Below are 57,671 nucleotides of genomic sequence, written 5' to 3' on the forward strand. Positions count from 1 at the left end.
CCCGGTCGTTCGGCGTGGCCTTCACCGGATGCACCCTGCCGGGCGCTGAAGCGCCGCTGTTCAGTGTTCCGGAGGGGCGGATGGCCGTGGGCCTCGGTATCCACGGCGAGCCCGGGATCGATGAGACGGACATCCCGACCGCCGACGGCCTCGCCGAGTTGCTCGTGGCCCGGCTGCTGGCCGAGCGGCCGGACGGCGCGGACGGACGGGTCGTGCCGATCCTGAACGGGCTCGGATCACTGAAATACGAGGAGCTGTTCGTCGTCTACCGCCGCATCGCCGAACTCCTCGGCGACGCGGGGCTGGAGATCGTCGACCCGCACGTGGGCGAGTACTGCACCTCGTTCGACATGGCGGGAACCTCGCTGACCCTGTACTGGCTGAACGATGAGCTCGCCCGACTGTGGGAGACGCCCGTGGACACGCCCGCGTATCGCCGCGGTGCGGTCGCACCCCGCGCGCAACGCGCGACCGAGGACCGGGCCGTCGATGAACAAGAGGCCGTCCCTCCCGCCGACGACGCCTCCCGGGAGTGCGCCGCCACCGTCCGGAGCGTGGTGGAGACGATCGTCACGACGATCGACACGAACGCGGACGAGCTCGGCCGCATCGATGCGATCGCCGGCGACGGCGACCACGGCATCGGAATGCAGCGCGGCGCCCATGCTGCCCTGGCCGCCGCCACCGCGGCCGTCGAGGCGGGAGCCGGCGCCGGCACGACGCTGAGCCGTGCTGCCGATGCCTGGGCCGATCGGGCGGGTGGAACCTCCGGCGCGCTGTGGGGCGTCATCCTGAACTCCGTCGCCGCCCGGCTGGGCGACAACGGGACGCCGGCTCCGCGCGACATTGTCGCCGGAGTCGCCGCGAGCGCCTCCGGCGTGATGGCGTACGGCAAGGCTGAAATCGGTGACAAGACCATGGTCGATGCGCTGGTTCCGTTCGCCAGGGAGCTGAATGCTGGGGTCGGAGCCGGGAAGACCCTGCCCGATGCCTGGCGCAATGCCGCGAACTTCGCCACGCGCTCTGCCGCCGCCACAGCCGACCTCCTGCCGCGCATGGGACGAGCCCGCACGCACGGCGAGCACGCTCTCGGCGTTCCGGACCCGGGCGCTCGCTCCCTCGCGCTGATCGCGACCGCGATCGGCGATGTACTCCGTTACCGCGACCGGAAGGAAGGTGACCGATGAGCAAGTCCAGCACCACGAACGAGCCCCTGCGCATCGTCGTCGGAGCCGACGATGCCGGCTTCGACTACAAGGAGATCCTGAAGCGCGACCTCGAGGGCAACCCGGGCGTCGCATCCGTTGTGGACGTAGGGGTGGATGCCGACGGTCACACCCCGTACCCGAAGGTCGCGATCGCCGCGGCGGAGCTGGTGGCCGCCGGCGAGGCCGATCGTGCCCTGCTGATCTGCGGAACCGGGCTTGGAGTCGCGATCTCCGCGAACAAGGTGCCCGGCATCCGTGCCGTCACTGCGCACGACTCGTTCTCGGTGGAGCGCTCCGTGCTCTCCAACAACGCGCAGGTGCTCACGATGGGTCAGCGAGTCGTGGGCATCGAGCTCGCCCGCCGGCTCGTGCGCGAGTGGCTCACGTACCGGTTCGACACGTCGTCGGCCTCTGCCGACAAGGTGGCCGTGCTCACGGAGTACGAGTCGACGGGAAGCTGCTGAGCGGATGCGACGGGTTACGGTGGGGGTCAGCCTGAAGGCGTACTTCGGGCGGCAGCAGGCACGAGACTGGTTCGACGACGTCGCCGGGCGCGTTCGACGCCACGCCGCCGTGCGTGACGGACTCGTCGAGATGTTCGTCATCCCCAGCTACCTGCAGATCGACGATGCCCTCGCCGCCTTCGCCGGGACGGGCGTCGCCGTCGGCGCGCAGGATGTCTCTGCGTATCCTCGCGGCGCGTATACCGGCGAGATCACGGCCGCCGAACTCGCGGAGACCGGCGTCACCTGTGTCGAGGTCGGCCACGCGGAACGGCGCCGGCTCTTCGGCGAGACCGACGAGGTCGTGGCGGCGAAGGCCGCTGCCGCCCTGTCCGCGGGGCTCGTTCCCGTGCTGTGCGTCGGCGAGACGGAACGAGCGGATGCCCGCACCGCGGCCACCACGACCGTCGCCCAGCTGCGCGCCGACCTCGAACCCGCCCCGGCCGGCCCTGTCGTCGTCGCGTACGAACCGGTGTGGGCGATCGGTGCACCAGAACCGGCCGACCCGGACCACATCAGCACCGTCACTCGCGCGCTCATGGCGGAACTCGACGAACCGGCAAGGGCCGAGAGCGTCGTCATCTACGGCGGATCCGCCGGGCCCGGCCTGCTCGCCCGGCTCGGCGACGACGTCGACGGCCTCTTCCTCGGCCGGTTCGCCCATGACCCCGATGCGCTGGTCGCCGTCATCGACGAGGCGGCCGCGCTCTCCGAAGGCAGGAGCGCCGCGTGATCGGCCTGGGCACATACGCCTTCTTCTGGCAGCACTCGGACCGCGCCCCGGAGCCGCTCTCGCTCGTCGGCGCCTTCGAGGCGACCCGCGAACTCGGCGTCGAGCTGTTTCAGATCTGCGACTACGCACCGCTGGAGACGATGTCCGAGCGCGAGATCGCGAACGCCGCCGCGGCGGCACGGGATCTTGGTCTGACGGTCCAGCTCGGCACGAAGGGTGTCGACACCGAGCGGCTCGACCGCTACCTCCGGCTGGCGAACGCGTTCGATGCCGTGCTCGTGCGCAGCATGCTGTTCGGCCCGGACTCCCGGCCCTCGGCCGCCGAAGCCGCTGAGCAGCTCAGGCGAGTGCTGCCGTCTTACGAGGCATCCGGAGTCTCGCTCGCGCTGGAGACTTACGAACAGGTCGCGACCGCGGAGCTCGTCTCGCTCGTCGAGGGGATCAGCAGCCCGCGCCTCGGCATCTGCCTCGACCCAGCCAACGTGGTCGCTCGGCTTGAACTTCCCCGCGAGTGCGTCGAGCTCACGGCGCCCCACGTGAACAACGTGCATGCCAAGGACTTCGCGTTCGACCGTCAGCCCGGCTGGGTCGGATTCACCTACTCCGGCGCGCCGCTGGGAGCCGGGCTGCACGACTATCCGCACCTGCTGCGCACGGTAAGGCCGCAAGACCGCGGTATCGACGAGATCGTCGAGCACTGGCTGCCCTGGCAGGGCGACGCCGAGACCACCATTCGAACCGAGCGGGACTGGACCCGCACCGCCGTGGAATACCTGAGGAGCACCACATGACCACCACGACCAGCACCCACACCATCGCCGTCATCGGAGCGGGCGGCAAGATGGGCATGCGGGTGTCGAACAACCTCGCGCGCACCGACCACACGGTCCGGTACGTGGAGAACTCCCCCGCAGGGCAGCAACGCACCCTCGACGCCGGTCGCGAGTTGACGGATGCCCCGACCGCCGTCGCCGACGCCGACATCGTCGTGTTCGCCGTGCCCGACCTCGCTCTGCAGTCGGTGACCGCAGAGCTCGTTCCGCAGATGAAACCGGGCTCGATCGCGCTGACGCTCGACCCCGCCGCCGCGTACGCCGGGCTGCTGACAGAGCGCGACGACGTCGTGCGCGCGGTCGCGCATCCGTGCCACCCGTCGATCTTCCTGAAGCGCACGACGGAGGAGGAGTACGCCGACACGTTCGGCGGCATCGCCGCCCCGCAGGATGCTATCGCCGCCATCGAGTCGGACGACCCGGAGAAGAAGGCGGTGCTGGATGCGACGGTGCGCGCCATCTACGCCCCCGTCGTCGACGTGCACTACGTGACAGTGAAGCAGCTCGCCCAACTCGAGCCGACGCTCGTCGAGACCGTGGCCTGCATGATCGGCTCGCTCCTCAACGAGGCGCTGCAGGAGGCTGTGAACACGATGGGCGTTCCGGAAGACGCCGCGCGCAGCATCCTCTACGGCCACACCCAGGTCGCCCTCGCGAACGGTCTGCGGGGCGACAATCCCTTCAGCGACGCGTGCCTTATCGCGATGGACTACGGCCGCCAGAGCATCATCAAGGAGGACTGGAAAAAGATCTTCCGCGACGACGAGCTCGACAAGAATCTTGCCAAGATGCTGCACCTCGACCACATCGAGCGCTGACAACGGCATGACGGTGGCGGCATCCGAGAACGGGTCAGCACCCTGGGTCGTCGCGGGCGAGCTCTGGGGCAGCGGCGAATGGTCGGCTGAGCTCGACGGTGCGGGGATCGCAGGAGTTCGGTTCCAGGACACGCTCGTGCTGACCGGCGTCCGCGCCGTCGTCCGGGATCACGACTGGAACACGTGTGCTCTCGAGGTCGACGCGAAGGAGCAGATCGGGAGGTCCCTGCGCCTGACGCTGCGATGCCCCGAACCGGGCGTGCAGCTCGAGGGCTCACTCGAGTTCGATGCCGCGGGTCGAGCACTGAGCGTCTCGCTCGACCTCACGGTCGGCTCCGACTTCGAGACGAACCGCGTCGGACTCGTGGTGCTGCATCCCGCCTCGCTGAGCGACACAGAGCTCACGGTCGAGCACACCGACGGCTCCGTGCAGCGAACCGCATTCCCGGTCGCGGTCAGCCCTCACCAGCCGGTCTTCGACATCGCCACGCTGGCCTGGCGTGCAGGCGACTTGGACGCGGCGCTGCGATTCGACGGCGACGTGTTCGAGATGGAAGACCAGCGCAACTGGACGGATGCCTCGTTCAAGACGTACAGCAGGCCGCTGGCTCTCCCCTTCCCGTACCTGCTCGGGGCCGGCTCACGTGTGCAGCAGACCGTGCGGCTCGAGGTGGAAGAGGGCTCGCCCCAGCGAGCCGTCGCAACGGTAGGGCCGCACTCGAGTTCGCGTGACCGCATCGTGCTCGACGCAGACGGCACGTTTCCAGCGATCGGGCTCGGCGCATCCACCGCACCCGATCCCGCGCCGCGGGCGAACGTCCCGATCGGATCGTTCCGCGTGGTCGAGCTGGACCTCACGACCCCGAACTGGCCGGCCGCGCTGGATCGTGCCGCGTCGAGCGGCCTCCCCCTCGATGTGCGCCTCGTGCTCGACGATGACCATCCGCACTCGCTCGACGACGCCGCGCGGATGCTCGCCGGGTTACGTCTGGTGCGCGTCGCAGCGTTCAACCGCGCCGGGCCCGCACGTCACGTCTCGGACGCTCCCGCGGTGGCCGCACTCCGCGACGCCCTCGCACAGGCCGGCGTCAGCAGCCCGATCGTGGGAGGTGCCCGCTCGCACTTCACCGAACTGAACCGGGAACGTCATCGCCTGCCGCGCGACCTCGACGGCGTGGTGTTCGCTACCACTCCCCTCTTCCACGAGCTCGGCACCCGTCAGCTCGTGCGCTCGCTCGCCATGCAGCGCATCGTCGCTGCACAGGCCGTGGCGGAGAACGCCGATGCGCCGGTTCACGTCGGCCCGGTCACCCTGCGTCCGCGGTTCAACGACGTGGCCACCTCGCCTCAGCCGCACGCGACCGGCACGACGTTGCGCGACGGCTACGGCGCCCAGTTCGCTCACGCGGACGATCCGCGTCAGACCGCGCCGGAACTGGCCGCCTGGACGATCGCCAGCGCCGCCGCCCTCGCCGTGCCGGGCGTGGCGAGCCTCACGTACTACGAGGAGTGGGGCCCGCGCGGCATCACGGATGCCGGTGGTACCGAATACCCGGTGGCGGCCGCGGTGCGTTCTCTCGCGGAACTCTCCGGAGCGCAGCTTCTGCACGGCGACTCGGCCGACGGCCTTATCTGGACGATCGGCGCGCGCTCAGGCGAGCGGGAGACGCTCCTCGTGGCGAATCTCGACGATCGGCGACGCGAGGTGGCGGTCGTCACCGACTCCGCGAGCACGAGCGTGGTCGTCGACGCCGGATCGTGGCGCCGTGCCGGCTGACACGGCGCGTCTGCGCTCAGCGCCAGTCGTGGTCGGCGGAGAAGCCGAGTTCCCGCTGGATCTTGCGCGTGGAGACGAGCGACTCGAACTCGCCGAGATCGTCGGGCACCGGCGTACCCGGGAACCATGCGGCCGCGAGTTGCCGCGAAGGGATGCGCGACGCGGAGGTGGGGGCCGCGACGTTGTAGACCCGGAATCCGGGCTCCGGCTTGGCCAGCGCGAGCGCCACCGCCTTCGCACCGTCGCGCGCGTCGACCCACGTACCGATCAGATCGCGGCGATAGCCAGGGTCGGCGGCCCGCTCGAAGGTGCCGTACTCGTCTTCGGCGACGACGTTGGTGAACCGCAGTGCCGTGATGGCGGCATCCTCACGCCATCCGGCGAGCTGCGCGGCGATGGCCTCCTCGGCGACCTTGCCCAGTCCGTACGTGTTGTTCGCCTTCGTGAACGTCTCTTCGACGGGCAGCGCGGGCGGCGCCTCATCGAACGGGAAGCCCATCACCGTGATGCTGGAGGCGAACGCTATGCGGTCGATGCCGGCACGATGCGCCGCGAACATCACGTTGAAGGATGCCGTCACGTTGTTGTGGAACGTCGTCGCGTCGGGCACGATGCCGTTCACCGGAACGGCAGCGAGATGCACGAGAGCGTCGAGGCCATCGTGTCGCGCAGTGACCGACAGCAGGGCGTCGAGCGTCTGGCCGTAGTCACCCAGGTCGACACGTGTGAACCCCGGACCGACGGGTCCTGCGAGATCGAACCCCACGACGCGATGGCCCTCCTCGCGAAGACGCGCAACGGTGGCTCGCCCGAGTTTGCCGCCGCTGCCCGTGACCCCGATGATCATGCCCGCTAGGCTATTGCATATTCATTCGACACTGCAAGAAATGTAGGAACATGTCGGTCGCCATCGCTACTCCTCGGATCGAACACCACCGTCATCCACTCGGCATCGGCGAGGACCGACCGCGCATCTCCTGGGCCATCCGTACCGCTCCTATCGGGTGGACGCAACACAGTTATCGCCTCGGCGTCACGCGCGGGGAGGTGGAGGAAGTGTACGAGGTCGACTCCGCAGATCAGATCCTCGTGCCCTGGCCAGGCCCGGCGCTCGCCTCCCGGGAGCGGGCAGCCCTGCGGGTGTCCGTTCGTGGCGGCGACGCGGAGTGGTCCGCGTGGTCGCCCGTCGTCCACCTCGAGGCGGGCCTCCTTACGCCGGGCGATTGGTCCGCACTCCCGGTCGGCGCGTTCTGGAACGAGGATCCCGATTCGGATGACCGCCGCCCGTCGCTCGTGCGACGCACGTTCACGGTGCGCGAGGGCCTCGTTGGCGCCCGGCTCTATGCCACGGCTCACGGGCTCTACGAGGCCGAGCTCAATGGCCGGCGCGTGGGAGACGACGCGCTCTCCCCCGGTTGGACCGTCTACCGGGAGCGGCTGCGGTACCGCGCCTACGACGTAATCGGCCTGCTCGCGCCCGGCGACAATGCGATCGGCGCGTGGCTCGGCGACGGCTGGTACCGAGGGCGCCTCGGCTGGCGCGGCGGATTCCGCAACGTCTTCGGCGACGACCTCTCGTTCCTGGCCCAGCTCGAGCTCGAGTACGCGGACGGGTCACGGGACACGATCGCCACCGACACGTCCTGGCGTTGCGCCGAGAGTCCGATCCTGCGCTCGGGCATCTACGACGGGGAGGACTACGACGCCCGTCAGGAGCAGAGCGGATGGAGCACCGCCGGCTTCGACGATTCCTTCTGGCAGCCGGTGGCCGTGCGCCGCCGCGACCCGGCTACCCTCGTGGCACCGACCGCTCCGCCGGTGCGCTGCACTCAGGAGGTGCTGCCCGTCGAGGTGGCCACCACACCGTCGGGCAAGCTCGTCATCGACTTCGGGCAGAACCTCGTCGGCCGTGTGCGGATTCGCGTGCACGGTTCCCGTGGACAGACCGTCACGCTGCGCACGGCGGAGGTGCTGCAAGACGGCGAGCTCTACACCCGCCCGCTGCGCGGCGCGAGGTCGTCGGACAGCTATACCCTCGCCGGACTCGACCAGGGCGAGGAATGGGAGCCACGGTTCACTTTCCACGGCTTCCAATACGTCGAGGTGAGCGGCTGGCCCGGCGACCTGCGGGCCGACGTGGCGTACGGGGCGGTCGTTGCGCGGGTCTACCACACGGATCTCGAACGCACGGGCTGGCTCGAGACATCCGACCCCTCTCTCAATCGCTTGCATGAGAACGTCGTCTGGGGCCTGCGCGGCAACTTCGTCGATATCCCCACCGACTGCCCGCAGCGCGACGAGCGAGTCGGCTGGACCGGCGACATTCAGGTGTTCGGCCCGACCGCGTCGACGCTCTTCGATGTGTCCGGGATGCTTGCCGGCTGGCTGCGCGATGTCGCGATCGAGCAGCTGCCCGACGGCACCGTGCCGTGGTACGTGCCGGTGATCCCCGCCCACCACATGTGGACACCGATCCGGCCGGGCGCCGCGTGGGGCGACGTGGCTACCTTGCTGCCGTGGACGCTGTATCAGCGGTTCGGCGATGTCGGCGTCCTCGCCGACCAGTACGAGAGCGCGCGCGCCTGGGTCGATCTGATGGCCAGGCGTGCGGGCGAATCCCGGCTGTGGGACTCGGACTTCCAGCTCGGCGACTGGCTCGATCCCGCGGCTCCCCCGCAAGATCCGGCCGACGCCAGAACGGACAGGCACCTCGTGGCGACCGCGTATTTCGCGCGCTCGGCACGCGTCGTCGCGCGTATGGCGGAGGTGCTCGAGCTGCCGGAAGACCAGGCGACGTACGACCGAGTGGCGGACGAGGTGGCCGCCGCGTTCGCCGAGGCGTACCTCGGCGAGAACGGCCGCATGTCGAGCGACGCGCAGACCGCTTACGCGCTGGCGCTGAGGTTCGATCTGATTCCGGATGCCCGCAGGCGCGCAGCAGCGGGCGACCGGCTCGCCGAGCTGGTCGCGGAGGCCGGCAACCGCATCGCGACCGGCTTCGTCGGAACGCCTCTGGTGAGCGATGCCCTGAGCGAGACCGGACACCTCGACACCGCTTACGACCTGCTGCTGGAACGCGGATGTCCGTCCTGGCTCTATCAGATCGACATGGGCGCGACGACGGTATGGGAGCGCTGGGACTCGCTGCTGCCGGACGGCACGGTGAACCCCGGCACGATGACGTCGTTCAACCACTACGCACTCGGTGCGGTAGCCGACTGGATGTACCGCGTCGTGGGCGGGCTCGCGCCTGCAGAGCCGGGCTACCGGCGCATCCACTTCGCTCCTCGCCCCGGCGGAGGACTCACCTCGGCGAGCGCCCGGCACACCACCCCGTACGGCGAGACGGCGATCTCGTGGTCACTCGACGGCGACCTCTTGCAGGCGACGATGACCGTGCCGTTCGGCACTCGGGCGGTGTTCGACTCCGGCATCGCAGAGCCCGAGGAACTCGAGCCGGGAACGCACCGGCGATCCGTGTCGATCCGGCCCGAGCTCTAGCAGAATGCCGCAACTGGCACGGGAGGCTGGCGCCACGGGCCGGGGTTGAATATCCTTTCGTAAGCGAATGCGCATCCAGCAGGCATCCGCCGATCCGAACGGAGCCCTCGTGTCAGTGCCTCACTACGGGCGAGCCGCCGACGGCCAGGTCAGACTCATGACCAAGGTAGCCCGCATGTATCACGAGCGCGGCATCCGGCAAGCGGACATCGCCACTTCGCTCAACATCTCTCAGGCGAAGGTGTCGCGCCTGCTCAAGCGCGCGGAGACCGTCGGCATCATCCGCACCACCGTCACGGTCGCGCCCGGTGTGCACGCCGAGCTGGAGGAACGGCTGGAGCAGCGTTTCGGCATTGCCGAAGCCGTCGTCGTCGACGTGGACCCTGACGCCGACGAGCACGAGACGATCGGCGCACTCGGCGCGGGCGCGGCCGCCTACCTCGAGGCGACGCTGAGCGGGAACGACCGCATCGGCGTCTCATCGTGGAGTCAGACACTGCTCGCCATGACGGAGCACATGCGGCCGTTCACCACGGGCGGCGCGACGGAGGTGGTCCAGCTGCTCGGCGGGGTCGGGTCACCGGAGGTGCAGAGCCACTCGCACCGCCTGCTCGGCGACCTCGCGCGCATCCTCGGCGCCGACCCGGTGTACGTGCAGGCGCCGGGCGTCGTGGCCAGCTCCGCCATCCGGGACAGCCTTCTCGGCGATCCCTCGATGCAGGAGGTCGCCCGCCACTGGCGCGACCTGACGATGGCGGTGATGGGGATCGGCAGCATCGAACCGTCGGACATCCTCGCCGTGAGCGGCAACGCGTTCGCCGCCTCCGATCGCGAGCGGCTCATCGCCGACGGCGCGGTCGGCGACATCTGTCACCGCATCTTCCGCGCGGACGGCACCGCCATCACCGGCGCAGTGGATGACCGCATCATCGCGATACCGGTCGAGGATCTTCGCCGGATACCCCGTCGCATCGGGATCGCGGGCGGAAAGCGCAAGCGGGAGGCGATCAGGGGGGCGCTGTCCGGCGGGTGGGTCAACGCCCTGGTCACCGACCTGCAGACCGCGGAGGAGCTGGCAGGGCCGGCCCAGCAGACGGAGCAAGCCCAGAAGACAGGACGAGCCCAGCAGACGATCACAACGCAGACGAACTGAAGCGCAGCCGCCACGATGCGGGTTCGAGCGGGATGCGGTAGCGCGCCGGCAGAGCCGGCCCGCACGATGCGGACCCGAGCCCCTGCTGGGCGTGATCGAGGTTCAGCCAGATCTCCCCCGAGTCGGCCAGGCCGGCGGGATGCTCCGCCTCGGCGAGAGCCTTGCTCGACCACCGCCTGGCGGTGAACGCGAACGTGGGGTCGCCCGTGACGCGCAGGCCAGGGCATCCACCCCCGGTGAGTTCGAGCGCGCGGGTGTCGAGGTGGTTTCCGTTCTCCTGTGGATACGGATAGGGCGTCTGCAGCTCGTCGATCTCGGCTGCGAAGCAGCCCACCGCTACCGACGCGCAGGAGTCGACGTACGATTCGTGCGGTCCGCGCCCGAACCATGCCGCTGATCGGTACTCCGCCGGCAGCCGGAACAGCAGGCCGAGCCGCGGCGGAACGACGTCGTGGTGCCCGTACGGAGTGTCGGACCAGGGCCCGTCGAAGGCGACGTGGACGCTCAGCTCGACCGCCTCGCTCTCCACCCGCCAGGCAAGCCGGTACAGCAGCCCGAACGGCTGCGAGGCAGGCGCCGCGCGTCCGGTGACGGTGACCTTGTTCCCCTCGTGCGTCACCGACCGGGTGGTGGTGACCAGGTCGTCGAGGCCGGTGCGGAGCCAGACGGCCGCGAGGTCGTTCCTGCCGCCCTGACCGCGGTCGTTCTCGGTCGGCGCACGCCACAGGTCGAGATCGGGGCCATTCAGGTCGACCGGCCCGAAGCGAAGCAGGCGTCCCGTCGCGGCATCGAACAGCGCGTCACCGACGCGAAGCTGCTCGCCCGTCGCCGATGCCGGGCGCGCAGCCGCAGTCCAGACGTGCGCCGGCACCGGCTCGCCGACCGCCTGCGGGGTGCGGGCATCCAAGCGTCCCTGTCCCCACGCGATGATGTGGCCGGCGGATGCCCATGCAGTGTCCTGAGCGAGGCGCGCTTCGACGGTCAGCCACCACTCCCCGTCGGCGTTCCCGGCCGCACAGGGCAGCGGCACGGCAACGGATTCGTCGGGGGCAAGTGCAGGCACGTGCAGCATGCCGGACTCCGACGGCTCTCCGTCGCGTTCGAGCCGCCACACGAACTCGAGCCGCTCCGTCGACACGGCGTCGAACCTGTTCCGCACCTCGATGACGTCGGTCACCGTTATGGCGATCGGCTCGTACGCCTTCTTGACCTCTGCCAGGGCCGGAGAGGCCGTTCGATCGGCGAAGAGCAGGCCGTCGAGGCAATATCGTCCGCCGTTCGGCGTCGTGGGGACATCGCCACCGTGCATCGCGAAGTCGCGGCCGTGCTCGTCGATTGCGCGGAAACCGTGGTCGATCCACTCCCAGATGAAGCCGCCGCAGAACCTGTCCGACGACGACAGGATTCGGACGTACTCGACGAGCGATCCTGGCCCGTTTCCCATCGCGTGCGCGTACTCGCAGAGCAGGAAGGGCAGGCTTCGGCGACGACGGTCATCGGCTTCGCTCACCCCCTCGTAGGGCTCCTCCTCGCGCCGGCCGATCGCCTCGAGGTCGTCGAGGGACGGGTACATCACCGCGTGGAAGTCGGAGTTGCGGTAGGTGCGGTCACGCTCGTAGTGAATCGGTCGTGACGGGTCGCGGGACCGGATCCACCTCTCCACGACGTCGAAGTTCTCGCCGCCTTCGCTCTCGTTGCCAAGGGACCAGATCACGACGCTCGGCCGGTTCTTGTCCCGTTCCACCATGCGCCGGGTGCGGTCGAGGAAGGCATCCTTCCAGCGCGGATCGCCGGGTGGATTACCCTCCCAACCGGAGTAGATGAAGCCGTGCGTCTCGAGGTCGCTCTCCTCCACCACCCAGAGCCCGTACTCGTCGCACAGCCGCAGGAACTCCGGATGCGGCGGATAGTGCGACGTGCGCACCGCATTGATGTTGTGCCGCTTCATCGACTCGATGTCGTGGATCATCGTCCCCCGCTCGAGCCTGCGCCCCGTCTCCCAGTCGTGCTCGTGCCGGTTGACGCCGCGGAAGAACACCCTGTGCCCGTTGACGGTGAGCACGCCGTCGACGATGGCGACGGTTCGGAAGCCGATGGCGAGTTCGACGGTCTCGGTGGCCGAGCACAGAGTGCCGCGGTAGAGGCGCGGATGCTCCGCACTCCACGGCTCGACAGGCACCGTTACCGACTCTCCCGCAGGCATCCGGATGCGCAACTCGGGCACCTCGACGATCGCCTTCGTCGTTGCGTCCACCCGCAACGTGCCCATGCCCGTCTCGTGATCGAACTCGGCGTGCACGGTGTGATCATCGATCGACGCGGCGGTTCGCTCGATCAGCTCGACGTCGCGGAAGATGCCGGGGAGCCACCACATGTCCTGGTCTTCCAGGTAGGTTCCCGCCGACCAGCGATGCGCCCGCACGGCGAGCACGTTCTCACCCGGCATGATCGGCGCGTCGAACTCGAAGGGAAGGCGGCTGCCGGTCGACCAGCCCAGCTCCTCGCCGTTCAGCCACACCTTCGCGCACGAGTCCACGCCCTGGAACCTCAGGACCGCGTTCGCCCAGTCGTCTGGAACCGTGAAGCGCAGCCGGTAGTCGCCCGTCGGGTTCTCGTCGGGCACGTGCGGCGGATCGATCGGCATCGGATAGGCCGTGTTCGTGTACCGCGGACCGTCTGTGGTGCCGAGCAACGAGCGCGGCGATCGTTCCCCCGGCGGCGTGACCTCCTGCAGCACCCAGTGTGAGGGAACGGAAATGCGATCCCACGCGGAGTCGTCGAAGCCGACATGCATGAACTCGTCGCCGCTGCCTTCGGCGGTCGCTGACAGCCGGAACATCCAAGTGCCGTTCAGAGACACCCTGCGGGCGTCGCCCACGGCATCCGCTCGTGGTTCGCGCCTGCCGGTGCCAGGAGCGAACGATTCCCAGTATCGGCTCATCCCTTTTCAGCGGCGAGCCGCTCACGGAGACGCCGGATGCCCGGCTCCAGGCTCGTCAGCACCGGCACGTCGACCTTCACCGCGCCCGCCGCGCTCGCCATCGACGCCTGGGCGAGCACGACGACGTCCGCGTGCGGCACAACCCGCTCGATGGCATCGCCGACCAGGCGGTCGTGGGTCTCCCGGTCGCCGCCGGACACCGCGGCAAACGCACCGTCGATGACCTCGCTCGTGATACTTCTGTCGAGCCCGGCCAGCTCTGCGCGTTCGCGGATCAGGGCGACCGTCGGCTCGCAGGTGGTCGGAAGCGTCGCGAGCACGGCTATCCGCTCCCCCGCGTGCACCGCCTGGTCGGCCATCGCCTCGTCGATGCGCAGCACGGGGATGCCCACCCGCTCGGCGGCGGCACCAGCCAGCTGGGAGATGGACGAGCAGGTGAGCATCACGACGTCGGCGCCCGCGCGCTGCGCGGCCTGCACCAGGTCGGTCACGCGCTCTGGCACGGAGGCCGCCCGCTCGGCGTCTGAAAGGTCGGCCACGATGCGGTCGTCGAGGTAGTTGATCGTCGTGGCATCCGGAAGGAGCCGGCCGGCCAGCTCCATCACCGGCGGGATGACGACGGCTCCGGTGTGCAGGAAAGCGACTCGTGTCACGGTTCTCATCCCTTCAGGGAGCCGGCAGCGAGGCCGGCCATGATCTTCTTGTTGAGGAAGATGAAGACGATCATCAACACGATGATGTTGATGCTGACCGCCGCGAACAGCGGTCCGTACTGCGTCGATCCGTATTGGTCGTTCAAGCTGAGCAGGCCCACCTGAATGGTCGCCAGGGACGGATCGGTGGTGAACGTCAGCGCCACGAGCAGGTCGTTCCACACGCTGAAGAACTCGACAAGCGCCACGGTCAGGATGGCGTTGCGCATGAGCGGGAAGCCGATCAGGAAGAACGACTTCAGCGGGCCGCAGCCGTCAACCGTGGCGGCCTCGAACAGCTCGCGCGGCACGGATCGGAAGTACGCCGCCATTAGGAAGGTCGTCAGCGGCAGGCCCATGACCGTGTACGTGAGGATCATCGGCAAAAGTGAGCCGGTGATGCCGATCTTGAAGTAGACGATGAACAGCGGCACCAGGATCATCTGCCCGGGAACCATGATGCCGCCGAGGATGAGCAGCAGCAGCGCCTTCTGTCCGCGCCAGATCATGATCTCCAGCGCATAGCCGGCGGCGACACCGAGCGCGATCATCAGCGCGACCGATGGGATGGTGACGAGGATGCTGTTGCGATAGTTGACCGCGACGTTTCCGCGGGTGAACGCCTCAACGTAGTTGCTGAGGTCGAAATGCGTCGGGAGGCTCCAGGTCGGGCTGGAGAGGAACTCGGTCTGCGACTTGAACGAGCCCATGAGCACCCAGAACTGCGGGTACAGCACCACGATCAGGAGCACCGCCACCAGGACCCAGACCGGTATGCGGCGCAGGATGCGCGCGGCGCGGCGCGAGGCGGTCGTTCTGACCCGGGACCGTCCCGCCGTATTCGTCGCCACGAGTTGCTGCGTCGACGTCATCTCAGGCATCCGCCTTCCGGCTCGAGGAACGGAAGACCGTCAGGGTGAACGCCAGACAGAGCAGCGTGAGCACCAACGCAATCGTGCTCCCGTAGCCGTAGTCGCCATAGTCGAATGCGGTGCGGTACATATACAGCGTCAGCGGTGACGTCGACGTTCCCGGGCCGCCGTTGTTCAGCGCGAGGAGGCTGTCGAAGACCTTGAGCGTCGAGTTCAGGCTGAAGATGACGGACGACAGCAGGATCGGCATCGAGAGCGGAAGCACGATGTGCCGCACCAGGCGCGGCCCGTTCGCGCCGTCGAGGCGGGCGGACTCGATGATCTCGTCCGGGATGTCGAGCAGCCCCGTGTAGAGGAGCACGGCGTAGAAGCCCATGGAGCTCCACAACGTCATCGCCAGCGCGACTCCCATCGTGCCGATCGTGGAGGCGAGGAACTCGACGCTCTTGCCGCCGAAGAAGTTGATGATGTCGTTGATCGGCCCCTGGTTGGCGCCCACCGACACGAAGTTGCGGAAGAGCAGCGCCACCGCGACGGTCGGCAGCACCATCGGGAAGAACACGGCCGTGCGCACGAATGCGGATCCCTTCCGCAGCACGAACACGTACAGCAGCGCGAGAAGGTAGCCGAGCACGATCTGGCCGACGGTCGCCAGCACGGCGAAGACGATGCTGACGATGAGCGATTGGACCGCAGCCGGATCGCCGACGAATTTGACGAAGTTGGCGAAGCCGATGAACGTGAACCCGCTCAGCGTGTTGCCCGTGAAGAATGAGAGTCCGAGGGACCAGCACACCGGAACCAGCTTGAGCAGAACGTAGACGATCAGCGTCGGCCCGAGCAGGATGGCGATCGTCTTACGATCGCCGAACACGCGTTTCATTCACTTCCCTTACGACTGGCCCGGCCCGGTTCTCGCGGAAGGCGATCGCCCAGGCCGGGCACGACCGAACGGTGCTACTTGTTGGCTTCGATGCTCGACTGCAATTGGGACATGTAGGTCTGCGCCGACATCTGGCCCGTCGTCAGCAGCGAGACGTTCGACTGCGCCAGCGCCGTCGACTTGGCATCCATCAGTGCCTCGAACCAGAGAACAGTCTGTTTGATGCCTGACACCTTCTGCTGAACCATCTTGGTCGGCGCGTCGATGTTCTTCACCGGCGTGTTGATCTTGAAGCCGGAAACGATTCCCGAATCCTGCAGCGCTTGCGAACCGTAGTTCTGCGCGATGCACTTGAGCCACGCGGCCACCTTGGGTCCGTACGACTTCGGCGTCATCGCCATCGCCGCACCGGCATTCGCCGGCCACTGATCGATGCTCCCCGCACCACCGGAAACGGCCGGGAACGGCATCAACCCGACGTTGTCGGCGCCGATCACGTCCTGCGACTTGTCGTTGATGTTGCTCAGCAGCCACGAACCGTCGTACATCATCGCGGCCTTGCCCGTCAGGAAGAGGTTGTTCGCCTGAGCCGCGTTCGTCGAGACGAACCCGCTGCCGAAGTATCCGTTCTTCGCCATGTCCTGGACCTCTTGGGCGGCCTTCACATACTTCGCGTCGGTGAGCTTCGCCGTGCCGCTCTGGATGTCTTTCATCGCGTCCGGTCCGAGGCTACGGAAGATGTACATGCCGATGAGCCGGGTGACCGGCCACGCGTCGGCGCCGTCGGTGGCGAACGGCGTGTAACCGGCATCCTTGATCTTGGCCGCGTCGGACATCAGCTGATCGAAAGTGGTCGGCTCGGAGAGCCCGAGCTTGTCGAAGATCGCCTTGTTGTACCAGATGCCCTCGATGTTGTACTGATACGGCAGCGAGACCATTTGCCCGTAGACCGAGTTCACGGTGGATGCAGCGGCGGGCAGGATGTCGTCCCACACGCCGAGCTTCTTCAGTGCGGTCTCGTAGTTCAGCACGAGCCCGTTCTTGCCGAGATCGCCGTCAGGCCGCACCATCGATGTTCCCGCGATGAACTGCACGGGAAGCGCGTTCTGGCTCGCGAGAAGCGTGATCTTCTGCACGACGTCGGCCTGAGCGACGGTCTGGTCCACGAGCGGGAGTGCCGAGTTCTCCGCCTTGCACTTGCCCGCCGCGAGATTCTTCAGCTCCGTGGCCAGTGCGGGATTCTCGTTCGCCGTCAGCACCGTGAACTTGGCCGGATCCTTGCCCGTAGCTCCTCCGCCGGAAGTCGAACCGGCGTTCGAGGCACCGCTCGAACAGGCGGCGAGCGAAACCACCGAGGCGAGGGCGATACCGGCCGCCAGGGCGGTGCGGCGGTGTCGTCGATTGATCATGACGTCCTCCTTGACGAGGTGAATCAGGCATGGGGGTCTGTTTGACAGCGACACTAGGCACGATCCTGGTTCGTGTCAATACTCAGGCTTGAAATTCTATTCACTTCACAGTCGAATCGCGCTACGATGCACATCCATGCAGGCTCGTGACCTTCTTCGCGAGCTCGATTCGATCAGCGCCGATGCACGGGAGAACTCCATGCCGACCAGTACCCTCAGCGGGCCGCCCCTGCGGCACCTGCACGCCCACGACGCGAGTTGGACCAGCGGGTTCTGGCGCGACGTTCAACGGCGCACCTTCGACGTCGGCCTCCCTGCCATGTGGCGCTCGCTCAGCGATCCGGCCGTGAGCCCCGGACTGCAGAACTTCCGTATCGCCGCCGGCGAGATCAAGGGCGAGCACCAGGGTCCGCCGTTCATGGACGGCGACTTCTACAAGTGGCTCGAGGCGGCGATCACCCGGCTCGAGGTGGAGGAGGACCGGGAGCTCGCGACGCTGGTTGACGACGTTGCGCGACTGATCGCATCCGCGCAGCGCGAAGACGGATACCTGCACACGCCGGCGCTCATCGCTGCCCTGAATCGCGAGCAGTCCGTCGAGCTCGCCGACCGATTCCAGTTCGAGACCTACAACCTCGGCCACCTCATCACGGCGGGCGTACGGCATCACCGGGCTACAGGGTCCGACACGCTTCTCGCCGTCGCACGCAGAGCCGCAAGTTTCCTCGAGCACCTGGCAGCGGACAAGCCCCTGGAACTGGCGCGCAGCGCGATCTGCCCCTCCCACTACATGGCGGTGATCGACCTGTACCGCGAGACGGGCGACGACCGGTACCTGCGCCTGGCAGAGGCGTTCGTGCGCGTGCGCGACGAATTCGACGAGGGAGGCGACGACAACCAGGACCGCCTGCCCGTGCGCGAACAGCGCACCGTCGCGGGGCACGCGGTCCGAGCGAACTATCTGTACGCCGGGCTCGCCGACCTCGCCATCGAAACCGGAGACGACGAACTCGTCAAGGTGCTGCAGACGCTCTGGAACGATGTCGTCGACTCGAAGCTGTACGTCACCGGCGGATGCGGCGCCCTCTACGACGGCGCATCACCGGATGCCTCGCCCTGGCAATCCGAGATCAGTCGCGTCCATCAGGCGTACGGCCGCGCCTACCAGCTGCCGAACACGACGGCGCACAACGAGTCTTGCGCCAACATCGGCATGATCCTGTGGAGCGAGCGGATGCTCGCGATCACCGGCGACGCCCGCTACGCCGACGTCGTCGAGCTCGTCGCCTACAACAGCCTGCTCGCGGGCGTCGGGCTCTCGGGGACCGACTACTTCTACACGAACCCGCTCCGCCAGGTTCGCGAACTGCCGTACGCGTTGCGCAGGCCCGGTGACACCGCGCTGCACCCGACGCCGGCCCCGCCGCCCTCCGATGCGCGCCTTCGGCAGGAGTATCTCAGCTGCTTCTGCTGCCCGCCCAACACGGCCAGAACTCTCGCCCGGCTCCACGAGCTCGCCGGCTCCGTTTCCAGGGGTGGCGCGTACGTGCACCTGTACGGCGGAGCCGAGCTGCGCTTCGAGCAGGGCTCCCGGATGCTCGCGGTCCGTGAAATCTCCGACTACCCGTGGGACGAACTGGTGACCTTCACCGTCACCGAGGTCGTGGACGGCGGGATGCCCTTCCACGCGCGCATTCCGGGCTGGGCTCGCTCAGCCCGGCTGAGCGTCAACGGCGAAACCGTTCCCAATCCGGCATCGGGACGCTACGCCGTGATCGACCGCGAATGGCGGATCGGCGACACGATCGACTTGCTGCTCCCGATGCCGGTTCGCATCCTGCGCGCCAACCGGCTGGCCGAAGAGATCACGAACCAGGTGGCCGTGCAGCGCGGTCCCGTCGTGTACTGCCTGGAGAGCACGGACGTCGTGGGAGACATCCCGCTGGAGCGACTCGCACTGCGTCGCGATGCGCGACTCGAGGCCGTCGAAGGCGAGGTCGAAGGACATCAATTGCGAGTCATCCCCCTCGAGTTGACCGTGTTGCCGGAAGGCGGCAATGGCGGTCTCTACGAAGACATCGACGGCGCCGAACTCACGTCGACGCGGTCTCGGCTCATCCCGTACTTCGCCTGGGGCAATCGCGGCCCCTCGGAGATGTCGGTCTGGCTCCCGGTGGTGTGGTGAGATGGCGAACGAACGATTCGTGACGGCGACGTACGTCGTCGAGACCTCTCTTCCCCTGCAGCGCGCCGTGGATGTGCTCGCCGGTGAACAGTCGACAGGGACCTTCGTGCGCGTCGGCCGCGAATCCGCGGAGCTACGCGCCGAGTTCGCCGCGACGGCCGTCGAGGTCACGGAGCTGCCGCTGACCGGATCCTCGCCGTTGCCCGGCACAGTAGGCGACCCGGCCGATCGCCGCAGAGCACGCGTCGTCGTGCGCTTTCCGCTCGACAACTTCGGCCCGTCGATTCCGAACCTGCTCGCCGCGGTGGCGGGGAACCTCTTCGAGATCAAGGAACTGGCGGCGGTCAAGCTGGTCGACCTCGAACTGCCCCAGGAGTTCGCCGAACGGTACCGGGGACCGCAGTTCGGCGTCGAGGGCACCCGGCGACTGGTCAGCCGACCGCAGGGCGCGATGCTCGGCACGATCATCAAGCCGAGCATCGGGCTCTCGCCCGAGGAGCTCGCCGAGGTGGTCGACGAGCTTGCCGGTGCCGGCATCGACTTCATCAAGGACGACGAGCTACAGGGCAACGGTCGCAAGGCGCCGCTGGCGGAGCGGGTCAGGGCCGTGATGCCCGTGCTCGAACGACACGCCGATCGCACGGGTGTGAAACCGATGTACGCCTTCAACATCACCGACGACATCGACCGGCTCGAGGCCAATCACGATCTCGTCGTCGCGGCAGGCGGCACCTGTGTGATGACGTGCGTCAACATGATCGGGCTCGCGGGCCTCGACTATCTGCGGCGTCGTTCACAGGTCCCCATCCACGGGCACCGCGCCATGTTCGGCGCCTTCTCGCGCTCGGACCAGCTTGGGATAGGGTTTCGGGCGTGGCAGAAGCTCGTGCGGCTGTGCGGCGCTGACCATCTGCACACCAACGGCATCAGCAACAAGTTCTACGAGACGGATGATCAGGTGCTCGACTCGATCGCGGCGGTGCGGGCTCCGCTGCTCGGGCTCACCTCGATGGTTCCGGTGCTGTCGTCCGGGCAGTGGGGCGGTCTGGCCCACGCCACGCTCCGCGAGGTCGGCACCACGGACCTGCTGGTGCTCGCCGGCGGCGGCATCCACGGACACCCGGACGGCGTTGCGGCAGGCGTCGCCAGCATGCGGGATGCCTGGGAGTCGGCAGCGCGCGGCGACGACGTGACCAGCGCGCTCGAGCGGTCTACACCGCTGCGACGGGCGACGGAGACGTTCGGTCCGGTGCGTGTCTGACGACCTGATCGCGTTCTACGGGGACGACTTCACCGGAAGCGTCGACGCGCTGCTCCAGTTCTCCCGTCGCGGATTGCGCGGCCGTCTCTTCGTCGGTCTCCCCTCGTCCGACGAGCTTGCAGACGCCGCGAACACATACGACGTGGTGGGCGTTGCCGGTATTGCGCGGTCGCTGCCGACCCGTCTGATGGCGGATGAGCTCATGCCGGTCTTCGAGGCGTTCGTCGCCCTCGGAGCGCGCGTCGTGCAGTACAAGGCGTGTTCGACGGCGGACTCCTCGCCGACGATCGGGAGCCTGGGACGCGTGATCGAACTCGGCAGGATGCTGGTGGCGTCGCACCCCGTTCCCGTGCTCTTCGCGCAGCCCGACTTCGGTCGTTACACGGTCTTCGGGCATCACTTCGCCGCTGAGGGCGGCACGGTCTACCGCCTGGACCGCCAGCCGACGATGTCGAGGCATCCATCGACGCCGATGCACGAGTCGGACCTGGCGCTTCACCTCTCGCAACAGACCGAGCTGCCGATCACCCATATTCCGTTCACGGAATATGCCTCGGGGTCGGCGCTGGATGTCCGCCTCGCCACGTCCGCCGCCGGTGCCGTGGTGCTCGACGCCTTCAGTGATGACCAGCTTCGTCCGCTCGGCGAAGCGGTCCTTGCGCTGCCGCGGCCCGTCTTCACAATCGGATCCGGAGGACTCAGCCGGGCGCTGGCCGAAGCGCTGACGCCCGGGCGTCCCGTCGATGACGAACCGATCACGGAGCGCCTGTCGCCCCCGGGTCCGACGCTCGCCGTCTCCGGGAGCAGATCGGCTCAGACGGCGCGTCAGCTGCGGGCGGCACAGGCTGCCGGATGGCAGGTGTTGGCGCTTCCACTCGGCGACGCCGACGTGATCGCGCGAACCTCGGATCGGGTCGTGTCCGCCCTGGCCGCCGGCGACAGCGTGGCTCTCACATCGCACGACAGCGACGTCGAACGCGTGGAGGACGCGCTCGGCTCCATCGCAGAGAGCACCGCTGCCATCGTCACCACAGCGACCGAAGCCGGAGCGACGAGCCGCGTGATCGTCTGCGGTGGCGATACGTCGAGCCGGGTGACGCGGATGCTCGGCATCCGGTCGCTTTCCATCGCCGCGAACCCGTGGGGCAACATCGTGCTCCTCCGAGGCCACGCGCCGGGCTCCGCGATCGATGGCGTCGAGTTGCTCCTCAAGGGCGGCCAGGTCGGCAGCGACGACCTCTTCGAACGGGTGCGTCGTCTCGGCGATTCTACGACGCCGCCGATCGGGTAGACGATGGGTTCGGATCGCACAACACGAGCGTGGAGGTTGACGTGTCACTGGGCAGGAAGCCGCAGACCGTGCCGGATGCCCCCGGCCTGTTGAGCAGCCTGGGGAGGGTCTCCGCACACGTCGGCATCACCGCCACAGATCGGCTCACCGCGGCGCACGACGCATCCCACTACCGGCTGGTGCCGCAGGCCGTCGCACTCGCGAGTGATGCGGACCAGGTGGCGGGCATCCTCGCCGTCTGCGGCGCGCACGGGGTTCCCGTGACGTTCCGCTCGGGCGGCACGAGCCTGTCTGGTCAGGCCGGCGGCGCGGGCGTCGTCATCGACACCCGACGACGTTTCCGCGCGATCGACGTTCTCGACGACGGCGAGCGCGTGCGCACGCAACCGGGAGCGACCGTGAGGGCCGTCAACACCCGGCTGGCGCGGCACGGCCGCCGGCTGGGTCCTGATCCGGCGAGCGAGATCGCGTGCACCATCGGCGGCGTCATCGCCAACAACTCCAGCGGGATGTCGTGCGGCATCCACGCGAACACGTACCGCACCCTGCAGAGCGCGGTGCTCGTTCTGCCCAGCGGTACCGTCATCGACACGTCCGCGCCGGAGGCGGCCCAGATTCTGCGCGCGAAGGAGCCGCGCATCGAGCAGGGACTGCGGCAACTGCGCGACCGGGTGCGGAGCAACCCCGAGTCGGTCGCGACGCTCCGCAGGCTGCACTCCATCAAGAACACGATGGGCTACGGCCTCAACTCGTTCCTCGACCATGACGAGCCGGTCGACATCCTCGAGCACCTGGTCGTTGGCTCTGAGGGCACGCTCGCGTTCGTCGCCGAGGCGACGTTCCGCACGGTTCCCGTCTTGCCGCACGCTGCGACGGGGCTGCTCGTGTTCCCCTCGCTGGCCCAGGCGACCGCGGCGCTGCCCGCGCTGGTCGATGCAGGATTCGCGACCATCGAGCTGCTGGATGCCGCCTCGCTCCGCGTCGCACAGCGCGACCCCGAGGCGACCGACGAGCTGCGAGAGCTGAACGTCGTCGACCACGCCGCGCTGCTCGTGGAGTTCCAGGAGCAGACGGCCGAGGCACTGGATGCCCGCATCGCGCGGTCTCGTGACGTGCTGGCCGGTCTGCCGCTGGATCATCCGGCGGCCCTCACCACGGATGCCCGTGCTCGCGCCGATCTGTGGCACATCCGCAAAGGTCTGTACACGGCTGTGGCGGGGGCCAGGCCCTCCGGTACGACCGCGCTGCTCGAAGACATCGCCGTGCCCGTCGACCGGCTGAACGAGACCTGCACTCGTCTCATCGCCTTGTTCGAGGAGCACGGCTACGAGGGATCGGTGATCTTCGGGCACGCGAAGGACGGCAACATCCACTTCCTGGTGAACGAGCGCTTCGACGGGCCGGCGGCGATCGAGCGCTATCGCGCGTTCACCGAGCAGATGGTCGACCTTGTGCTCTCGCAGGGCGGAACCCTGAAGGCGGAGCACGGAACCGGCCGCATCATGGCGCCGTTCGTGCGGCGCCAGTACGGCGACGAGCTGTATGAGGTGATGTGGGAGCTGAAGCGGCTCATCGATCCGGGCATGACACTGAACCCCGGGGTGCTGCTGACGGATGACGCCGAGGGCTACCTGAAGCACCTGAAGGTGGCGCCCACCGTCGAGCCCGAGGTCGACCGGTGCGTTGAGTGCGGGTACTGCGAACCCGTCTGCCCGAGCAAGGACATGACGCTCACTCCCCGGGAACGCATCGTCATGCGCCGCGAGCTCCAGCGCGCACGTGCCGCCGGCGACGCCGAGCTAGCCGACACGATCGAGCGCGAGTACCGATACGAGGGCGTGCAGACCTGTGCGGTCGACGGCATGTGCCAGACCGCGTGCCCCGTGCTGATCAACACCGGCGACCTCGTGCGCCATCTGCGCACCGAAGCGAACGGGCGGGTGGAACAGGCCATCTGGTCGACGACGGCGAAGCATTGGGGCACGATTTCCCGCACGGGCGGGAGGGCGCTGTCGGTCGCGAAGGCTATGCCCGCTGTGCTCCCCGAGCTCGCAACCCGGACCGCGCGATCGGTGCTCGGCACCGACACCGTGCCGCAGTACTCTCCCGAGCTCCCCGGTGGCGGCAGTCAAAGGCGACCTGTGCAAAGCGCGGACCCCGCGGCCGTCTATTTCCCTAGCTGCACCAACACCATGTTCGGTCCCGTGGGAGGCGACGGCGTCTCCGAGTCGTTCCTGCGCTTGTGCGAGCGCGCCGGCGTGCAGGTGGCGACGCCCGAGGGCATCCCCTCGCTGTGCTGCGGAACGCCGTGGAAGTCCAAGGGCCTCACCGACGGCTACGCGTCCATGACGGAACGCGTGGTCGCGGCGCTGCTGACGGCGACGGATGCCGGCAGGCTGCCGGTCGTGTGCGACGCGTCCTCGTGCAGCGAGGGTCTCGACGTGATGTTGTCCGCTGCCGCGGCGAACGGCATCCGGGTCGTCGATGCGGTGGAGTTCGTCGATGAGCACGTGCTGCCGAAGCTGCCGGCCGGGCAGAAGATCGACTCCCTCACCCTTCACCCCACCTGTTCATCGACCCGCATCGGCGCGAACACGGCCCTCGTGCGCGTCGCCGAGGCGGCGGCCGAGCGGGTGACCGTGCCGGAGGACTGGGGATGCTGCGCGTTCGCCGGCGACCGGGGCATGCTGCATCCGGAACTCACCGCCAGCGCCACCCAGGCCGAGGCGGCCGAGGTCGCCCGCATCGACAGCACGGAGCACGCGTCCCTCAACCGCACCTGCGAGCTCGGGATGACCCGCGCGACCGGTCGCGAGTACCGCCACGTTCTGCAGGTGCTCGACGACGTCACCGGCTAAGGGAAGCGGCCGTCAGTGCCGCAGGCGGTAGCGCAGCGACTCCAGCTCGGCCGTCAATGCGGCCGGCACACGGCCGCCGAACCGGGCGAAGAAGTGCTCGGTGAGGTCGCACTCGGCGAGCCAGGCGTCCGGGTCGATCTCGAACAGGCGGTCGAGGGCATCCGGTGCCAGTTCGAGCCCGTCGACGTCGAGCGAAGCCCGCACAGGAATCCGGCCCACGGGGGTGTCCACGGCGCCCGCAGTGCCCTCGAGCCGCCCGACGATCCACGCGACGACACGCATGTTCTCGGCGAATCCGGGCCACAGGTACGAGCCGTCCGGTCCCTTGCGGAACCAGTTCACCTGGAACACCGCCGGTGCGCCGGAGCCGAGCGTCTCGCCGATGTTCAGCCAGTGCGCCCAGTGATCGGCCATGTTGTAGCCGCAGAACGGCAGCATCGCGAACGGGTCGCGACGCAACTCGCCGACGGTTCCCTCCGCAGCGGCGGTACGCTCCGACGCGATGGTCGCGCCGAGGAACACGCCGTGCTTCCAGTCCCGCGCCTGCAGAACGAGCGGCACGTTGGATGCCCGGCGGCCGCCGAAGACGATGGCGTCGATCGGCACGCCGTCCGAATCCTCCCAGTCGTCGGCGATGGTCGGGCACTGCTCGGCCGCGACGCAGAACCGGGAATTCGGATGCGCTGCGGGGCGCCCGGAGTCCGGTGTCCAGTCCTCGCCGCGCCAGTCGATCAGGTGCGCGGGCGGCTCGTCGGTGAGCCCTTCCCACCACACGTCACCGTCGTCGCGTAGCGCCACGTTGGTGAAGATCGTGTTGCCCCACATGGTCTCAACTGCCGAACGGTTGGTCGACTCCCCCGTGCCCGGTGCGACGCCGAAGAAGCCGCGCTCAGGGTTGATCGCGCGAAGCCGGCCGTCTGCATCCGGCTTGAGCCAGGCGATGTCGTCGCCGATCGTCTCGACCGTCCAGCCTGGCAGCTGCGAGCGCAGCATGGCGAGGTTCGTCTTGCCGCACGCGGACGGGAACGCGGCCGCGATGTGGTGCTGACGCCCGGCGGGAGAGGTCACCTTGATGATGAGCATGTGCTCGGCGAGCCAGCCCTCCTCGCGTGCCAGCTGCGAGGCGATGCGAAGGGCGAAGCATTTCTTGCCGAGCAGCGCGTTGCCGCCGTATCCCGAGCCGTACGACCACACCTCGCGGTCTTGCGGGAAGTGCACGATGTACTTCGTGTCGTCGCACGGCCACGGAACATCCTCGCGGCGGATGCCCGTGGCATCCACGAGCGGGTACCCCACACTGTGCACGGTGCGCACCCACGGCTGCCCGGCCTCGATGAGTTCGAGGGCGCGGCTGCCCATGCGGGTCATGATGCCCATGGAGACGACCACGTATGGCGAGTCGGTGATCTCGATCCCGAGTTGCGAGATCGAGCCGCCGAGCGGGCCCATCGAGAACGGCACGACGTACATGGTGCGGCCCCGCATGCTGCCCTCGAACACTCCGCGCAGCTCCTCGCGCATCTCGGCGGGCTCGCGCCAGTTATTCGTCGGTCCCGCGTCGTGCTCGTGCTCCGAGCAGATGAAGGTGCGCGCCTCGACCCGGGCCACGTCGCCGGGGTCGGTGCGGGCGAGGTAGCTGCCGGGCCGCCATTCGGGGTTCAGCCTGATGAGCTGGCCGCTCTCCACCTGAAGCCGGAACAGCCGGTCGGCCTCGGCGCGCGACCCGTCGCACCAGACGATCTCGTCGGGCTGCGTCAGCTGCGCGATCTCGGCGACCCACGCGGCGAGCGCGGGGTCGGTCGTCCCCGTGGACTCGCCTGCGCGCGCCGCGACGGCCGAAGCGGCCGACCCGTTGCTCGTCGAAGGTGAAGCCGGGCGGATGTCGGTGCCCTCGCCATCCGCCCGGCTGGTCTGTGTGGTCTTGCTGGGTCGCGGCGCGAACGCGTACGAGTTCCGCGGCTTCGCCGAGTCCGGCACGGTCGAGATCTGCGTCTTCGAATTCTCCGCCGTCGAGTTCTGCGCCTTCTTCGGCCGCTGGATGATGGTCATGCCCGCTCGTCCTCGTCTCAGCTTGTGTCGTGAATCACGCTGTCGGCGTGCTCCGTTGCGCTGTTGCTGTGGCCCTGTCTGGCCTTCCTCTTCACTCTCAGGCCACATCCACGACTCCGCAGCGGGTACGAGGACTAAAGAATCGCGATTCTTTTGCTACCGTGAACGAATGGATGCTGACACCGCCGACATCGCCACCATCGGTCACCGAATCCGTCACTTCCGCACCCGCTCCGGCCTCACCCTGGAACGCGTGAGCGACCTCGTCGGGCTCTCGCAGAGCCAGCTGTCAATGATCGAGAACGGCAAGCGTGAGCCGAAGCTGACCGTGCTGCAGTCCATTGCGACCGCGATCGGCGTGGACCTCGCGACGCTGCTCGTCGCCGAGCCGCCGGACGAGCGCACGGCCTACGAGCTCGAGTTGCGCCGCGCCCAGGAGTCGTCCCTCTACACTGCGCTCGGGCTCCCTTCCGTGAAACCCACGAAGGGCACGCCGACCGAGACGCTGGCGGCACTCGTCGGCCTGCACCGCGAGCTCGCACGGCAGGCGAGCAAGGCGATCGCGACGCCCGAAGAGGCCAGGCGTGCGAACACCGAATTGCGCGAATGGATGCGCGGCCGCGACAACTATCTGCCCGAGATCGAGCTTCTCGCCGAGGAGCAGGTGAAGGCATCGGGGCACGTGTCCGGCGCGCTCACGCACCGCGAGGTGAGCGTCATGGCCAAGCGGCTCGGCTTCCAGCTGGTGTATGTCGACGACCTGCCGAACTCGACCCGCTCCATCACCGACCTGGCGAACGGGCGCATCTACCTGCCACCGGCATCCATTCCTGGCGGCCACGGTCTGCGGTCGATGGCCCTGCAGGCGCTGGCACACCGGCTGCTCGGTCACGAGCGGCCGGACAGCTACGCCCAGTTCCTGCGCCAGCGGCTGGAGATCAACTACTTCGCCGCGTGCTGTCTCATGCCGCAGAGCGCCGCAGTCGCGTTCCTGCAGGAGGCGAAGAAAGACCGCGATCTTGCCGTGGAGGACTTCCGCGACGCGTTCGGCGTCACGCACGAAGCGGCATCCCTGCGCCTGACGAATCTCATCACCGTGCACCTGGGGATGCGGATGCACTTCCTGCGCGTCGGCGAGGATGGCGCGCTCTACAAGGGGTACGAGAACGACGGCCTGCCGCTGCCGAAAGACGTCACCGGGGCGATCGAAGGCCAGCCCGTGTGCAAGAAGTGGAGCGCCCGCGACGCGTTCGCGCAGACGAACCGCACCACGGAGCTGTACCAGTACACGGACACCCCTGCCGGCACGTACTGGTGCGCCACCCAGACCGGGCGCGGCGACGACGGGAGCTTCACGATCACGATCGGCGTGCCCTTCGCGGACGCCAAGTGGTTCCGCGGGCGGGAGACGACGCAGCGTGCGGCTTCGACGTGCCCCGATCCGTCGTGCTGCCGGGTTCCGGATGCCTCACTCGAGTCGTCCTGGGCCGACAACGCGTGGCCGAGCGCCAGGCTGCACGCGCACATCCTGTCGCCGCTGCCCACCGGCGCTTTTCCCGGCGTCGACGACGCGGAGCTGTACGCGTTCCTGGACGCGCACTCCGGCCCCCTCGGAGAGTAGACCTGCTGTCACGACCGAGCCGGCGCAGCCGTCTCGGCGCTGGCGTCGCGGCGAAGGCCCACTGGGCCTTCGCTCCTAGCTCCAGCGCGCACTCCGGCCCCCTCGGAGAGTAGACCTGCTGTCACGACCGAGCCGGCGTAGCCGTCTCGGCGAGTAGCGCTACTTCGGCTGCATGCGGATGGCGCCGTCGAGCCGGATCACCTCGCCGTTCAGCAGCGGATTCTCCACGATCTGCCGAACGAGCGCTGCGTACTCGGCGGGCGTGCCCATGCGTGACGGGTGCGGGATCTGCTCCTCGAGCGAGCGCTGCACGTCTTCGGGCATCCCCGCCATCATCGGCGTCTTCATGATGCCCGGCGCAATCGTCATCACACGGATGAGCAGCTTGGAGAGGTCGCGGGCGATCGGCAGCGTCATGGACGCGACTCCGCCCTTCGACGCGGAATATGCGGCCTGACCAATCTGCCCGTCGTAGGCGGCGACGGATGCGGTGTTCACGATCACGCCGCGCTCGTTCGTGGCGGGCACGCCGGGAAGCGATTGCGCCTCGACGGGGTCGTTCTGCGCCATCGCCGCTGCCGCCAGTCTCGTGACGTTGAACGTGCCGATCAGGTTGATGCGGATGGTGCGCTCGAATCCGTCGAGGCCGAGCGCTCCCTCGCGCCCCACGGTGCGACCCGCCGTGGCGATGCCGGCGCAGTTCACGGTGATGCGCAGCGGCGCCAGTGCCTGGGCCGTCTCGACCGCTGCCTGCACCTGCTCGGGATCCGTCACATCCGCAGGTGCGAACACACCGTCGAGTTCCGCAGCGGCCTCCTCGCCGCGCGACGACGGAAGATCGACGATGACGACCTTCGCTCCTGCTTCGGCCAGCACGTGCGCCGTGCCGTTGCCGAGTCCGGATGCGCCGCCGGTGACGATCGCACTGCATTCCTGAATCCGCATATATCCCTCCGTGGTGTGTTACCGGGCGGCCGAAGCCGTGTTCCGCGTCAGAGCCGTTCGATGATGGTGGCGTTCGCCATGCCGCCGCCCTCGCACATGGTCTGCAGCCCGTAGCGGCCGCCGGTGCGTTCGAGCCGCGCGAGCAATGTGCCGAGCAGCCGAGTGCCGGTGGCCCCGAGCGGATGCCCGAGCGCTATCGCCCCGCCGTCGGCGTTCAGCCGCTCGGGATCAGCGTCGAACTCGTTCAACCATGCCAGCGGCACCGGCGCGAACGCCTCGTTCACCTCATATGCGTCGATCTCGTCGAGGTTCAGACCGGTCTGCTTCAGGATGCGCTCGGTAGCCGGCATCACGCCGGTGAGCATGTAGAGGGGGTCGCTCCCGGTCACCGCGAAGGCGTGGAATCGGGCCCGGGGTGTCAACCCGAGCTGCTCGGCGCGACGGGCGCTCATGATGAGCGCCGCGGATGCCCCGTCGGTGAGCGGGGACGAGTTGCCCGGCGTGATCTTCCAGTCCACGTCGGGAAAGCGGTCGGCGAGGGCATCCGTGCGGAATGACGGGTTCAGGCCGGCGAGACCCTCTACCGTCGTGCCGGGCCGCACGGTCTCGTCGGCGGCGACCTCTCGAGCGCCGCCGTCGGCATCCGTCACCCACACCGGGACGAGCTCGCGGTCGAACCGGCCCGACTCGGCCGCCTCGGCCGCCCGTTGGTGGGACCTGGCACTGAACTCGTCGAGCTCATCGCGCCCGAAACCGTACTTCTGCGCGATGAGCTCGGCCGAGACGCCCTGCCCGACGAGGCCGTCCGGGTAGCGGGCGGCGATGCGGCTGCCGCGTGGGTCGCGGCCCAGGGTGGACGTTCCGAGCGGAACGGCGCTCATCGACTCGACCCCGCACGCGATCACGGCGTCCTGCACGCCGGCCATGATCGCCTGCGCGGCGAAGTGCGCGGCCTGCTGGCTCGATCCGCACTGCCGGTCGATGGTCGTGCCCGGCACATGCTCGGGGAATCCGGCGGCGAGCACGGCGTTGCGCGCGGTGTTGTACGACTGCTGACCGACCTGACCGACGCATCCGGCGATCACGTCGTCGATCGTGCCAGGGTCGAGGTCGTTGCGCCTCACGAGTTCGGCAAGCAGGTCGCCCAGCAGATCCACCGGATGCACGCCACTCAGCGCGCCTCCAGGCTTGCCGCGCCCGCTCGGGGTGCGCACGACATCGACGATGACGGCCTCTTCGACGCTCATCCCTCAAGACTAGCGATGGGCCCCCGCTCGACCTCGCCGCGTCCCAGGCACGGCATCCGCCTCACTCCGTGGTCACGTGTTGCGGGTTCGTCGCACCGCGACCCGCAATTCATGACCGCGGAACGGAGGTGTGAGACGCGCAACGCGTTCACAGCGTCGTTCGCGCGGCGCGTGACACCGCGTCGACGAGGTCGTCGAGGTCGGCCAGTCGCTGTTCCGCCTCGAGCCGGATGTCTCGCGCCAGCGCCGCGAGCCGCACGGCCGCCGGCTCCGGGGAACTGTCGGACCACGCCTGCAGCTGCAGCGCGAGAAGGGTGTCGTCCCGGTAGGCGCCGAGCAGATCCTGTACGGCCTCGGCCGCTCGGGCCCGAGCCTCGATTCCGTCCAGCGCTTCCGGATGCACGTGGCGCAGTCCTTCCACGGCCTCACCCGCGTACCGCAGGCGCCGCGCCGCCTTGCGCAGCGCGTGCAGCTCGTCGAGCCCTCGCCGCGTCGCCCGCCGCGAGGCCCGGGCGACCTCGTCGGCGGCCCTGGCCAGTGCCGGCCTCACCACGTCGAGCGGCCTGGCGCCGGCATCCGATCCGGGTTCCGGGTGTTCCGCGAAGGCTCGAAGACAGCGCAGGTCCGCTTGCCCGCTCGAGGAGTCCAGGTGCTCGGCCGCGCGCGCCCGGGACTCCTCAGCCCATCTCTCCGCCTCTGCCACGAGGCCCGCCAGCGTCGAGCGCAGTTCGTGGTCGGGCGACGCATCCGAGCGTTCGCGCAGAGCCGCGGCTCTCACCTCGGCGTCGCGGGCGGTCCCGAGAACAGTCCCGAGTGCCGTAAGCGACGGCCCGACCGCACGGACGGCGTCTCTGTCGAACACGGACCGATAGACGGAAAGGATGCTGCGCACGGTGCGAATGCGTGTGCGCGCCTGGTGCAGGGCATCCGGAGCGTTCGCCGGTATGCCCGCGACGTATTCGTCGAGTTCCGCGACCGCGACCCGGAGGGCATGGCCGAGCAGGTCGACACAAGTGGTCGCGGCTGCGATCTCCGCGCGACGCCGTTCGAGGTGAGCGCGCAGCACCGGGTCGAGGGTGAGGGTGATCGCTCGCTCGAACGCGGCATCCGCTTCGCGGAGCCGGTCCGCACGTGCCAGCAGGTGCGCCTTGGTCGCCCAGGCCGGCTGGAATCGCGCGACTGCCGGGTCGCCGATCGCATCGAGCTCGGCGAGGCCGGCGCCCGGACCGTCCACCTCGGCGATCGACGCGGCGAGCGCCACCCGGGCGCCAAGGGTGGGCGCGACGGCGACCAGAGCCCTGTGCAGCGTGACGAGGGTGCGGCGGTCAACGCGTCCGCTACGAGCACGGTCGTCGTGCGCCGACTGTATGGCCGCCTCGAGCTGGAACCGCCCCACGGTTCGCAGCTGTCCGTGCTCGTCGATCACTAGGCGGCTGGCGGTCAGCAGATGCCGCTCCCCTCGGGCGATCAGGTCGGCATCCCACCGGTCGACGTCCTGCTCGTCGACCGGCACGAAACGACCGCGGCGATCAAGCCGAGCGGATGCCCGCGCCAGCGACAGGCAGAGCAGCGCCGCAAGTCCCAGCACCTCGGGCTCGCGCGGCAGGAGCCGCACGGCGATCTCGGCGAGCGCCAGCGCCTCGGCGCTCAGCGAATCGCCGAGGGAGCCTGTTCCCCCTCGCTCGGTGTCGCGTTCTGCCGTGCCCGCGACGAGCGGCCAGTCGATCGCGTACGCGCCGTAGATCGCCTCGAGCACGGCCGGCAGGCGATCGGCGAGCGCGTCGGTGTTCGGCTCGGAGAACGGGATGCCCGTCTCCTTGATGCGCCGCTTCGCCCGCACGAGACGCTGCGCCATGGTGGGCGCCGGAACGGCGAACGCACGAGCGATGCGCTCGGCGTCCACCCCGAGCACGGTCTGGAGCATGAGCGGTGTGCGGGCCGCTGGATCAATGGCCGGATGCGCGCACACGAACAGCAGCGCAAGCCTGCGATCCGGGATCTCGTCCGGCTCCGGCGCGTCCGGCTCGAGCGTCGCCGGCTCGTGGCGGGGCTCCCCGTCGACGCCCGTGTTCAGCGAGGCGTTGCGGTGCTCCGCTGATCGGAAGCGGTCCAGCATCCTCCGCCTGGCCGTCACGACGAGCCAGCCGGCCGGATTGCGGGGCACGCCCTCGACCGGCCACGAGCGCAGCGCCCGCTCGAAGGCATCCTGCAGGCAATCCTCCGCAAGCGCGATGTCGCGTGTGCCGGCGGCCAGGACCGCGAGCATCCGCCCGTACGACTCCTGCACCGCAACGTCGAGTGCTTCTCGGGCGGATGCCTGCGCCGTGCTGCCCGCGGTCTCGGCAGTGCGACCGGCGACGTCGCTCGCGGCGTCGCCGCCCGCTCCAGGATCCCTCAGCTCGGCCACACCCACTGGCCGTCCACGAGCGAGATCGCGGAGGGTCGCACCTCGATCACCCCGTACTGCGCCCCGGGGCACTTCTCCGCCCAGGCGAGTGCGGCGTCGAGGTCGGGCACATCGATCACGAAGGTTCCGGCGAGCTTCTCCTTCGTGTCGGCGAACGGGCCGTCTTGTACGGTCAGCCCGCCGTTTCGCAGCGTCACCTGCGTGGTGTCGGCGACCGGACGCAGGATCTCGCCTGCCACCAGAACGCCCGCCTTCGCGAGCGCCTTGCCGTACTCGTCGAATGCGACCCTGAAGGGCGCCATGTCTTCTTCGGAGATGCCGGCATCCTGGGCTTCCAGACTGTGCAACAGCAGTGCGTACCGCATTTCGTCATCCTCTCATCCGGCCACGGGCTGCGGCCGTTCATGGTGGTGACGATCGCTCTCGCCGTCGATCGACAGGGAGACCACCTTGAAAGGGACGGGGGCTCGCCTCAATCAGTTGTGTTCGCGGCCTCGCCGCTCAACAACTTCAATCGGCTCGGCAAAACGAGCAAGCTCGCTTCGCTCTCGCCTCAATCAGTTGTGTTCGCGGCCTCGCCGCTCAACAACTTCAATCGGCTCGGCAAAGCGAGCAAGCTCGCTTCGCTCTCGCCTCAATCAGTTGTTCGACAGATTGTTGCCGCACTCGTAGAAAGCGGTCGTGAGGTTGTCTATCGCGTTCAGTGCCGCGTCGTCGCTGCCGTAGTTCAGCGCGTAGATCGCGAACGTGAGGTTGGTGCCGTCCTTCGCATGGATGACGCCGGCGAGCGTGCGGGAGGTGTTGATCCATCCGGTTTTCGCGTTCACGTGTCCGGCGGCATTCGACGAGAACGAGCCGTCGAACCGGTCATAACCGGGACCGAGGGTGCCCGTCTTGCCTGCGATGGGCATCCCGTCGTAGATGTCGCCGAGCGAGCCCTGCCGGTTCAGCACCTTCACCAGGAATTGCGTGAGATATGACGCCGGAACCTTGTTGTCGGCGCTCAGCCCCGATCCATCCGCGAAGTACAGCCCGTTCTCCGAGATGCCGTATGCCTGCAGCCCCTTGAGCGTGCCCGCGTTGATCGCCGAGAAGCTGTTGCCCGCACCGGTCTTGATCGCGACGAGTCGCGCGAGCTCCTCCATGATCGTGTTGTCGGAGTACGTCAGCGCCTGTTCGGCCAGCGCCGACACCGGTTGCGAAAGCACCTGGCCCAGCTGCTTGGCACCGGCGGGAGCGGTGCCCTGGCTGATCGAGATGTTGCCGCCCAGGTCGTCGGCGAGCGCATTCGCCGCACGCCCCACCGGATCGGTGCTGCGCGGCGACTCCACCGCGGTCGGATCGTTGCGGTCGCCGTCCACCATGAACGACGTCATGTACGGCGTCGAGCCCTCGACCACCCGCTCCTCGTGCTCGTCCCAGCTCGGCAGCCAGACGGGCCCCGAATACAGCGACGTGTCGACGACCAGAGAGGTGATCGGCTGGCCTGCGTTCGACGGGTCGGATGCCCACGCCTGCTTCACCTGGTTCGCCAGGTCATCGAGGTGGGGCGCGTTCGTGTAGAACGACTGCTCACCGCTGGGGAGCCGGGTCAGGGTGACGTCTCCGCCGCCGATCACGACGACCTGGCCGGGCTGCGATCCCTTCACCACGGTCGTCGGCACGCGGTAGTCGGGACCGAGCACACTGAACGCGGCGGCGGCCGTGAGCATTTTGAGCACGCTGGCCGTGGGGGCCGGATTCGAGCCGTTGCGGTCGAACAGCACCTCACCGGTGGATGCGTTCATCACCTGCGCCTCGAGCGTTCCGAATCCGCTGTCGCCGGCGTACGACGCCACGGAGCAGGTGCGGATCTTGCTGGCCGCAGGCGCCGGACTCGGCGTCGGCCGCACGGTCGGCTTGACGGTCGGCGTGGGGCTCGGCTTCGTCGACGCGTTCACGCTGGCCGCTCGCGCGGGCGATGTGGCAGCTCCGATGCCGAACGAGAGGCCGCTGAGCACGACCACCCCGGCGGCGACGCCGGCGATGAGCGAGGTGCGCGGGTTGTTGCGGATCCAGGCGAGGATGCCCGCCAGCGGTCCGCCTCCGCGTCCCGATCCCCCGGTGCCGGCTGATCGGGGACCGCCGGAACCGCGCCCACCGGAACCCCGGCCGCCCGAACCGGCGCCTGCGCCGCTACCGGCCGAGCCTGACCCGCCGGAGCCGGAGCCCCCCGAACCGCCTGATTCCGAGCCGCCCGACGCACCACTCCGGCCGATCGAGGCGAACGCGGCACCCGTCGCGGCGACGGCATGTGCGAACCAGCCCTTGCTTGCGCCGGTGTCCATTGCTCGCTCGGGCGCGTCGTTCGCCTCATCCGACGCAGCCGATTCCGCGGCGGCGATATCGCGCGCCCGGAGCGGAACCTGTACGGCATGGGTGACCGGCTCTGGCTGCGGCGACGACGGTGCGACGTCGGCCGAATGCGCCGGCTGCGAGTCGCCGGATGCAGGAGCATCGGATGCGAGCCAGGAGAACGAGTGCGGTTCCGGTGCGTGCTCGGCCGGCCGGCCCGACGGCTGTGCGCTCGGCCAGCTCGACGGCGAGGCCGGCTCAACCGGTGGCTGCGAGTCGGGCCAGGCCGGCGGCGTCGCCGGTTCCTGCGCGGTGGGCTGCTCCGGCGGCGTAGCAGACTCGGGCGGCGACATCAACGGCGTAGCGGGCTCTGTCGACTCAACGGGCGGCGTGGCAGGCGGCGCCGGCTTCGCAATTGCGGCGGGCTCGACCACAGGGTTCTCCTGTGTCGGGTCGCCGAACAGTTCGCTCAGACCGAGCGCGTCGAAGGCCGATTCGGTGGGATCGCCGGGGCGACGATCACGGCGCGACTGGGGGGACTCGTCGTGCATTCCGCCGAGTGTACCGAGGGCTCCTGAGAGAGTTCGGGACCGGTCGCCCACCCGCTGAGCGTGCTGTCAGAGGACGCCGGTCACCGCTCCTGCGGGTACACCAGCCCGATCTGGGCGCGCACCGCGTCGAGCGTTCGCATGATCGAGACCGACTCCTGGGGCGGCATGATCTCGCTCGCGATGCGCCCGTCGGCGATCAGTCGCTCCGCCTCGCGCGCCTGGAACTGCTTGCCTGCGCCGGTGATCCGCGTCTTGTACTCCTCGACGACCTCGTCTCCGGCGCCGACGACACGGAAGTTCGTGGGGGTGTACCAGACGCGGTCGATCTCGATGCGGGCATCCGTTCCCACGATCGTCGCCGTGTTCACGCCGCGCAGGTCGAGTGCGCAGCGCGTCACGGCGAGCGCCCTGTCGCCGTAGCCGAAGATCGCGTCGGTGGCGGCATCCGCTCCCGTGGCCTCGAATCGAGCGGATGCCTTCACCGTCTCGGGCTCGCCGAGCAGCATCGAGGCGAACGAGATCGGATACACGCCGAGGTCGAGAAGCGCGCCGCCTCCCAGCTCGAGCGCGTTGATGCGGTGCAGCGGATCGCTCGGCAACAGTTGCATGTGGTCGGCGCAGACCTCGCGCACGTCACCGAGCGTGCCCTCCGCGACGATCTCGCGGATGCGCTCGACGTGTGGCAGGAACCGGGTCCACATCGCCTCGAGCACGAGGAGCCCGAGGTCGGCCGCCAGGTCAACGACCCGCTGCGCTTCCGTCGCGTTGAGCGTGAACGGCTTCTCCACGAGTACGTGCTTGCCTGCGCGCAGGGCCAGTTCGGCGTTCGCGGCGTGTTCGGGATGCGGCGTGGCGATGTACACGATGTCGACGTCGTCATCCGCGACGAGTTGCTCGTACGAACCGTATGCGGTGGGGATGTCGAACTCGTCGGCGAAGGCATCCGCCCGCTCCTTGGTGCGGGATCCGACCGCCGCGACGTCGTGCTCGTCGTCGAGCAGCTCCTTCGTGAAGGTGTGGGCGATGCCGCCGGTGCCCAGGATGCCCCATCGGATGCCGCTCATCGCTCCCCCGTCGTGCTCGAGCCGAAAGCCACGAAGAGGGCCCCTTCCGGGACCCTCTTCGTGCTGGGAGCCGCCTGTCGGAATCGAACCGACGACCTATTCATTACGAGTGAATCGCTCTGCCGACTGAGCTAAGGCGGCGTAGCACGGTCGCCCGCGCACAGCAGACAAGCTTAGCGGATACCGAAGGCGCTTCAGACCAGCCAGAGCACATCTCGGCGACCGCTGTGATCAAGGGCGGCCGGATGTCGCGGCTGACGCCGCTCATAGCCTCAATCTGTTCGGCGAGGCGAGCAAGCTCGCATCGCTCTCACCCCAATCGCCTCTACCGCGACTCGTCGCTCACCAGCTCGTGCAGTTCGCCGAACGAGTCCGTCAGCCGGTTGGCGAGCGATCCGTGGCCGCCGGTCTCTGCCCAGCAGGTCCATGCGTGCCGGATGCCGGCGAACGCCACATAGGTCACCAGCCGCGCTCTGCTGTGCAGGCGTTCCGGGTCCTCGGCCAGCAACCCGTCGTCGCGCGTGAGGCGCCGCTCCATCACAGAGACCAGCTCCAGCTCGAGCTGCTTCATGCTCGCCATGCGCAGGCTGAAGAGATGCGGATGCTCGCGCAACAGCCTGCGTCGCAGCGTCTCGATGTCGGCGCCGTCGGGGTTCGGTTCCTGGTCGACGGTCGACAGCAGCAGGTCGCGGATGCCCTCCAGCATCGGCTGCTCCGGTCCGGCCGCCACGAAACGCTCGATCGCCTCCTCATCGGGCATCTCTGGAACGTCGCCGATGACGGCGGCTTCCTTCGTGGGGAAGTAGTTGAAGAACGTGCGGGGCGAGACACCGGCCACGTGGCTGATCTCCTCGACCGTCACGCCGTCGAATCCACGCTCCAGCGCGAGCGCCAGCACCGCGCGCTGGATCGCGTTGCGGGTGGCGAGGCGCTTGCGCTCCCGCACACCGCTGCGCTCGGGGGCAGGGGTGGTGGCGATCACGTGTCCATTATTGCAGTCAGTGCAAAGTCCGGGCGAGAAGGATGCCTGACCGCCGCCGGACCATCAGCACTCCGGGTCGCCCTTCGGCACCGTGCCGTTCACCAGGAACCCGTCCACCGCGTCATTCACACACGAGTTCGACTTGTTGTACGCCGTGTGTCCATGCCCGTGATACGTGACGAGGTGTCCGCTCTCGAGTTGATGGGACAGGTTGACCGCCCACTGGTACGGGGTCGCCGGGTCGCCGGTGGTGCCCACCACGATGATCGGCGGAGCGCCCGACGCGTGAATCGGCGCTTCCTGCCGGGTTGGCTTGTACGGCCAGACCGCGCACCCGATGTCTCCGTACGACATGTACGGGCCGATGACCGGGGCCGCCTTCGTCAGCTCGGCCGCTTGCTTGCGCATGTTGGCCGGATCGGCATCCGATGAGTAGTCGAGGCAGTTGATCGCCGTGAAGGCTTCCGTCGAGTTGTCGGAGTACGTGCCGTCCGAGTTCCGGTCGTAATACGCGTCCGCAAGGATGAACGCCGCCCGCGCGCTGCCGTGCATGACGTCTTTGAAGAGGCTGTCCAGGGCACTCCAGGCCGATGCGTCGTACAGCGGGTAGATGATCGCCGTGACCATGGTGTCGGCACCGAGCTCGCGGCCGTCGGAGTTGCGGATGGGGCTGGCATCCAGTGAGGCCAGGAGGTTCGACACGGTCGACAAGGCATCGTCGAGCGAGCCGGAGAACGGGCATCCCTTGCGTTTGAGGCAATCCGTCAGATAGGCACTGAGTTCCTGCTCGAACCCCTTCGACTGACCGAGGTTCACGTCGAAGCTCGTCGACGATGGATCGAGCGCGCCGTCGAGCACCATGCGGCCGACCCGTTTGGGATAGAGGCCGGCGTAAGTGGCCCCGAGCAGGGTTCCGTAGGAGTAGCCGAGGTAGTTGAGCTTGGCGTCGCCGAGCACAGCACGCAGCACGTCGAGGTCGCGCGCCGCGCTCGTCGTGCCGACCTGACCCAGCAACGAGCCGGTGTTCTGCTTGCATGCCGAGGCGAACGACGTCGCTTCGCGCGTGGATGCTTGGATCCACGCGTCGGATCCGCGCTGCCCCGGGGTGATGCCGAACAGGTAGTCGTCCATCTGCTTGGCGTCGTAGCACTTGACCGCCGTGGAGGCACCCACTCCGCGCGGGTCGAAACCGACGACGTCGTAGTGCTCCTGAAGGTTCTTGTCGACCGCGTAGTCGAGGCTGTCGCGAACGAAGTCGACGCCGGACGCCCCGGGGCCGCCCGGATTGACGAGCAAGGAACCAAGTCGCTTTCCCGTGGCGTAGTGCCTGATCAGCGCCAATTCGATGCTTCCGGACGAGGGATCCGACCACTCGAGCGGCACCTTCACCTTCGCGCACTGGAACTTGCCGCACGTGCTCCAGTCCACGTGCTGCCCGTAGAACGGTGCCAGCGCAGACGAGACCTTCTCCGGCCGCGGGGTCGAGGTGACGGGCGGATGCGCGGGAAAGCATCCGCTCAGCGCCAGCGACAGCGCCACCGCGATCGCGGCGACCACCCCCACGCGGCGCCAGCGCCTCGATCGCGTCATCGGATCTCCCTTCCCGCCCCGTCGGCGGATCGCGGCCGTCGCGCGGTCACGAGCATGGCCTCCAGCGCCAGTGCGGGCGCGACGTTACCGTCGATGCGCTCGCGTGCCGTCTGCACGGCATCCATCGTCGCGAGGGTCGCGGCCGCACTGGATGCCTGCGCCACGGCGAGCATCCGGTCCTTCAGTTCCACGTTCACCAGCTCGGCTCCGGCGTCGAGCTGCAGCATGAGGATGTCGCGATACAGCGACAGCAGATCCGTCAGGATGCGGTCGATGCCGTCGCGGAGACTCCGCGTGGCACGCCGCTTTTGATCGTCTTCCAACTGGCGCAACTGCGCTCGCAGCCCGGGCGGAACGGAACCGCCCTCCTGCACGCCGAGCGACTGCAGGGTGTGCGCCCGCTCCTCGGCGTCCCGCTCCTCGGTGATGGCCTTCGCGTCGGCCCCGGCTATCTCCAGCAGCCGGGCGGCGCCTGCGACCACGTCGGAGACGGTACGGATGCCCAGCGCCAGTTCGAGGGTCTCCTCGCGCCGTGCTCGTGCCTCCTCGTTCGTGGCCAGCCGGTGCGCCATGCCGATGTGGCTCTGCGCGTGCCGCGCCGCGCGCTCGGCGATGTCACCCGCCACGCCGTCGCGTCGCTCGATGAGGTCTGCGACGTCGGCGACGGACGGCACCCGCAGCCGCACTGTGCGCACGCGGGAGCGGATCGTCGGAAGCAGATCCGCGTCGCTCGGCGCGCAGAGGACCCACACGGTGCGCTCGGGCGGCTCCTCCAGCGCCTTCAGCAGAACGTTCGAGGTGCGCTCCGACATGCGGTCGGCATCCTCGATCACCATGACGCGGTAGTGGCTCACCGACGGCGAGAACTGCGAGCTGGAGACCAGCGAGCGCACCTCGTCGATGGAGATGATGACGCGTTCCGTGCTGAGCACGCTGAGGTCGGGGTGGGTCCGCGCCTGCACCTCGCGCGTCGTGGCTGCGTCGCCGTCCGGCCCCTCGGAACTCAGCAGCGCGGCGGCGAACGCGTAGGCGAGGTTCGAGCGACCCGAGCCCGGCGGACCAGTGATCAGCCAGGCGTGCGTCATGGCCGAGGATGCCGTCGCCCCGGCCGCTGCCCGCAGGGTCGCGATCGCATCGGGCTGGCCGGTCAGGTCGTCCCACACCGACGACCCGTCGACCGGCGACGGCCTCACCGAGGTCTGGACAGCTGGCATGGTTCGACGCTACCCGGTGCGTCTGTCAGCGCTTGCCGTCTTCGTGGCAGCTGACGCGCTCGTGCTGCGCGGTGTGATTCCGCGCGCGGCGAGCAACTCGACGACGTGCGCTCCGATCCGGTCTGCGAGGGATTGGGCGGATGCCGCACCGTCGACGACGAGAAAGCGGTCGCGTTCCACCTCCGCCAGGGCGAGGAAGGCGGTGCGCACGCGGGCGTGGAACTCGCCTGCTTCGGCCTCCAACCGGTCGAACCGCTTGTTCGCGGCGTCGAGCCGGCCACGGGCATCCGTCTCGTCGATGTCGAGCAGCACGGTGAGGTCGGGCAGCAGGTTCTCCGTGGCCCAGAGCGAGAGCTCGCGGATCTCCGCCGCGTCGAGCTCCCGCCCCACGCCCTGGTAGGCGACCGAGGAGTCGAGATAGCGGTCTTGCACAACGATCGTTCCGGCGCTCAACGCGGGCCGCACGACCGACGCCACGTGGTGTGCTCGGTCCGCTGCGTAGAGCAGGGCCTCCGCCCGCGGAACGATGTCGCCGTGATGGTGCAGCACAAGCTCGCGGATCTCCAGGCCCACCTCGGTCCCGCCGGGCTCCCTGGTGTGCAGCACGTCGTAACCGGCTGCCGCGAGCCGCTCCACCAGCAGGGACGCCTGTGTCGTCTTGCCCGACCCGTCGCCGCCTTCGAATGTGATGAAGAGGCCGGGCGCCATCTCGGCGGAGGAGTCGCTCACGAGTCCGCGCCGGGTTTCTTCGGGGTCGACGACTTCGGCGTCCCGGTCTTCTTGACCGCAGGCTTTGCCGGTGCCTTCTTGGCGGTCGACTTTCCTGCCGTCTTGGTCGCCGCCTTCGCTCCGGCCGCCTTCGTGGTGCGGCGGGTTGTTCCGGCGCGCTTCGCGGGTCCCTTGGCGCGTTTGTCGGCCAGTAGCTGCACGGCGCGCTGGAAGTCGATCTCTTCGACGGACTCCCCGCGCGGGATGGTCGCGTTCGTCTCACCATCGGTGACGTAGGGGCCGAACCTGCCGTCCTTCACTCGCACCGGCTTTCCACTGACCGGATCCGCGTCGAACTCCTTGAGCGCGCTCGACGCCCGCCTGGCACCGTATTTCGGCTGGGCGAAGAGCTCGAGCGCGCCGGGCAGGTCGATGTCGAAGATCGCGTCCTCGCTGGGAAGCGACCGTGTGTCGGCCCCCTTCTTCAGATAGGCACCGTAACGCCCGTTCTGCGCCAGGATGGGCTCGCCTGATTCGGGGTCCTCGCCGACCGTGCGTGGCAGGTCGAGCAGCTTGAGCGCGGTCTGCAGATCGACGCCGGCCGGATCCATCGACTTGAAGAGCGACGCCGTGCGTGGCTTCTCGGCCTTGGCGGCCTTGGCTTTCGATGCCTTCTTCTTCTTTCTCGGGGCGCTGACCTCACCCGTTTCGAGGTCAACGACCGCGTCGACCGCGTCGGTGATGTCGACCGAGTCGGGCACCGGGGCTTCCTCGGCCTCCAGCTCGGTGACATACGGACCGAACCGGCCGTCTTTGACCACGACGAGCTTGCCGTTGGCCGGGTTCACGCCGAGTTCCCGGTCGGACTGCACCGGCGCCTCGATGAGTTCCTTGGCCTTCGTCACGGTGAGTTCGTCGGGGGCGAGATCCGGTGGGATGTTGACCCGTCGCGGCGTCGCATCCGGCCCGGCTCCCTGCTCGGTCACCTCGAGGTATGGCCCGTACCGGCCGATCCGCAGTGTGATGTCGTCGGTGATCCGAACCGAGTTGATCTCGCGGGCATCGATTTCGCCGAGGTTGTCGACCACCTCACGCAATCCTCGGTGGTCTCCGCTTCCGAAGTAGAAGCCCTTCAACCAGCCGGCCCTGGTCTCATCACCGTCGGCGATGCGGTCGAGGTTGTTCTCGAGCTCAGCGGTGAAGTCGTACTCGACCAGATCGCCGAAGTGATCCTCCAGCAGGCGCACGACCGCGAACGCTATCCAGTTCGGCACCAGTGCCTGGCCCTGCGTGCTCACGTAGCCGCGGTCGACGATCGTGGAGAGGATCGTGGCGTACGTCGACGGACGTCCTACGCCCAGTTCCTCCATGCGCTTGACCAGGCTGGCCTCTGTGTAACGCGGCGGCGGCGACGTCTCGTGGCCCTTCGCCTCGACGTCGCCGACGACGAGAGTCTGCCCCTCCGTCAGCGGCGGCAGCTTGGCCTCGTCGGGCGTCGCCTCCGCGTTGCGCTCCTCGTCGCGGCTCTCCTCGTAGGCTTGCAGGAATCCGCGGAACGTGATGACCGTACCGCTGGCGGCCAGTTCGGCGATCGTGCCGTCGAGCGCCCCCTCCCGCACGCGGGCTTCAATGGTGACCGAGGCCGTCTGACCTTTCGCATCGGCCATCTGCGAGGCGACGGTGCGCTTCCAGATCAGCTCGAACAGGCGCAGCTCGTTGCCGTGCAGCACGGATGCCATCTCTGCCGGCGTGCGCCAGGTGTCACCTGCCGGACGGATCGCCTCGTGCGCCTCCTGCGCGTTCTTGCTGCGGTTGGGGAAGGTACGGGGAGCACTGGGGATGGAGTCGGCACCGTAGAGCGCCTTCGCCTGTGCGCGGGCCGCACTCACCGCCTGCGCCGACAACGCCGTCGAGTCGGTGCGCATATAGGTGATGTGCCCGTTCTCGTACAGCGACTGCGCGACGCTCATCGTCTGCCTCGCGGTGAACCGAAGCTTGCGCGCGGCCTCCTGCTGCAGCGTCGAGGTCGTGAACGGCGCCGAGGGCTTGCGCGTCAGCGGCCGGGTCTCGAGCTTCGCCACGGTGACGGCCGTGGACTGCTGGCGCAGGGCATCCGCGAGCGCCCTGGCAGAGCTCTCGTCGAAGACCCGCGCCTCATTCTTGAGCTGTCCGCGATCGTCGAAGTCGCGGCCGGCAGCGACCCGCTGCCCGTCGACGCGGCTGAGGCGAGCGCTGAACGACTGCGCACCGGCATCCGCCGCCAGCTGCGCGATCAGGTCCCAATACGATGCCGCGACGAACGCCATGCGCTCGCGCTCGCGGTCCACGACGAGCCGGGTCGCCGGGGACTGCACGCGGCCAGCCGAAAGGCCCTGCCGCACCTTGCGCCACAGCACCGGCGACACCTCGTAGCCGTACAGACGGTCGAGGATGCGACGCGTCTCCTGTGCGTCCACCAGCGACATGTCGAGGTCGCGGGTGTTGTCCTTGGCCTTCTCGATGGCGTCCTTCGTGATCTCGTGGAACACCATGCGCTTGACCGGCACCTTGGGCTTGAGTTCCTCGAGCAGATGCCACGCGATCGCCTCGCCCTCGCGGTCCTCATCGGTGGCGAGCAGGAGTTCGTCCGCGTTCTTCAGCAGTTTGCGCAGCTTCGCGACGACGCTGCGCGCTCGGTCGGAGACGACGTAGTACGGCTCGAAGCCGTTGTCGACATCGACGCCGAACTGTCCGAACGCCCCGCGCTTCTTCTCCGCCGGAATGTCTTTGGGCTCGATGAGGTCGCGGATGTGCCCGACGGATGCCTCGACCGTGTATCCATCGCCCAGATACTTCTCGATCGACTTGACCTTGGTCGGCGACTCGACGATGACCAGCTTGTTCCCTGGCACCTGTCTCCTTACCTCGACTCCTGTTGGATGCCCGCTGCTGCTTGCTCCGGCTGCTGTGTTGCCGGCTTGGGCGGCTTTCGGGTGTTCGAACTGACGAGCGGTCCGCGGAACCAGCGCCGGGTTCGGTTCGACGGATCGTCGGTCAGGATGCCTCGGCGTGCGTGTTCACGTCGACCGAGGGTCGTGGGATCTTGACGACTTCGGCACTCGGACCCGGTCCGTGCGCCTGCCTCGTTCCGATCCGCAACGGCCCGGCCAGCATGTCCGACCCGGCAGTGCGGTCGCCGATCCCCCGCTTTCTCCCCCGAGTCGCTCCGGCTCGCCCTGCCGAGTCGAGCCGCGCCGCTCATCAGGCACACCATACACACGTTCTCCGCCGGACTGCCTAATCCACGACGCTGTCGCGGCGTGCGTCCCGTAGGGACGGGTTCGGCCCCAGTTGCGGAGGGTTGACCCCCGGGGTGGGCGGAGGACAATGACATCATGGGTACTTCATCGAGCGGTGCCTACACCGCGAAGCTGACCGACGGACCGCTTGAAGGCAAGACCGTCACCACGGGTTTCCTGGAGACCGGAGAGCCTCAGCCCCGGATCGAGATTCCGGCCTCGAGCGGCGACAAGCGATATGTGTACACGCGCTCGGGCGGTGTGGAGTACGCCTCGGACTCGGGCGACTCCGATCGTCCTACTGCGGTCGATTACCGCTACATCGAGGCCGTCTTCAGCTGAACAGCTGAACCGCTGTTCGCACAGCGCATTCGTCGGCGCTTTCCGCTGCCCGACCGGTCACTGCTGGGCGCTCGCTCTCAGCCGGCGCTGCCCGGCGGTCCTGCTCTCGCCCAGACGGATATCGGGATGCCACCGATATCGTCCTCCGCACTCACGAGCGCGAAAAGTCCGTCGACCGAGCACGCGCCGAGTCGCGCGCCGTTGAGTCGCGCGGCTTGAGCAGCCCGATCGCACGGTGCACCTGCCACGCGTCCGCTGGCGGTATCGGCCGCCGCCAGCGCCGCGGCGTCCGCAGCGGCCGACACGTGCTGCTTCGCGGCGAGAAGCGCGCAGGCGCCCACCGCTGCTGCGCTCGCCATCAACAGCGCGGCGAGGAGACCGATGACGACCAGGGTGGCCGAGCCGCGTTCCGCTCGCCCGGCCAACCCGTTCGCACCGGTCATCGGCCCACGCCCTGCTGATCGGCTGCATCGTCCCCGAGCGCGCAGCCCTGACTATGCACCATGAGACCGGTCAGAGCGGCCGGCCCGGCGGCCTTCTGTGCAAGCGAGACGCAGACGAAGTCCCCGCTCGTGCGTACCGAGACCGCCGACTGCCCGACCGCTCCCGAAATGTTCGAGCGGGCCAGGCCCTCGCCGTCTCCTCGTGCCAGCGAGCGGGCACCGTCGGCCGCGGCATCCGTGAGCCTGGCCTGCTGAACGACCACCTCGATCGCGCCCAGGGCGAATGCCAGTACGAGCAGCACGGCCGGAACGATCGCAGCGAACTCCGCCGTCACGCTGCCCCGTTCCCGACCGAGTTCTCCCGGAAGGCTCGCCCTGTGCCGGGATGAGGCGGTCGTTCGCAGCGACATGTCAGCCCGCCACCGTCAGGGCACGACGCACGAGGTCCGTGAGGATGCCCCGCACCTCGTCGCCGCGAAGAATCAGCACCAGCAGCCCGGCGAACCCGACTGCCGCCATCGTGGCCACGGCGTACTCGGCGGTGGCGGAGCCGCGCTCGTCCGCCAAAGCGCGTCGAAGCATCCCAGATCCTCTCGTTCTCGGTCGGGCATCCGCCGCCCGTCGATCTTGTCGAACGTTCGTCGTTCTCGATTCCCTCTGTTGCATGGGGTCCTGTTGCATGGGGTCCTCCTTGTTGGCGTTCTGCGACGGAAGCCGTCGAATGGCCGTCTCGCTTGATGAGACCGCGCCCGTCATTCCCGTCACTTCGAGCATCATTCGGAAGGCGATCCGCCCGTGGGCCGAAGGTGCGATCGGTGCGAAGCGGTCAGATCCCCCGCAGTGTGGACGACAGGATCGACATCACGAGTGGCGCGACCGAGAGGAGCATGAAGGCCGGCAGCACGCAGACCGCCAGCGGTGCCATCAGCCGCACACCCAGTGCCGCCGACATCGCCTGTGCGCTGCTGCGAGCATCCCGCCGAGCCTGCTCCGCTTCGGCTCGCAAGAGCTCGATCGTGCCCACGCCGGCGCGCTGCGCCAGCGCGAGCACGGAGTCGACCGCTACGGGATCGGGCGGTGCGAGCGCGAAGCGGGCGCAGGCATCCGCTACCCGTCCCAGCGCCCCGGGAGCAGAGCCGCCGCCCGTCATGGCGACGGCCACGAGTTCGATCGCGAGCCCAGGCATCCGTTCCCGGGGTCTTGCTCGTTTCAGCAACGCGCGATTCCAGGAGCGTGCTGCCAACAGGAGTGCGGCGCCTGCGGCGAGGCAGCCGAGTCCGGCCGGTGTGGCGACGAGCACGTGCAACGTATCGAAGCCGAGTCCTGCGCCGAATAGGATGCCGACGGCCGGCAACGCAAGCACCATCCGCGCCGTCGCTCGCGGCCCCGCCAGTGCCGTTTCCCGGTCGCGCTGAGTCTGGCCGAGGTCGCGCAACGACGAGGCGAGATCGCGAAGAGCCTCGGCGAGCGGCGCACCGGATTCGGTGGCGACCTGGATCGCGACGGCGAGACCGCGCCATGCTTCCCGAACGTCGGAGCTTCGCCGCTTCCTGCTCCGGCGCTTCGGGCCCGGAACGCCTGCCTCGGCGGCGGCCGCTATCGCACGAGGCACGTCGCCACCACGTCGCGCGGCATCTGCTGCGGCGCGAATCACGGCATCCGTCACGGTGCGGTGTGCACGCCCGCTCCGTGCACCCCCGCCAGGGACACCGGCGCCCGCCTCTGCCGCGCCGCCGCCCTGTGCATTGCCGCCCGGCTCTGCCGCATCGGTCGCCTCGGCGAGGTACCCCCACGCAGCACCGGGCGGTACCCCGGCGGCGAGCAGCACCGCGAGGCGTCCGGCGACGTCCGCGACAAGTTCGACGGCGGGTCGATGCTGCGGCTTCACCGCTCGGCCGCTTCCTGCACGAGCAGCCGGCCCGCGGCATCCGTGCGGAACGAACCGCAGTGTGCGACGCGACGGATGCCGTCCACGCGCTCAAGGTGCACCACCAGGTCGAAGGCGCTGACGGCCTGACGTGCGACTGCCGAGGCGTCCATCTCTGCGAGGGCGCCGAGAGCCTCCAGCCGTGCCGGCACATCATCCATCGAGTTCGCGTGCAATGTGCCCGCCCCGCCGTCATGCCCGGTGTTCAGTGCGGACATCAGGTCTTGCACCTCGGCTCCTCTGCACTCACCGACGACCAGACGGTCGGGGCGCATCCGCAACGCCTCTCGCACGAGCCGGTCCAAGCCGATAGCCCCGGCGCCCTCGAGGTTCGCCTGCCGCGCCTCCATCGCCACCACGTGCGGATGTCGCACGTGCAGTTCCGCGACATCCTCGATGCAGACGATCCGCTCGTGCGGAGGCGCCTCGGCGAGCAGTGCGGAGAGAAGAGTGGTCTTTCCACTGCCGGCCGCCCCCGTGACGAGCAGGTTGGCGCGGTCTCGCACCGCGGCTTCGAGCCGCTGCCGATGCCGGCCGAGCATGCCAGCAGTGTCGAGCTCATCGAGCGTGAACCGGCTGGGCCGGGGCACGCGGATCGAGATCAGAGTGCCGCCGGTGGACACGGGAGGAAGCACGACGTGCACCCGGATGCCCGCCGCCAGGCGCACGTCGACACAGGGGTTCGCTTCATCGACATGTCGTCGGCCGAGTGCGACGAGACGCACGGCGAGGGCACGCAGCGATCGTTCCTCGCAGGACCAGGCCGGGTCGTGTACCGCCCCCGCGCCGGTGTCGACCCAGAGCCCGGCCTGACCGTTGACGAAGACGTCGGTGACGCCCGGCGCCGCGACGAACGGGGCAAGCGGGCCGAACGCCGACCAGTCCAGCGATTCGACCGTGCTCTCGACCTGCTCATCGCCGTACGACTCGGCCCGGAGCACTTCATCCATGACGGCCTCCCCGGCGCGTCCCTCTCGGCCCTCGATGGTCTCGGGCCGAGAAGGCGTGGCCTCTCTCCCGTCGGGGTTCGGCTTCACCGTGAATGCAATCGCCCCGGGCGTCGCAGCCGGCGTCTCGGCAGCCACGGGAATCGCCGCCGCAGACGCCGTTGCCGGTCCGGACGACGCGGCCGAGGGCGCGGCACCTCGCGCACGCGCCACGGGCGGACGCGGCACAAACGGAACGGTAAAACTGCGGGAGCGGTGCGCGACGGGCATAGAGCGACGCTACGGACGTGGCTCGGATGGTCGGCCATCCGAGCGCAGGTTGGTGCAGTTCGCTGTCGTGGCCCCGCTTGTGGACGAGGAGACCGGCCGAAAGCCCGAGTCTGCACCGCGCGTTAAATGCAAGGGGCGGCACCTATTGGGGGGAACAGGTGCCGCCTCAGCGACGAGGGATTGGGGGGAATCGTTCTCGCCGCACGCCAGAATTATCATTCGGCCGATCGATAGTGTACGCCATGAGTTCGATCGCGCAAGAGGCATTTTTCGTAGGCCGTGCAAACGCATTCCGCCCGCGAGTTCAGACGGATGTCGACCCGTTCGCGACCACCCCCGGCCAAACGGTATCGTCGTAAAGCGTTGTGCCAGCCGCCCACGTGACACACCTCGCGAAGGAGCGAAATCCATGTCTTCCGACACGATCGACAACCTGTTGCACGAGTCGCGCCGCTTCGCGCCCGACGCCGAGTTCGCCGCGAACGCGGTAGCGAAGGCCGAGTTGTACGGGCAGGCTGCGGCCGATCGTCTGCAGTTCTGGGCCGATCAGTCGCGTGAGCTGCTGCACTGGCACAAGCCGTTCACGCGCACGCTCGACTGGTCCAACCCGCCGTTCGCGAAGTGGTTCGACGATGGCGAGCTCAACGTCGCCTACAACTGCCTCGACCGCCACCTGCTGGCCGGCAATGGCGACCGGGTGGCGATCCACTGGGAGGGCGAGCCGGGCGACACGCGCACGATCACGTACGCCGAGCTCACGTCCGACGTGAAGCGCGCGGCGAACCTGCTCACCAGCCTCGGCGTGCGCGAGGGCGACCGGGTCGCGATCTACCTGCCGATGATCCCCGAGGCCGTCGTGGCGATGCTCGCCGTCGCCCGCATCGGCGCCGTGCACTCCGTCGTGTTCGGCGGTTTCAGCGCCGACAGTCTGCGCCAGCGCATCGACGACGCGAACGCGAAGCTCGTGATCACGGCCGACGGCGGCTACCGCAAAGGCTCGGTGTTCCCGCTGAAGAACGCGGTGGATGCGGCGCTCGCCGACGGCGGCACGAACGTCGACAAGGTGCTCGTCGTGCGCCGCGGCGGCAACGACGTCGAGTGGGTCGATGGGCGCGACCTGTGGTGGCACGAAGAGCTCCCGCAGGTCGACGCCGACCACGAGGCGAAGCCGTTCGCTGCCGAGCATCCGCTCTACATCCTCTACACGAGCGGCACGACGGGTAAGCCGAAGGGCATCGTGCACACCTCGGGTGGCTACCTCACCCAGGCGGCGTACACGCACAAGAACGTGTTCGATCTGCACCCCGAGACGGATGTCTACTGGTGCTCCGCCGACGTCGGCTGGGTGACCGGTCACACGTACGTCGTCTACGGCCCGCTAGCCAACGGTGCGACGCAGCTGCTCTACGAGGGCACGCCGGACTTCCCGGAGCCCGGCCGCTGGTGGCAGCTCATCGAGAAGTACAAGGTGAGCATCTTCTACACCGCGCCCACGGCCATCCGCTCGTTCATGAAGCAGGGCCGGCAGATTCCGCAGAAGTACGACCTGTCGTCACTGCGTGTGCTGGGCTCGGTCGGTGAGCCGATCAACCCCGAGGCGTGGATCTGGTATCGCGAGGTCATCGGCGGCGACAAGACCCCCGTGGTCGACACCTGGTGGCAGACCGAGACCGGCGCCATCATGGTCTCGGCCCTGCCCGGAGTCACCACGCTGAAGCCCGGTAGCGCTCAGGTGCCTCTGCCGGGCATCTCGATCGACGTGGTGACGGATGCCGGCGAGTCCGTCGGCGCGGACGAGGGCGGCCTGCTCGTCATCACCGAGCCATGGCCGTCGATGCTGCGCGGCATCTGGGGCGACCCGGAGCGCTACGAGGAGACGTACTGGGCGAAGTTCGGCGACAAGTACTTCGCCGGAGACGGCGCCCGCAAGGACAAGGACGGCGAGATCTGGCTGATGGGCCGGGTCGACGACGTGATGAACGTCTCGGGTCACCGCCTGTCGACGGCAGAGATCGAGTCGGCTCTGGTCGCGCATCCGTTCGTCGCGGAATCCGCGGTGGTCGGCGCATCCGACGAGACGACCGGGCAGGCCGTCGTGGCGTTCGTGATCATCAAGGGCAACCAGCGCGAGGCCGCAGCGGCGACGGATGTCAACGCCGAGCTGCGCTCGCACGTCGCCCAGCAGATCGGCGCGATCGCCCGTCCGCGCGACATCTACGTCGTCGAGGAGCTGCCGAAGACCCGCAGCGGCAAGATCATGCGCCGCCTGCTGCGCGACCTGGCCGAGGGCCGCCCCGTCGGTGACACGACGACGCTGGCGGACACCACCGTCATGTCGATCATCACCGAGAAGCTGAGCGGCCCCGCCCCCGCCGAGGACTGAGCGCTCCCTGCATTGCACGGTGCGCCGGAAATCGCACGGTGCGCCGGATGTACGAGTCGATTTCATCCGGCGCATCCTGCGCTCTCCGGCCGATCTCGCTACGCCGGGCATGCGGCTAATGCTCGTGGAGGCCCTGGGGGTCCTTGTGCGGGCCAAACCCGTCGATCTGAATGACGAGCATTTTGCCGATTAGGCCGTCGACAGGATGCCCGTCGATCACGACCTGCGGCTCGACGTGGACACCGTGTGCAGCCATCCGGACACGGAACAACGTCTCGCCACCGGAGTCGGCTCTGCCATCCGCCGCAGCGACGGCCGCCGCGAACCTGCCGCCGACCGCGGCCGCGAGACGCCGTAGCTCCTGTCCGTGATCGCCTTCTTGTTGAGTGCGGAATCGAACGTCGCGACGGCGTAGTCCAAGGGCCGACATCGCGCGATGTGGAAAAGCACGTTGGCCAGCGGTTCGACCGCGACATCCTTGACAACCGGCGACGGCCCCAGCGACCAGTGGATGACGATGTCGTCGCTTTTCGGGTGATGCGCCGAGTAGCCCTCTGGTGCAGCGACATGAAGCTTCGAGTCATTGAAGGTCCAGAGCTTTCGCCGCTGCGCTTCCGTGACACAGGTGAGGCGCACGCCGAGGTTCGCCGCGCGGATGACGTTCGGGGACGTGCCCGGCAGAGCGACTCGGTTCCGCCCTATCGGGATGATGCGGCCACGGTTGAGCTCGGCACGAATGCGATACGACGTGATGCCCGCACGCCGCAAAGACGATCGGTGCATCACCCCGCCGCGTTCACGAACCAGGGAAATGACGTCCATGTCCGCTAGCCTGCCCGCGTGGCTGCGCGCATCCACGCCACCGCACGAACCATGCAGAACCCGGCGGTCACTCGGCTTGTGGAGAACAAGCCAGCGGAGTCGTCCACCGCAGGCGACGCACGATCCCGCGGAAGCGCAACGCACGACCGACCGAAAAACCGCGACGCACCATCGGCCGGAGACCGTGCGATGCGCCGGACGCTAGCACTGAATTCTTCCGGCACACCGCGCGATTTCCGGCACACTGTGCGACGGCTCAAACCGCCGGGACGACGGGCCGCCGCTACTCGAAGGCGACGACCAGCTCGATCTCGACCGGAGCATCCAGAGGCAGCACCGAGACGCCGACCGCCGAACGCGCGTGGCGTCCAGCATCGCCGAACACCTCGCCGAGCAGCAACGATGCGCCGTTGATCACTCCGGGCTGGCCGGTGAACGACGGGTCGGATGCCACGAACCCGGTCACCTTGACGACCTGCGTGATGCGATCGAGCGATCCGATCACCGACTTGACCGCTGCCAGCGCGTTGAGGGTGGCAGTGCGGGCGAGGTCCTTCGCGTCATCGGCCGGAACGAGCCCGTGCGCGTCACCCACCTTGCCGGTGAGCGGCAGCGCACCCGACACCATCGGCAGCTGTCCTGCGGTATACACCAGGGAGCCGTTCACCAGCGCCGGCACGTAGGCAGCAACCGGAGGAACCACCTCGGGGAGCTCGATGCCGAGCTCGGCGAGGCGTGCCTCGAATGCGCCCATCAGGCGTCCTCGCCGATCTCGCGCTTGAGGTAGGCGACGAGGCCGCCTTCAGGGCCGGTGACGACCTGCACGAGTTCCCAGCCCTCCGATCCCCAGTTGTTCAGGATCGCCGCCGTGTTGTGCACGATCAGCGGCGTGGTCAGGTACTCCCACCGACGCATGTGTCCTTCTCTCTCACGCTTCTACGACGACCCCATCGAGCCGCCCTGTCGATCGTGCCACGGCGGCAGCGCACTTCGCATGCCGCGCCGGGAAGGCGGTTTGCCAGCTTCTGCGGCTAGCCTGGGCCTCATGTCTGCCCAAAAACCCACGGCTAGAGGTGCGCTCGGCGCCCTCGGGGCGTTCGTAGGAATGAGCGTCGTGGCCGGCCTTCTTGTGACAGCAGCAGTGACTCCCGCGATCGCGGTCACCGGCATGGCCGCGAACAACGGGATCGGGGCATTCGACGGTCTCCCCGAATACCTGCAGATCGGCGCGCTCCCCCAGGTCTCCACCATCTACGCGAACCAGGGCGGCCAGCCGGTTCCGATCGCCACGTTCTACTCGCAGAACCGCGTCGAGGTCGGCTGGGACGACATCTCCCAGGTCGTGAAGGATGCCGCAGTCTCGACCGAAGACCCGCGCTTCTATCAGCACGGCGGCATCGATATCGAGGGCACGGCACGCGCAATCGTGCTGACCGGGCTCCTGCACAGGTCGACGTCGGGTGGATCATCCATCACGCAGCAGTACGTGAAGAACGTCAAGGTGCAGCAGTGCGAGAAGCTCAACGTCGTCGTTCCGGCGCCGGCATTCAAGGGAACCGGAACGCCGACCGAGGACGAGCAGAAGAAGCTCGATGAGGAGCAGAAGAAGCAGCAGGCCGCTCAGGACCAGAAGTACACGGACTGCTATAACGAGGCCACCGATCCCACGATCTCCCGCAAGCTGCAGGAGATGAAGCAGGCGATCGGTCTGGAGAAGAAGTACTCCAAGAACGACATCCTCAAGGGATATCTGAACATCGCGGGATTCGGCGGATCGGTTTACGGAATCGAGTCGGCCGCCCGCTACTACTTCGGCGCGACGGCGAAGACCCTCACGTTGCCGCAGGCCGCGACCCTCGTCGCCATCCTGAACAACCCGGCCAATCTGCGCATCGACCAGGACAAGGCGACGAACCCCGGAAACAATGCCGAAAACGGGTTCAAGCGCACGCTCGACCGGCGGGATTACGTGCTCCGCAGCATGCTGAAGGCGCACAAGATCACGCAGAAGCAGTACGATGACGCGGTCAAGACGAAGATCGAGCCGAAGATCACGCCCCAGCCCAACGGATGCGAGACCGCGGCACAATACAACGCCGCGTACTACTGCGATTGGGTACAGCACCTGGTCTCGGAGGACACCGGCCTGGCGAAGACGGCCGACGAGCGTGACGCCCTGCTACGCGCCGGCGGTCTGAAGATCTACACGCCGCTGAACCTGGACGTTCAGGCGGTGGCGCAGCAGTCGCTCAGTTCGATCGTGCCGTCGTCGAAGCCCGGGGTCACCTTGGGCGGTACTAACCTCTCCGTCGAGGTCGGCACCGGCCGGGTCATCTCCATGGTGCAGAACACGAAGTACACGGCGACCGCGACCGATGACCCGAACTACTCGGGCATCAACTACAACACCGACTTCAATGAAGGCGGCTCGATTGGTTTTCAGACCGGTTCGACCTACAAGCTGTTCACATTGCTCGAATGGCTGAAGGAAGGGCACTCGATCAACGACTATGTGACTGCTCCGTCGGCAAGCACGACGTTCCCCGCCAGCCGCTGGCACACCACCTGCCCCGACACGTCCTGGGCGGGACCATGGACGGTTGGCAACGATGGTCCCGGCGAAGGCGGGACGATGAGCGTTGCCCGCGCGACGGCCGAGTCCGTCAACACAGCGTTCGCGGTCATGGGCACCAAGCTCGACCTCTGCGGCATCCGTCAGAGCGCCATCAACTTGGGGATCCACCCCGCAAGCGACAAGGTGTGGACCACCGACGCCGCCGGAAATCCGGTGCAGGTAGCCAACCCACTCCTTGGCAGCCCGGCGACCATCCTCGGTACCAACAACCTGTCACCCCTTAACCTGGTCACCGCCTACGCGGGCGTGGCCAACGGCGGCAAGTGGTGCACGCCGGTCGGAATCGACAAGATCGTCGGACCGGATGGCAAGAATCTCCCGGTGACGCCCGCCAAATGCACGCAGGGCATCGATCCGAACGTGGCGGCCGGAGCAATCAAGGCGCTGCAAGGTGTGGTGAGCAGCGGAACGGGCACCATCGCCAATCCTCATGACGGTGTGCCGATCTTCGGCAAGACGGGTACGACCGACCACGCCGCGCAGAACTGGTTCGTCTCATCGACCACCAAGGTCGCGACCGTCTCGTGGGTCGGCCAGACGGTGGGCAACTCGGTGAACTTCGGCAACCTCACCCTAGGCGGCCACGGCGGTCGTGACGCGAAGCTCTACGTCGCCAGACCCGTCATCGCAGCGCTCAACAAGATCTACGGCGGCGACCAGTTCCCGCAGCCGACCGGCAGCGTGCTGCAGGCGAAGCAGGTCACCGTGCCCGACCTGACCGGCAAGTCCCCGTCCGACGCGCAGTCGACGCTCCAGAACCTCGGCTTCACGTACCAGGACGGCGGCCCGGTCGATTCGGCCCAGCCGGCCGGCACGGTGGCGAGCACCAACCCACCAGCGGGCAGCAGCGCAGGAATCGGCGCGGTGATCACTGTGTACACGTCGAAGGGCAACCAGAAGGCGGTGCCGGACGTGACCGGCAAGTCAGGACAAGACGCCCAAAATGCCTTGAAGGCCGCCGGGTTCAACGTGGCCTGGGCGCCAGGAAGCGATCCCAACGGCACGGTCGTCTCGACGGATCCAGCCGCGAACACGCCGGCAACCGCGGGCTCGACGGTCACGATCACCACGTCGAAGAAGAGCGGCGGCGGTCCGGGCAACGGAGGCAACGGATGACACGCCGAAACGGTGCGGGCGCGGTCGGAACCGTCGCGCTCGCGCTGGGCGCGGCATCCGCGGGTGCGCTCCTCTGGGGAACGCTCATCGAGCGACGTTGGTACGTGCTGCGGCAGGTCAGCGCCCCAGTGCTCCCTTCCGGGTCGAAGCCGATTCGCGTACTGCACCTGAGCGATCTGCACATGGCACCGTGGCAGCGCGACAAGCAGCAGTGGATCCGGTCGCTGGCGGCATTCGCTCCCGACCTCATCGTCGACACCGGCGACAACCTAGGGCACGAGCGTGGGTTCGACGGCGTCGAGTACGCGCTGGACGCGTTCCGCGGCACCCCCGGCGTGTTCGTGAATGGGTCGAACGATTACTACGGCCCCATTCCGAAGAATCCGATGCGGTACTTCAGCGGTCCGTCGGCCCTGCATGCGAACCCGGCGAACCTCGACACGGACGAGCTCACCCGATTCTTCACAGGCGAGCTCCGCTGGCTCGATCTCAACAACCACGCCGGCGCACTGACCGTGAACGGAACCCGCCTCGAGCTGTTCGGTGTGGACGATCCGCACCGCAACTTCGACCGGCTCGACCGGGTGACGGGCGAACTCGATGAGCTGCGGGCATCCGAGGTGACGGATGCGACGTGGCCCGCAGACCGCGCGGCCGGCGATCAGCCCACCGTCGCGATCGGGGTTGCGCACGCACCGTACCGCCGAATCCTCGACTCGTTCGTCACCAACGGCGCGAGCATGATCTTCGCCGGACACACGCACGGCGGCCAGGTCTGCGTTCCCGGGTTCGGAGCACTCGTCACGAACTGCGACCTCCCCCGTCGGCAGGCCAAGGGTCTGAGCACCTGGACGCACGCGCTGCGCGTCGCCTACCTGAACGTCTCGGCGGGACTCGGCACATCCATCTACTCGCCTGTGCGATTCGCCTGCCGGCCAGAGGCATCCCTCGTCACGCTCGTGCCGCACGACACGGCATACGACGGAGTCAACGTTCGCTGAACGTTCTGGCTTCTCTGAGAGACGACATAGACGGCACAGACAAACGGGTCAGAGTTACCGCGTAGCGTATTCGGGTGAAGACCACTCGCAGAACCTGGGGTGCTCTCGGCGCCTTCGTGGGCATGAGTGCGGTGGCCGGAGTGCTCGTGGCCGCCGCAGTCACACCGGCCGCAGCGGTCACCTCGCTCGCGGTGAGCGACGCGACGAACGCGTTCGACGGCCTGCCCGACTACCTCGCCCTGCAGCCCCTGGACCAGACGACGACGTTCTACGCCAAGAAGGGCGGCCAGGATGTGCCGTTCGCGACGTTCTACGCGCAGAACCGGCAAGACGTCTCGTCGAGCCAGATCGCGCAGTCGGTGAAGGATGCCGCGGTCGATACCGAGGATCCGCGGTTCTTCTCCGAGGGCGGCATCGACGTGTACGGCACGATCCGTGGCGCGCTGGCCACGAGCACCGGCGGCGATGTGCAGGGCGGCTCGTCGATCACGCAGCAGTACGTGAAGAACATCCTGGTACAGCGCTGCGACCAGGACGACCAGCTCGACCCGAACGCGTCCGCCTCGGTGCAGAAGAAGCAGCAGGCGAAGTTCGAGCAGTGCTACCAGGATGCCGCCGGCGTCACCATTTCGCGCAAGCTGCAGGAGATCCGGTACGCGATCGGGCTCGACAAGCGCTACAGCAAGACCGACATCCTGCAGTCCTACCTGAACATCGTCGGGTTCGGCGGCCGGGTGTACGGCATCCAAGCGGCCGCGCAGTACTACTACGGCGTCGATGCGAAAGACCTCACGCTCCCCCAGTCCGCGACCCTGGTCGCCATGCTGAACAACCCGGCGAACCTGCGGATCGACCAGGACGCATCCGCGAACCCGTC

The 57,671-nt window shown here is 68.3% G+C and carries 44 protein-coding genes and 1 tRNA gene (2 of these 45 running past the window's edge); 18 read left to right on the plus strand and 27 right to left on the minus strand.

What is annotated here, in order from left to right:
* The 6 genes in view from ACYVI5_RS04210 to ACYVI5_RS04235 are tightly spaced (at most 7 nt apart) and all read left to right on the plus strand, a layout consistent with a single transcriptional unit that may run on beyond the window.
* Positions 1-1,187, plus strand: the 3' portion of a protein-coding gene (locus ACYVI5_RS04210; protein ID WP_460579122.1) for a dihydroxyacetone kinase family protein. 547 nt of this gene lie to the left of the window's left edge; 1,187 of the gene's 1,734 nt are visible here — the last part of the coding sequence; its start codon lies off the left edge, out of view; its stop codon occupies positions 1,185-1,187.
* On the plus strand, positions 1,184-1,672 hold the full coding sequence (locus ACYVI5_RS04215; RefSeq protein ID WP_460530759.1) for a ribose-5-phosphate isomerase: 489 nt from the start codon (positions 1,184-1,186) through the stop codon (positions 1,670-1,672). The genes ACYVI5_RS04210 and ACYVI5_RS04215 overlap by 4 nt, the downstream gene beginning before the upstream one ends.
* 4 nt (positions 1,673-1,676) lie before the next feature.
* On the plus strand, positions 1,677-2,444 hold the full coding sequence (locus ACYVI5_RS04220; protein WP_460579123.1) for a triose-phosphate isomerase family protein: 768 nt from the start codon (positions 1,677-1,679) through the stop codon (positions 2,442-2,444).
* The gene (locus ACYVI5_RS04225) at positions 2,441-3,235 is read left to right on the plus strand and encodes a sugar phosphate isomerase/epimerase family protein (protein WP_460579124.1); all 795 of its coding nucleotides are present in this window, start codon (positions 2,441-2,443) and stop codon (positions 3,233-3,235) included. Before ACYVI5_RS04220 ends, ACYVI5_RS04225 begins: the two co-directional genes overlap by 4 nt.
* A complete protein-coding gene (locus ACYVI5_RS04230) occupies positions 3,232-4,095 on the plus strand; it encodes a phosphogluconate dehydrogenase C-terminal domain-containing protein (protein WP_460579125.1) in 864 nt (287 codons plus the stop codon). The genes ACYVI5_RS04225 and ACYVI5_RS04230 overlap by 4 nt, the downstream gene beginning before the upstream one ends.
* A 7-nt stretch (positions 4,096-4,102) precedes the next feature.
* Positions 4,103-5,872 (plus strand): hypothetical protein, encoded by a 1,770-nt coding sequence (locus ACYVI5_RS04235; protein ID WP_460579126.1) that lies wholly within the window; start codon positions 4,103-4,105, stop codon positions 5,870-5,872.
* Positions 5,873-5,888: 16 nt separating this feature from the next.
* Here ACYVI5_RS04235 and ACYVI5_RS04240 read toward each other — a convergent pair whose 3' ends face one another.
* Positions 5,889-6,719, minus strand: coding sequence for an NAD-dependent epimerase/dehydratase family protein (locus ACYVI5_RS04240; protein WP_460530744.1), 831 nt, complete (start codon positions 6,717-6,719; stop codon positions 5,889-5,891).
* Positions 6,720-6,769: 50 nt separating this feature from the next.
* Between ACYVI5_RS04240 and ACYVI5_RS04245 the strand changes: the two genes are divergently transcribed.
* Positions 6,770-9,373: a family 78 glycoside hydrolase catalytic domain gene (locus tag ACYVI5_RS04245; RefSeq protein WP_460579127.1), complete on the plus strand. Its 2,604-nt coding sequence runs from the start codon at positions 6,770-6,772 to the stop codon at positions 9,371-9,373.
* 67 nt (positions 9,374-9,440) lie between these two features.
* Positions 9,441-10,526, plus strand: coding sequence for a sugar-binding transcriptional regulator (locus ACYVI5_RS04250; RefSeq protein WP_460579128.1), 1,086 nt, complete (start codon positions 9,441-9,443; stop codon positions 10,524-10,526).
* On the opposite strand, the gene ACYVI5_RS04255 is transcribed toward ACYVI5_RS04250, so the two are convergent.
* From ACYVI5_RS04255 to ACYVI5_RS04275, 5 genes are all read right to left on the minus strand, one after another.
* Positions 10,507-13,467: a glycoside hydrolase family 2 TIM barrel-domain containing protein gene (locus ACYVI5_RS04255; protein ID WP_460579129.1), complete on the minus strand. Its 2,961-nt coding sequence runs from the start codon at positions 13,465-13,467 to the stop codon at positions 10,507-10,509. The two genes, ACYVI5_RS04250 and ACYVI5_RS04255, sit on opposite strands and share 20 nt — an antisense overlap.
* Positions 13,464-14,129 (minus strand): aspartate/glutamate racemase family protein, encoded by a 666-nt coding sequence (locus ACYVI5_RS04260; protein WP_460579130.1) that lies wholly within the window; start codon positions 14,127-14,129, stop codon positions 13,464-13,466. Before ACYVI5_RS04260 ends, ACYVI5_RS04255 begins: the two co-directional genes overlap by 4 nt.
* A complete protein-coding gene (locus tag ACYVI5_RS04265; RefSeq protein WP_460579131.1) occupies positions 14,126-15,040 on the minus strand; it encodes a carbohydrate ABC transporter permease in 915 nt (304 codons plus the stop codon). The genes ACYVI5_RS04260 and ACYVI5_RS04265 overlap by 4 nt, the downstream gene beginning before the upstream one ends.
* Positions 15,033-15,914 carry a carbohydrate ABC transporter permease gene (locus tag ACYVI5_RS04270; protein WP_460579132.1) on the minus strand — a complete coding sequence of 294 codons (882 nt, stop codon included), beginning with the start codon at positions 15,912-15,914 and terminating at the stop codon, positions 15,033-15,035. The genes ACYVI5_RS04265 and ACYVI5_RS04270 overlap by 8 nt, the downstream gene beginning before the upstream one ends.
* 74 nt (positions 15,915-15,988) lie before the next feature.
* Positions 15,989-17,323, minus strand: a complete 1,335-nt coding sequence (locus tag ACYVI5_RS04275; RefSeq protein WP_460579133.1) for an ABC transporter substrate-binding protein — start codon at positions 17,321-17,323, stop codon at positions 15,989-15,991.
* A 199-nt stretch (positions 17,324-17,522) separates the two neighbouring features.
* Between ACYVI5_RS04275 and ACYVI5_RS04280 the strand changes: the two genes are divergently transcribed.
* Genes ACYVI5_RS04280 through ACYVI5_RS04295 form a run of 4 tightly spaced genes read left to right on the plus strand, consistent with a single transcriptional unit; the run spans position 17,523 to position 24,918 of the window.
* Positions 17,523-19,508: a glycoside hydrolase family 127 protein gene (locus ACYVI5_RS04280; RefSeq protein WP_460579134.1), complete on the plus strand. Its 1,986-nt coding sequence runs from the start codon at positions 17,523-17,525 to the stop codon at positions 19,506-19,508.
* Position 19,509: 1 nt separating this feature from the next.
* Positions 19,510-20,769 (plus strand): RuBisCO large subunit C-terminal-like domain-containing protein, encoded by a 1,260-nt coding sequence (locus tag ACYVI5_RS04285; protein WP_460579135.1) that lies wholly within the window; start codon positions 19,510-19,512, stop codon positions 20,767-20,769.
* Positions 20,762-22,060, plus strand: coding sequence for a four-carbon acid sugar kinase family protein (locus ACYVI5_RS04290; protein ID WP_460579136.1), 1,299 nt, complete (start codon positions 20,762-20,764; stop codon positions 22,058-22,060). Before ACYVI5_RS04285 ends, ACYVI5_RS04290 begins: the two co-directional genes overlap by 8 nt.
* 41 nt (positions 22,061-22,101) lie before the next feature.
* Positions 22,102-24,918, plus strand: coding sequence for an FAD-binding and (Fe-S)-binding domain-containing protein (locus tag ACYVI5_RS04295; protein ID WP_460579137.1), 2,817 nt, complete (start codon positions 22,102-22,104; stop codon positions 24,916-24,918).
* 12 nt (positions 24,919-24,930) lie between these two features.
* Here ACYVI5_RS04295 and ACYVI5_RS04300 read toward each other — a convergent pair whose 3' ends face one another.
* On the minus strand, positions 24,931-26,967 hold the full coding sequence (locus ACYVI5_RS04300; protein ID WP_460579138.1) for a phosphoenolpyruvate carboxykinase (GTP): 2,037 nt from the start codon (positions 26,965-26,967) through the stop codon (positions 24,931-24,933).
* Between the two features lie 169 nt (positions 26,968-27,136).
* Here ACYVI5_RS04300 and ACYVI5_RS04305 point away from each other — a divergent pair, with 169 nt between their 5' ends.
* Positions 27,137-28,588: a helix-turn-helix domain-containing protein gene (locus tag ACYVI5_RS04305; RefSeq protein WP_460530707.1), complete on the plus strand. Its 1,452-nt coding sequence runs from the start codon at positions 27,137-27,139 to the stop codon at positions 28,586-28,588.
* Positions 28,589-28,747: 159 nt separating this feature from the next.
* Here ACYVI5_RS04305 and ACYVI5_RS04310 read toward each other — a convergent pair whose 3' ends face one another.
* From ACYVI5_RS04310 to topA, 12 genes are all read right to left on the minus strand, one after another.
* Entirely contained in the window at positions 28,748-29,533 is a 786-nt protein-coding gene (locus ACYVI5_RS04310) for a 3-hydroxyacyl-CoA dehydrogenase (RefSeq protein WP_460579139.1), read from the minus strand.
* Between the two features lie 47 nt (positions 29,534-29,580).
* On the minus strand, positions 29,581-30,780 hold the full coding sequence (locus ACYVI5_RS04315) for a thiolase family protein (protein ID WP_460579140.1): 1,200 nt from the start codon (positions 30,778-30,780) through the stop codon (positions 29,581-29,583).
* A gap of 148 nt (positions 30,781-30,928) precedes the next feature.
* Entirely contained in the window at positions 30,929-33,187 is a 2,259-nt protein-coding gene (locus ACYVI5_RS04320) for a CHAD domain-containing protein (protein WP_460579141.1), read from the minus strand.
* A complete protein-coding gene (locus tag ACYVI5_RS04325) occupies positions 33,175-33,552 on the minus strand; it encodes a YciI family protein (protein WP_460530695.1) in 378 nt (125 codons plus the stop codon). Before ACYVI5_RS04325 ends, ACYVI5_RS04320 begins: the two co-directional genes overlap by 13 nt.
* 273 nt (positions 33,553-33,825) lie before the next feature.
* Positions 33,826-36,072: a D-alanyl-D-alanine carboxypeptidase/D-alanyl-D-alanine-endopeptidase gene (locus ACYVI5_RS04330; RefSeq protein ID WP_460579142.1), complete on the minus strand. Its 2,247-nt coding sequence runs from the start codon at positions 36,070-36,072 to the stop codon at positions 33,826-33,828.
* Between the two features lie 80 nt (positions 36,073-36,152).
* Positions 36,153-37,136: a Gfo/Idh/MocA family protein gene (locus tag ACYVI5_RS04335; RefSeq protein WP_460579143.1), complete on the minus strand. Its 984-nt coding sequence runs from the start codon at positions 37,134-37,136 to the stop codon at positions 36,153-36,155.
* Between the two features lie 68 nt (positions 37,137-37,204).
* Positions 37,205-37,277 (minus strand) — tRNA-Thr (locus ACYVI5_RS04340).
* A gap of 184 nt (positions 37,278-37,461) precedes the next feature.
* Entirely contained in the window at positions 37,462-38,118 is a 657-nt protein-coding gene (locus ACYVI5_RS04345) for a TetR/AcrR family transcriptional regulator (protein WP_460579144.1), read from the minus strand.
* A gap of 63 nt (positions 38,119-38,181) precedes the next feature.
* On the minus strand, positions 38,182-39,708 hold the full coding sequence (locus ACYVI5_RS04350; protein ID WP_460579145.1) for an alpha/beta hydrolase: 1,527 nt from the start codon (positions 39,706-39,708) through the stop codon (positions 38,182-38,184).
* Complete coding sequence (locus tag ACYVI5_RS04355; RefSeq protein ID WP_460579146.1) at positions 39,705-40,922, minus strand: DNA polymerase III subunit delta'; 1,218 nt, start codon at positions 40,920-40,922, stop codon at positions 39,705-39,707. Before ACYVI5_RS04355 ends, ACYVI5_RS04350 begins: the two co-directional genes overlap by 4 nt.
* A gap of 9 nt (positions 40,923-40,931) precedes the next feature.
* Positions 40,932-41,630 (minus strand): dTMP kinase, encoded by a 699-nt coding sequence (tmk, locus tag ACYVI5_RS04360; protein ID WP_460531834.1) that lies wholly within the window; start codon positions 41,628-41,630, stop codon positions 40,932-40,934.
* A 17-nt stretch (positions 41,631-41,647) separates the two neighbouring features.
* The gene (gene topA / locus ACYVI5_RS04365) at positions 41,648-44,521 is read right to left on the minus strand and encodes a type I DNA topoisomerase (RefSeq protein WP_460579147.1); all 2,874 of its coding nucleotides are present in this window, start codon (positions 44,519-44,521) and stop codon (positions 41,648-41,650) included.
* A gap of 483 nt (positions 44,522-45,004) precedes the next feature.
* Here topA and ACYVI5_RS04370 point away from each other — a divergent pair, with 483 nt between their 5' ends.
* The gene (locus tag ACYVI5_RS04370; RefSeq protein WP_460530674.1) at positions 45,005-45,250 is read left to right on the plus strand and encodes a hypothetical protein; all 246 of its coding nucleotides are present in this window, start codon (positions 45,005-45,007) and stop codon (positions 45,248-45,250) included.
* Positions 45,251-45,327: 77 nt separating this feature from the next.
* Here ACYVI5_RS04370 and ACYVI5_RS04375 read toward each other — a convergent pair whose 3' ends face one another.
* From ACYVI5_RS04375 to ACYVI5_RS04395, 5 genes are all read right to left on the minus strand, one after another.
* Positions 45,328-45,693, minus strand: a complete 366-nt coding sequence (locus ACYVI5_RS04375; RefSeq protein WP_460579148.1) for an Rv3654c family TadE-like protein — start codon at positions 45,691-45,693, stop codon at positions 45,328-45,330.
* On the minus strand, positions 45,690-46,103 hold the full coding sequence (locus ACYVI5_RS04380; protein WP_460579149.1) for a TadE family type IV pilus minor pilin: 414 nt from the start codon (positions 46,101-46,103) through the stop codon (positions 45,690-45,692). Before ACYVI5_RS04380 ends, ACYVI5_RS04375 begins: the two co-directional genes overlap by 4 nt.
* A gap of 1 nt (position 46,104) precedes the next feature.
* A complete protein-coding gene (locus ACYVI5_RS04385) occupies positions 46,105-46,359 on the minus strand; it encodes a DUF4244 domain-containing protein (protein ID WP_460531831.1) in 255 nt (84 codons plus the stop codon).
* A 160-nt stretch (positions 46,360-46,519) separates the two neighbouring features.
* Positions 46,520-47,581 carry a type II secretion system F family protein gene (locus ACYVI5_RS04390; protein ID WP_460579150.1) on the minus strand — a complete coding sequence of 354 codons (1,062 nt, stop codon included), beginning with the start codon at positions 47,579-47,581 and terminating at the stop codon, positions 46,520-46,522.
* Positions 47,578-48,570: a TadA family conjugal transfer-associated ATPase gene (locus ACYVI5_RS04395; protein ID WP_460579151.1), complete on the minus strand. Its 993-nt coding sequence runs from the start codon at positions 48,568-48,570 to the stop codon at positions 47,578-47,580. The genes ACYVI5_RS04390 and ACYVI5_RS04395 overlap by 4 nt, the downstream gene beginning before the upstream one ends.
* A gap of 676 nt (positions 48,571-49,246) precedes the next feature.
* Here ACYVI5_RS04395 and acs point away from each other — a divergent pair.
* On the plus strand, positions 49,247-51,220 hold the full coding sequence (gene acs, locus ACYVI5_RS04400) for an acetate--CoA ligase (protein WP_460579152.1): 1,974 nt from the start codon (positions 49,247-49,249) through the stop codon (positions 51,218-51,220).
* 216 nt (positions 51,221-51,436) lie between these two features.
* On the opposite strand, the gene ACYVI5_RS04405 is transcribed toward acs, so the two are convergent.
* The 3 genes from ACYVI5_RS04405 to ACYVI5_RS04415 form a co-directional block, all read right to left on the minus strand.
* Positions 51,437-52,042, minus strand: a complete 606-nt coding sequence (locus tag ACYVI5_RS04405; RefSeq protein WP_460579153.1) for a hypothetical protein — start codon at positions 52,040-52,042, stop codon at positions 51,437-51,439.
* Between the two features lie 283 nt (positions 52,043-52,325).
* The gene (locus ACYVI5_RS04410; protein WP_460530653.1) at positions 52,326-52,796 is read right to left on the minus strand and encodes a RidA family protein; all 471 of its coding nucleotides are present in this window, start codon (positions 52,794-52,796) and stop codon (positions 52,326-52,328) included.
* On the minus strand, positions 52,796-52,957 hold the full coding sequence (locus tag ACYVI5_RS04415; RefSeq protein ID WP_460530650.1) for a DUF4177 domain-containing protein: 162 nt from the start codon (positions 52,955-52,957) through the stop codon (positions 52,796-52,798). Before ACYVI5_RS04415 ends, ACYVI5_RS04410 begins: the two co-directional genes overlap by 1 nt.
* Positions 52,958-53,087: 130 nt before the next feature.
* On the opposite strand from ACYVI5_RS04415, the gene ACYVI5_RS04420 reads away from it, so the two are divergent.
* The 3 genes from ACYVI5_RS04420 to ACYVI5_RS04430 form a co-directional block, all read left to right on the plus strand.
* Complete coding sequence (locus tag ACYVI5_RS04420) at positions 53,088-55,793, plus strand: transglycosylase domain-containing protein (protein WP_460579154.1); 2,706 nt, start codon at positions 53,088-53,090, stop codon at positions 55,791-55,793.
* Complete coding sequence (locus ACYVI5_RS04425; protein ID WP_460579155.1) at positions 55,790-56,794, plus strand: metallophosphoesterase; 1,005 nt, start codon at positions 55,790-55,792, stop codon at positions 56,792-56,794. Before ACYVI5_RS04420 ends, ACYVI5_RS04425 begins: the two co-directional genes overlap by 4 nt.
* A 74-nt stretch (positions 56,795-56,868) precedes the next feature.
* Positions 56,869-57,671: the 5' portion of a transglycosylase domain-containing protein gene (locus ACYVI5_RS04430; RefSeq protein WP_460579156.1), read on the plus strand. The gene runs 1,549 nt beyond the window's last position; 803 of the gene's 2,352 nt are visible here — the first part of the coding sequence; its start codon is at positions 56,869-56,871; its stop codon lies off the right edge, out of view.

The organism is Humibacter ginsengisoli, from assembly GCF_054780095.1.

Coding starts and splice junctions, on each gene's coding strand:
- ACYVI5_RS04240 (WP_460530744.1), bottom strand. CDS start 6,719: ATGATCATCGGGGTCACGGGCAGCGGCGGCAAACTCGGGCGAGCCACC.
- ACYVI5_RS04265 (WP_460579131.1), bottom strand. CDS start 15,040: ATGCCTGAGATGACGTCGACGCAGCAACTCGTGGCGACGAATACGGCG.
- ACYVI5_RS04245 (WP_460579127.1), top strand. CDS start 6,770: ATGTCGGTCGCCATCGCTACTCCTCGGATCGAACACCACCGTCATCCA.
- ACYVI5_RS04235 (WP_460579126.1), top strand. CDS start 4,103: ATGACGGTGGCGGCATCCGAGAACGGGTCAGCACCCTGGGTCGTCGCG.
- ACYVI5_RS04275 (WP_460579133.1), bottom strand. CDS start 17,323: ATGATCAATCGACGACACCGCCGCACCGCCCTGGCGGCCGGTATCGCC.
- ACYVI5_RS04300 (WP_460579138.1), bottom strand. CDS start 26,967: ATGACCATCATCCAGCGGCCGAAGAAGGCGCAGAACTCGACGGCGGAG.
- ACYVI5_RS04280 (WP_460579134.1), top strand. CDS start 17,523: ATGCCGACCAGTACCCTCAGCGGGCCGCCCCTGCGGCACCTGCACGCC.
- ACYVI5_RS04305 (WP_460530707.1), top strand. CDS start 27,137: ATGGATGCTGACACCGCCGACATCGCCACCATCGGTCACCGAATCCGT.
- ACYVI5_RS04255 (WP_460579129.1), bottom strand. CDS start 13,467: ATGAGCCGATACTGGGAATCGTTCGCTCCTGGCACCGGCAGGCGCGAA.
- ACYVI5_RS04310 (WP_460579139.1), bottom strand. CDS start 29,533: ATGCGGATTCAGGAATGCAGTGCGATCGTCACCGGCGGCGCATCCGGA.
- ACYVI5_RS04260 (WP_460579130.1), bottom strand. CDS start 14,129: ATGAGAACCGTGACACGAGTCGCTTTCCTGCACACCGGAGCCGTCGTC.
- ACYVI5_RS04315 (WP_460579140.1), bottom strand. CDS start 30,780: ATGAGCGTCGAAGAGGCCGTCATCGTCGATGTCGTGCGCACCCCGAGC.
- ACYVI5_RS04410 (WP_460530653.1), bottom strand. CDS start 52,796: ATGGGCGCATTCGAGGCACGCCTCGCCGAGCTCGGCATCGAGCTCCCC.
- ACYVI5_RS04425 (WP_460579155.1), top strand. CDS start 55,790: ATGACACGCCGAAACGGTGCGGGCGCGGTCGGAACCGTCGCGCTCGCG.
- ACYVI5_RS04380 (WP_460579149.1), bottom strand. CDS start 46,103: ATGTCGCTGCGAACGACCGCCTCATCCCGGCACAGGGCGAGCCTTCCG.
- ACYVI5_RS04395 (WP_460579151.1), bottom strand. CDS start 48,570: ATGGATGAAGTGCTCCGGGCCGAGTCGTACGGCGATGAGCAGGTCGAG.
- ACYVI5_RS04355 (WP_460579146.1), bottom strand. CDS start 40,922: ATGCCAGCTGTCCAGACCTCGGTGAGGCCGTCGCCGGTCGACGGGTCG.
- ACYVI5_RS04230 (WP_460579125.1), top strand. CDS start 3,232: ATGACCACCACGACCAGCACCCACACCATCGCCGTCATCGGAGCGGGC.
- tmk (WP_460531834.1), bottom strand. CDS start 41,630: ATGGCGCCCGGCCTCTTCATCACATTCGAAGGCGGCGACGGGTCGGGC.
- ACYVI5_RS04350 (WP_460579145.1), bottom strand. CDS start 39,708: ATGACGCGATCGAGGCGCTGGCGCCGCGTGGGGGTGGTCGCCGCGATC.
- ACYVI5_RS04285 (WP_460579135.1), top strand. CDS start 19,510: ATGGCGAACGAACGATTCGTGACGGCGACGTACGTCGTCGAGACCTCT.
- ACYVI5_RS04335 (WP_460579143.1), bottom strand. CDS start 37,136: ATGAGCGGCATCCGATGGGGCATCCTGGGCACCGGCGGCATCGCCCAC.
- ACYVI5_RS04250 (WP_460579128.1), top strand. CDS start 9,441: ATGCGCATCCAGCAGGCATCCGCCGATCCGAACGGAGCCCTCGTGTCA.
- ACYVI5_RS04415 (WP_460530650.1), bottom strand. CDS start 52,957: ATGCGTCGGTGGGAGTACCTGACCACGCCGCTGATCGTGCACAACACG.
- ACYVI5_RS04330 (WP_460579142.1), bottom strand. CDS start 36,072: ATGCACGACGAGTCCCCCCAGTCGCGCCGTGATCGTCGCCCCGGCGAT.
- acs (WP_460579152.1), top strand. CDS start 49,247: ATGTCTTCCGACACGATCGACAACCTGTTGCACGAGTCGCGCCGCTTC.
- ACYVI5_RS04375 (WP_460579148.1), bottom strand. CDS start 45,693: ATGACCGGTGCGAACGGGTTGGCCGGGCGAGCGGAACGCGGCTCGGCC.
- ACYVI5_RS04325 (WP_460530695.1), bottom strand. CDS start 33,552: ATGCGGTACGCACTGCTGTTGCACAGTCTGGAAGCCCAGGATGCCGGC.
- ACYVI5_RS04270 (WP_460579132.1), bottom strand. CDS start 15,914: ATGAAACGCGTGTTCGGCGATCGTAAGACGATCGCCATCCTGCTCGGG.
- ACYVI5_RS04420 (WP_460579154.1), top strand. CDS start 53,088: ATGTCTGCCCAAAAACCCACGGCTAGAGGTGCGCTCGGCGCCCTCGGG.
- ACYVI5_RS04405 (WP_460579153.1), bottom strand. CDS start 52,042: ATGGACGTCATTTCCCTGGTTCGTGAACGCGGCGGGGTGATGCACCGA.
- ACYVI5_RS04385 (WP_460531831.1), bottom strand. CDS start 46,359: ATGCAACAGAGGGAATCGAGAACGACGAACGTTCGACAAGATCGACGG.
- ACYVI5_RS04220 (WP_460579123.1), top strand. CDS start 1,677: ATGCGACGGGTTACGGTGGGGGTCAGCCTGAAGGCGTACTTCGGGCGG.
- ACYVI5_RS04215 (WP_460530759.1), top strand. CDS start 1,184: ATGAGCAAGTCCAGCACCACGAACGAGCCCCTGCGCATCGTCGTCGGA.
- ACYVI5_RS04370 (WP_460530674.1), top strand. CDS start 45,005: ATGGGTACTTCATCGAGCGGTGCCTACACCGCGAAGCTGACCGACGGA.